Below are 55,519 nucleotides of genomic sequence, written 5' to 3' on the forward strand. Positions count from 1 at the left end.
GGCCGACAAGGCCGACGCCATCATCGCCGCGGCCGCCGAGATCGCCGACGGCCGCCACGACGACCAATTCCCCATCGACGTCTTCCAGACCGGGTCGGGAACCAGCTCGAACATGAACGCCAACGAGGTCATCGCCTCCATCGCGGCGGCGGGCGGCGTCACCGTGCACCCCAATGACGACGTCAACATGTCGCAGAGCTCCAACGACACCTTCCCGACCGCCACGCACATCGCGGCCACCGAAGCCGCCGTGCGCCACCTGATCCCGGCGCTTGAGGTGCTGCACGAGTCGCTGACGGTGAAGGCCCGCCAGTGGCGCACCACGGTCAAGTCCGGTCGCACCCACCTGATGGACGCCGTGCCGGTGACGCTGGGCCAGGAGTTCGGTGGCTACGCCCGCCAGATCGAGGCCGGTATCGAACGCGTCAAGGCGACTCTGCCCCGCCTGGGTGAGCTGGCCATCGGCGGCACCGCCGTCGGCACCGGGCTGAACGCCCCCGACGGCTTCGGTGCCAAGGTGGTCGAGGTGCTGGTCGACCAGACCGGTATCGCCGAATTGCGCACGGCCAAGGACTCGTTCGAGGCGCAGGCCGCTCGCGACGGACTGGTCGAGGCGTCGGGCGCGCTGAAGACCATCGCGGTGTCGCTGACCAAGATCGCCAATGACATCCGCTGGATGGGTTCGGGTCCGCTGACGGGTCTCGGCGAGTTGCAGCTGCCCGACCTGCAGCCGGGCAGTTCGATCATGCCGGGCAAGGTCAATCCCGTTCTGCCCGAGGCCGTCACCCAGGTGGCCGCCCAGGTCATCGGCAACGACGCCGCCGTCACCGTCGGCGGGTTGTCCGGCGCCTTCGAGCTGAACGTGTACATCCCGATGATGGCGCGCAATGTGCTGGAGTCGTTCACCCTGCTGGCGAATGTCTCGAAGCTGTTCGCCACCAAGTGCATCGACGGTCTGGTCGCCAATGACGCGCGCCTGCGTGAGCTGGCCGAGTCATCGCCGTCGATCGTGACGCCGTTGAACTCGGCCATCGGCTACGAAGAGGCCGCCAAGGTCGCCAAGGAAGCCCTCAAGGAACGCAAGACCATCCGCCAGACCGTGATCGACCGCGGCCTGATCGGTGACAAGCTTTCCGAGGCCGAATTGGACAAGCGACTTGACGTACTCGCCATGGCCAAGGTCAAGCCGGGCGAATAACGCACACACCACACCGAATGGCCCCCAAAACTCCGGTTTCGGGGGCCATTCTCGTCTGCTGGGTGATGATGGCGGAATGACGCCCCGCCGCGCGGCACTGGCCAGCTTCGTCGGAACGACGGTCGAGTTCTACGACTTCCTCATCTACGGCACCGCCGCCGCATTGGTCTTCCCGAAGCTGTTCTTCCCCAGCGCCTCCCCCGCCGCCGGTGTACTGCTCTCCTTCGCCACGTTCGGTGTCGGATTCGTCGCACGGCCGTTGGGCGGCATCGTGTTCGGGCATTTCGGCGACCGGGTGGGCCGCAAGCGCATGCTGGTGTACTCGCTGCTGCTGATGGGCGGGTCGACCGTGGCCATGGGACTGCTGCCCACCTATGCGGCGCTCGGTGTGGCCGCGCCCGTGTTGTTGACGGCGCTGCGGTTGCTGCAAGGGTTCGCCGTCGGTGGTGAATGGGGCGGGGCAACCCTGATGGCGGTCGAACACGCCCCGGCCGACCGGAAGGGCTTCTACGGCGCCTTTCCGCAGATGGGCGCCCCGGCCGGCACCGCGATCGCGACGCTGGCGTTCTACGCGGTGTCGCTGCTGCCCGATGAACAGTTTCTGTCCTGGGGTTGGCGAATTCCTTTCCTGGCCAGCGCGATACTCATCGTCATCGGATTGGTGATCCGGCTGTCGCTGGCCGAGAGTCCGGATTTTGCTGCGCTACAGCAACAGTCGGCGGTGCAGCGGTTACCTATCGCCGAGGCGTTCCGGCGGCATGGGCGCCAGATCCTGCTGGTGGCCGGCGCCTACCTCTCCCAGGGTGTGTTCGCCTATATCTGCGTGGCGTATCTGGTCTCTTATGGCACCACGGTGGCCGGAATCGACCGCGCCGAGGCACTTTTCGGAGTCTTCGTGGCCGCGGTCGTCGCCGTGCTGACCTATCCGCTGTTCGGGGCGCTGTCGGATCGAGTGGGCCGCAAACCGGTGTTCATCGGCGGTGTCATCGCGATGGGTGCCGCTGTGGTGCCGACGTTCGCGCTGATCGACACCGGCCGGCCCGGCCTGTTCATGGTCGCGCTGATCCTCATCTTCGGTCTGGCGATGGCACCGGCGGCCGGTGTCACCGGATCGCTGTTCAGTCTGGTGTTCGACGCCGACGTGCGTTACAGCGCGGTGTCGATCGGGTACACGCTGTCGCAGGTGGTCGGGTCGGCCTTCGCCCCGACGATCGCCGTGGCGTTGTACAACGCGACCGGCACCAGCGCCTCGATCTCCGCGTATCTGATTGGGGTATCGGTGATCTCGGTCGCCGCCGCGGCCCTGCTGCCCGGAAGATGGAGACGTTCAGCATGAATGACGACCAACTGCGACTGCACGTCGGGGTCAGCGATCTGCTGACCACCTACCAGTATCTGGCCGATACCGGCAAGGTCGAACAGTTGGCAGGACTGTTCGCCCCGGACGGCATCCTGCAGATCGGTGAGCAGCAGTACACCGGACCGGATGCCATCCTGCGGATGTTCGAGGAGACCGCGGCCCGGTTCGCCGAGGCGGATTTCCTGCCCGCCCGTCACCACCTCAGCTCGATTCACGTCGAGCCGCGACCGGACGGCAGCGCCAAGACCTACGCCTGCTTCCAATTCATCGGCACCCGCGGTTTGGACCACTGGGGCACCTACCGTGACGTCGTGATCCCTGGGCCCGACGGCTGGCGGTTCGGCCACCGCCGGGTGATCACCGAGGGTTATGCGCCCGATTCTCGGTTGCGTCCGTAGCAGGCTCCTCGGCCCCGTTATAGGCCGCGGTGTTCACCGCGGTGCCACCGATACCCGCTGCGGCCGAGGCGATATCGAGCACCGAGGAGTGGTGGCTGGGCTCCGGTGGCGGCGGCGCGTCGGGCAGTTCCTCGTCGAGGCGGTAGTGCCGGCTCAGCCGATGGGCCTCCTCGGTGGTGATGCCCTCGTCGGTCCGCACGGCCGGTGCCTGCTTGACCGCGTCCTTGCCGACGACGACGGTGACCGCGCCGTTCTCGCGCCGCGATCCGATCAGCGGGATGATCGCGTGCGACATCCCCAGGAATCCGTGGCGCACCGACGCCCACCGGGGCTCGCGGGTCTTCCCGTCGACGAACAACTTGTCGATCTTGCCGATCTTGCCGCCCGACACGTCGTACGCGGTCGCGCCGACGTACTGCTCCACCAATGTCGTCATACCTTCGGGTATCCGAAGAACGAAATCGGTAAACGTCAGCGCAGCGCGTGCACCGCAGGGCCGTTGTCGACCGATCCGTAGAGACTGCCGGGGGCCCGGTCACCGAGCAGTTCGCCGGCCGTCACCAGGTGATAACCGTTGGCCTTCAACACCGGGATGAACTGTTCGACCAGGTCGACGGTCGAGGCGAAGATGTCGTGCAGCAGCACCACGGACCCGGGCGCGGTGTGCGCCATGAGTAGCTGCCTACTGGCTTCGATGTCGGGGTCGTGGATCCAGTCGTACGGGACGACATCCCAGTTCAGCACGGCCAAACCCTGCCGCCCGGCCTCGGCGAGCACCCGGTCGTCGACCTTGCCGAAACCGGGGCGCATCAGGTCGGGTTGCTGCCCGGTCGCCGCGATGATGGCTTCGGTGGCCCTGCTGAGCTGCCCGGCGATCTCGCCGTCGGGGATCAGCGTCAGATCGGGGTGGCTCCAGGTGTGGTTACCGATCTCCACCCCGGCCGCCGCGATCCGCGCGGCCCCCGCCGGGTCGGCCGCGACCTTGTCACCGATCAGGAAGAACGTCGCGCGAGCGTCGTTGTCGGCCAGCACCTTCAGCAGCCGGTCGGTGTGCGGAGCCGGACCGTCGTCGAAGGTCAGCGCCACGCACTTGACCACCGCGCAGTCGACGGTGTCGGCGTGCGCGCGCACCGGCGGCACGCTCACCGCCAGCAGCAGGACGACGGCCACCAACCGCACCGAGCACACCCGTGCGAGCCTACCCACCCTCGTGATTTCGGTGAGGATACGTGCGGCCAGCGCACGAATCCTCACCGAAATCACCGTCATGGCAGTGCGTTGGGGCTGATCTCCTCGAGCATCTCGGTGACCAGCGCCGCGATCGGCGACCGCTCGCTGCGGGTCAGCGTGATGTGCGCGAACAACGGGTGGCCCTTGAGCTTCTCGATGACGGCCGCGACACCGTCGTGCCGGCCGACGCGCAGGTTGTCCCGCTGGGCGACATCGTGGGTGAGCACCACCCGCGACCCGGTTCCCAATCGGGACAGCACCGTCAGCAGCACATTGCGTTCCAGCGACTGGGCCTCGTCGACGATCACGAAGGAGTCGTGCAGCGACCGGCCGCGGATGTGGGTCAGCGGCAACACCTCCAGCATGCCGCGCGAGAGCACCTCCTCCAGCACCGCCGGGCTGGCCAGCCCTTCGAGGGTGTCGAAGACGGCCTGCGCCCACGGACCCATCTTCTCGCTCTCGGAGCCGGGCAGGTAGCCCAGATCCTGGCCGCCGACGGCGTACAGCGGCCGGAAGACCACGACCTTGCGCTGGGTGCGCCGCTCCAGCACCGCCTCCAGGCCGGCGCACAACGCCAGCGCGGACTTGCCGGTACCGGCCTTGCCGCCGAGGGAGACGATGCCGACGGACTCGTCGAGCAGCAGATCGAGAGCGACGCGTTGTTCGGCGGACCTTCCCCGGAGGCCGAACACTTCGCGATCACCTCGCACCAACTGCACACGCTTGTCCGCGTTCACCCGGCCCAGCGCCGAGGAGCTACCACCGAGCAGCCGAACACCGGTGTGGCACGGGAGATCCCGCGCGGCGGGCAGCTCCAGATCACCGTCGGCGAACAGCGAGTCGATCTCCTCGGCCGACACGTCGAGCTCACCCATTCCGGTCCAGCCGGAGGTCACCACATCCTGGGCGTGGTACTCGTCGGCGGTGAGGCCGACCGCGCCCGCCTTGACCCGCAGCGGGATGTCCTTGCTGACCAGGGTCACCAGCTTGCCCTCGGCGGCCAGGTTGGCCGCGACGGTCAGGATGCGGGCGTCATTGCTGTCGTTGCGGAACCCCGACGGCAGCACCGTCGGATCACTGTGGTTGAGCTCGACCTGCAGCGTTCCGCCTTCTGTCCCAATCGGAATCGGCTGATCGAGCCGACCGTGGTCCAGACGCAGATCGTCGAGCAGGCGCAGTGATTGGCGGGCGAACCAGCCGAGTTCGTGATGGTGCCGTTTGGCTTCCAGCTCGCTGATGACGACGAGCGGGACAACCACCTGGTGTTCGGCGAACCGTGTAATTGCCCAGGGATCAGACAGCAGCACGGAGGTGTCGAGCACGTAGGTCCGGATCGGCGAATCGGTCACGAGGCGCTCCTAGAGCCTCCGCGAGCCCCGCGAAGGCGTTTCGGCGGGCACGCGCGGTACCAGGACCGGGGCCGGCCCCGTTCTCGTGATGAGGTTCGGTACCGCCCGGACAGCAAAGCAATTCGCTAGCCATCGACTTCGACGCTACTCCCGCTGCGCGGGGTCTGCCCGTCAGGCGCGCCGGATCAACCGGCACAACAGGTTACGCGCCGGTGAACTCTCGTAACTCTGGTGCCTCGGACAGCCCCCATTCGGCGATCAGGTCGGCGATCACCCGGCGCTTGGCGGCCTCGTCGAAGATGCCGGCCTCGGCCATCACGGCACGCTTGTCGGCGTAGGCGTCGATGTCACCGCCGACGACGTCGAGTGCGGCGGCCCGCGCGGCGATGGCGGCGATCGTCTCGTCCCGCTTGGTGGTCAGGCAGTGCGCCACCAGGTTCGTGAAGAACACCGTGTGGCGTTCCTCGTCGGAGGCGATCCGGCCCAGCAGACCCTTGAGGGTGGGCTCGGGGGTCTGGGCCTCGGTGTTGCGGGTGAACACGGCGTGCGAGCGCTCGAAGAAGGCCATGAACACCAGCGTCTCGATCTGGCTCAGCCGGTCGGCGCGGTAGCCCTTCATGACGTGCTCGACGCGGACGTCCTCGTTGGCGGTCGGGTCGACCTCACGGGTGACCACCAGGTAGTTGCGCAGCGCGACGGCGTGAAGGTGCTCCTCGGCGGTCCACCGGCCCAGCCATCGGCCCCACTGGTCCTCGAGGATGAAGTGCTCGACGAGTTCGCGGTGGTAGCCGGCGAGGTTGTCCTTGGTGATGAGCAGGATCTCGCAGGCGTCGGTGATCGGCTTGGGCAGCGTCACGTCGGACGGGTCCCAGTCCTTGCCGCCCAGGAAGGCGAAGTTCTCACCCTGGTCGAACGGCACGTAGTCGTGTCCGTACCAGGGCTCCTCGGTGGCGAGGTGGCGAGACAGGTTCTCACCGACGACCGGCTCGAGTTCGAGGGTCAGCGCATTGGCAACGGGTTTCTCAGCCATAAAGTAACTGTAACCCGTCGACACACGTTCCTCGAAATTGCGTGCCGCGTGTCACGCCGCGAACGTCTCTACAGCGTCAGCCCCGGGTACAGCGGGTTGGCGGCGAGGATCTCCGCCGAGGCGGCGTGCACGCGGTCGGCGACACCGTCGGCGGTCGTGTACTTGGCCTTGGAAGTGCCGTCGGGCTGGGTGTTGGACAGCACGTCGACCACCAGCTCGGCGACCTTGTCGAACTCGGCGGCACCGAAGCCGCGGGTGGTCAGCGCCGGGGTACCGAACCGGATGCCGCTGGTGTACCAGGCGCCGTTCGGGTCGGCCGGGATGGCGTTGCGGTTGGTCACCACACCGGCGTCCAGCAGCGCCGACTCGGCCTGCCGGCCGGTCAGACCGAACGAGGTGACGTCCAGCAGCACCAGGTGGTTGTCGGTGCCGCCGGTGACCAGCTGGGCGCCGCGCTTGAGGAAACCGTCGGCCAGCGACTTGGCGTTGTCGGCGACGGCCTGGGCGTACTCGCGGAAGGCGGGCTGGCGGGCCTCGGCCAGCGCCACGGCCTTGGCCGCCATCACGTGCGACAGCGGTCCGCCGAGCACCATCGGGCAGCCCTTGTCGACGGCCGGTGCGAATTCCTCGGTGGCCAGCACCAGACCACCACGCGGGCCGCGCAGCGACTTGTGCGTCGTCGTGGTGGTGACGTGCGCGTGCGGCACCGGATCCTCGTCGCCGGTGAACACCTTGCCGGCGACCAGGCCGGCGAAGTGCGCCATGTCGACCATCAGGGTGGCACCCACCTCGTCGGCGATCTCACGCATCTTGGCGAAGTTCACCCGACGCGGGTAGGCGGAATAGCCGGCGACCAGGATCAGCGGCTTGAACTCGCGGGCCGCGGCGGCGACGGCGTCGTAGTCGATCAGGCCGGTGGCCGCGTCGGTGCCGTAGCTGCGCTGGTGGAACATCTTGCCCGAGATGTTGGGCCGGAAGCCGTGCGTCAGGTGGCCGCCGGTGTCCAGGCTCATGCCCAGCAGGCGCTGGTTGCCCAGCTTGGCGCGCAGCTTCTCCCAGTCCGCCTCCGACAGGTCGTTGACATGCTTGGCGCCGAGTTCGGCCAACCCGGGGGCCTCGACCTTGGTGGCCAGGATGGCCCAGAACGCCACCAGGTTCGCGTCGATGCCGGAGTGCGGCTGGGCGTAGGCGTACGGGGCGCCGAACAGCTCGCGGGCGTGCTCGGCGGCCAGCGCCTCGACGGTGTCGACGTTCTGGCAGGCTGCGTAGAACCGGTGGCCGATGGTGCCCTCGGCGTACTTGTCGGAGAACCAGGTGCCCATGGTCAGCAGCACGGCCGGCGAGGCGTAGTTTTCGCTGGCGATCAGCTTGAGCGAATCACGTTGGTCGGCAAGCTCTTTGCGCGTCGCATCGGCGATCCGGGGTTCGACGGACTCGATCACGGCCAGCGCGGCGCGATACGCCTCGCTGGCGGTGGCGGCGTATTCGGTGCCGGGGGCGGAAATCGACGAGTCAGCAGTCATGGGGCAAGCCTAACGCCCTGCCCGCGCCCCTCGTTACCGCAGGCTGGACGGGATCAGTGGCTCGTCGAGCAGGCGGCCGAAACGCTCGGTCAGCGACACCTCGGCGGGCCGGGCGTCCAGCCATCCCCGCAACAGCCGGTAACCCTCGACATAGGTGCTGGTGTAGGCGCGCCACAGCGGCGAGGACAGGAAGCGCAGCATCTGCCGGGCACGTTCATCGGTGACCAGCAGCCACTGGCTCAGGTAGGCCACGACATCGTCGACGTCACGGTGCTCGTCGTGCAGCATCAGCGCCGCGTCCTGGCGGACGTCGGCCAGCGCGGCGGCGGCCTCGGAAACCGCCGCCGACCGCTCACCGTCGAAACGCAGACCCAGGTCGGCGTAGATCTCGGCGGCCCAGTCCCCCCACTGCGGACCCTGCACCGCATACAGCGCCAGGTCGGCCAGACCCTCGGCCATCAGGCACTGCGGGGTGTTGACCAAAAAGATGGTCTGCTCCTGCTGGTTCTGTCCGGCCACCAGGCCGGCCTCCTTGCGGCAGTGCTCGGTGTGATGGCCCGGGTAGGACTCGTGTGCCACCAACCGCGGCAGATTCGACATCTGCTGTTTGAGGTCGGCGTTGACGGCCACCGTGGATTTGTAGTCACCGACGTAATAGTTGAAACCCGACCACGGCTTGTCGGTGACGACCTCGTAGGTGATGGTCTCGCCGTCGGGCAGCGGCCAGGTGACGCGCACCGTGTCGCGCAGCGCCGAGGAGAACGCGTGGATGCACTCCTCCAACCGAGCCGGCGGGATCTCCTCGGTCTGCCGATAGGCCTGCAGCCGTTGGGCCAGCGGCCCGCTGCCGCCCACCGCCTCGTCGAGCAGGCGGTGCGCGTCGCGGTAGCGGTCCTGATCACCCTTGGCGATGTCGACGTCGAAGTATTCACGCACCTCCTCGACGAAGCCGACGTCCTCGCCGGCGAACTTGCGTCCCGCGCAGGCCAGCGCCTTCAGATGCGCGGTCAGATACTCGGCGCGCTGGGAGTCCAGTCCCTCGGCGGCCGGCACCTCGACCAGCAGGCGCTGAGCCTGGCGAGCCAGCTCGGCCGGATCGGGGGCCGGTTCGTCGGCCACCCGCCGGCGCAGCGCCGGGTCTCCGGTGAACGAGTCGACATAGCCCTCCTCGACCCGGTCGAACCGCAGACCGAGCAAGAGATATTCATCAATGAGGGTGCTGGCGTTCATACCGTCAACCGTAAATGCAAGACTTGCGATATGCCGCGGCCCAGCGAGCCGAGCCCATATGTGGAGTTCGACCGGACCCAATGGCGCTCGTTGCGCATGTCGACCCCGTTGAAGCTGACCGAAGCCGAGCTCGTCGGCCTGCGCGGACTGGGTGAGCAGATCGACCTGGCCGAGGTCGAGGACGTGTATCTGCCGCTGGCCCGGTTGATCCACCTGCAGGTCGCCGCCCATCAGCGACTCTTCGCAGCCACCGCGGAATTCCTCGGCGAGCAGAACCCGGACCGCCCGGTGCCGTTCGTGATCGGGGTGGCCGGCAGTGTGGCCGTCGGCAAGTCGACCACCGCGCGTGTGCTCAAGGCGCTGCTGGCGCGCTGGGAGCACCATCCCCGCGTCGATCTGGTCACCACCGACGGGTTCCTCTACCCCAACGCCGAGCTGGCCCGTCGCAACCTGATGCACCGCAAGGGTTTCCCGGAGAGCTACGACCGCCGGGCCCTGATGCGGTTCGTCACCGCGGTGAAATCGGGCGCCGACATGGCCTGCGCGCCGGTGTATTCACACCTGATCTACGACATCGTGCCGGGCGAGAAGCAGATGATCCGCCAGCCCGACATCCTGATCCTGGAGGGTCTCAACGTCCTGCAGACCGGTCCGGCGCTGATGATCTCGGACCTGTTCGACTTCTCGCTCTACGTCGACGCGCGCATCGAAGACATCGAGGAGTGGTACATCTCCCGCTTCCTGTCGATGCGGGCCGGCGCGTTCGCCAACCCGGCCTCGCATTTCCACCACTATTCGACCCTGACCGATGAGCAGGCGGTGTTCGCCGCCCGCGACATCTGGCATTCGATCAACCGCCCCAACCTGATCGAGAACATCCTGCCCACCCGGCCGCGCGCCACCCTGGTGCTGCGCAAGGATTCCGATCACTCGATCAACCGGCTGCGCCTGCGCAAGCTCTGAGAACCGACTCCAACGGAGCGCACCGGATGTCGAAGCGTCCGGCGACGGTGTCGAGGGTCTGCCGCACCCGTTCGCGCTGTGCGTGGTGGGTGCGCAGGAACTGTACGGTGCGCAGCATCCGGCGGTGCCACGGATACCACCGGTCGAAGTCCAGCCCGCATCCGGTGAAGACCTTGGTCGGCACGGCGTCGTAGATCAGGCTGAGGTTGTACTGCACCAACGCGAACATGACGCAGGGCAGCGCCGACTTGGATCGGTTCGCCAACTCCTGCAGATCCACCGCGTACAGCGGCAGCGTGTTCAGCTGGTCCAGGAACATCAGATGCGTCATGAAATAGCCGGTGTAGGACGTCAGGTGCAGCGTCATCGACCGCGGCTGCAGTGACAGCACCCGTCCACTCGGTGAGGTGTAGGGCTCATATGGGACATCGGCGCCCACCAGGTAACCGGTGCAGTTCACCAGCCAGCTGTCGGGCCGGATCGCCCGGGTCGCACCGCTGCGCAACACGAGCTCGGTCCCGTCGTCGCGATCGACCACGTCTTCGAGGTGGTCCATCACCACGTGCTTCAAACCCGCTGTGATGGTCCGGTTCTCGGCCTCGGAGAGCACACCCACCATGTAGTGGCCGGCCTGTGCGCAGGGGCCGGTGCCGTAGGCGGCGTGCAGCCAGCGCAGGGTCTGTTCTTCGTTGGTGCCGTCGAAGTGACGGCTCAGCTGCGGCGCGAGGGCACTGACCGGGGTGCCCGACCAGTAGCGCCTGAACCCGCTGGGGAAGAACTGCTCGCGGTTGGCGAAGAAGGTGCCGGTGCCGGCGACCATGTTCACCTCCCGCCCGGGGCGCGCGGTGATGAGGGTGTGGGCGGTGTCCATGGCGGTCTTGCCGCTGCCGATGATCCAGACCGGCGCGTCGCTGTCGCCGATCGCCCCGTGGCGAACGTCGCAGGAGTTCGGCGACACCGACCGTACGCGGGCGCTGGACACCGGCAGCGGCTCCTTCGGCGTGACACGCAGACCGTAGGCCTTGATCAGCCGGTCGGCCTCGATGATGCGCTCGGCGCCTGTCTCATCCCGACAGCTGATCCGCACCCCCGATTCGTCGAGTTCGCTGTCGGACTCGAACGTCCAGCCGAACCGCACGTCCACCTGGATGCGCCGCCGGATGTGATTCAGACAGTGCTCGAAATGATCCAGCACCTCGTCGCGGGTGGCCAGGTAGCTGCGCTCCCGGCCCAGCGTCCACGCGATGTCTCCGGCCGTGAACATGGGATGTGGCTGGTGCAGCCGCACGTAGGGATAGGTGTCCACCCACATGCCGCCGACACGGGGCCTGCGGTCGAGCAGGATCACCTTCTGTTCGGGCTTCAGGTACTGGCCGACCACGAAGAGGGCGTTCATCCCGGCCAACCCCGCACCGACGATGCAGACATCGCAGTTGTCGACGGCGACCATGGCAACCTCCTCGGACGTTGTCCACCACTGTCGCGCCGGAGCGCCGAACCGACGCGAGTAGCGCGCTACTCGAATGCGGTCCGGCGCGGCGACCTCAGAGCCGGCGCACGCCGACGTACTGCAACTCGGCCATCACCAGCGTGTACAGGCCGGTGCCGAGCACCAGCGCGATGCCGATCCCGGTCAGCGGAAAGACGCCCGCGAGCACCACGGCGACGGCGATGACGGTGCACACCAGGTTGGCGACGATGGTGCCGATACCGGCCGGGCGCACCCGCTCCAGCGCGGCGAGTGCGAGCACGACGACGCCGTACACCACGCTGAAGACGCCGACCCCGATCTCCACCGAACGCGGCAGACCGGTCAGCTCGGCGAACCAGCCGGCCGCGGCCAGCAGAACCACGCCGACGACGCCGACGATGATCGCGTCGGCGCGCATGGCCAGGCGCAGGAAGGAATCGGTCGATACGGCGGGGGCGGTGATCGTTGCGGACATGGTTTTCCCTTCGGCAGTCATGGATGGGAGAAGACCGGTGCGGGATCGCCTCGCAAACCTCGACACACGAGCACCTGCATCCCATGTGCGCTCGACTCCCCCGCACCGGCCGGCCGGACGAGCTTCTGACGCTTACGACCCTGCTCGCCGACCGCTGCCAGTTCGACGCCGAACGCTGCCAAACGCTGCCAACCGCAGGTCAGCGGGTATGCGCCACCGCGTGAGCGCCGCGCAGATCGGCCGCGATGACCCTCGCCGCGGCGTTCTGCCAGTTGTGCAGGGAGCGCTGCGGAACCTCGGTCACCAGCCACTGCCAGGCCTGTCGGGCAATGGGATCCAGCCCCGCCGCGGTGGCGTTCTGCGCGTACGCCCGCACGCCGACGACGTAGGGGAAATACAGCGCGTTGTAATGCCGCCACTGTTCGGTCGTGCCGAAGTCGGCGCCGTCGCGGGGTTTCAGCGCGGCGATCCGGTCGGCCAGCAGCGCGCGCAGTTCGTTGGCCCGTTCCAGCGGTTGATCCGCGGCGCCGCGGGCGGCCAACCGCTCGTCGATCACCGGCAGCGCGGTCAGCGGGCTGGCGACCAGTTTGGAAAGATCGCCGTAGTGGCCGAGCGCGCGGCGGGTCAGCCGGGCGAAGGTGTCGTCGTCGAGTTCGTGCAACGAATTGTCCGACCGCAGCGGCAGCGCCGCCTCGGTACTGCGCAGCGCCGCCCGATCGGCGCGCAGCGTCGGCGAGAACGTCAGCCGGTCGAGCAGGCCGGCCAGCGGATCGGCGAGCACGTTGATCGCGATGGCGATGGCCAGGCTGGTGAACAGCAGCACGCTGAGCGCGGTCTGCGCCGAGGTCCCGGCGACCGCCAGCCCGATGACGGCCTGCCCACCGAACAGGGAAGCGATCGCCGTCGTCCCGAGGAACGAGCGCAGCATGTCGGCCTTGAGCGCCTGACCTTCGTCGAACGCGTCCCACAGCGCGACCGCGATACCCAGCAGTGCCACGTCGAATCCGGTCGAGGCCAACGCCAGCCAGCTCGGCAACAGCCCCAGCGGGATGACCAGGATGGCATTGCCTAGAGCGAAGAACAGCGTCGCCACCAACACGAACCGCACCACCGGGACCGGCTGGGCCGGGCGCAGCATCGCGGTCACCATCGCCGCGAGTGAGGGCAGCGACACCGCGGCGAACATCACCCAGTGCCCGGCCCGCAGCGGTCCGTCGACACCGCCGGCCAGCGCCGAGCCGGTGAACGCGACGGCGGCCACCGCGATGACCAGGCCGACCTCGCCGACACGGCTGCGCCAGGTGTCGATCGGTCGGGACAGCTCGACGAGCACCGCGAACCAGAAGATGCCGGGCAATACGACCAGGAAAACCTCGACCTGGCTCAGCAGCGCCGAGCCGGTCACCACCCGGACGGCGTCGAGCGCGACCACCACCGCGAAACTGCACAGACCGGCCGCGGCCAGGACGAGCACCGGCTTGCGGGGATCACGGGCCAGCAGATACAGGCCGAGCCACCAGCTGAGCGCGAAGACGATCGCCGACAGGCCCGACATGATGCCTACAGTCCGTGTCTGCGGTGTCGCATGGTGTAGTCGCGCAGGGCGCGCAGGAAGTCCACCCGCCGGAACGCCGGCCAGTGCGCCTCGGTGAACCACATCTCCGAATACGCGCTCTGCCACAGCAGGAATCCGGACAGCCGCTGCTCGCCGGAGGTGCGGATGACCAGATCGGGGTCGGGCTGCCCGGAGGTGTACAGGTTCTCGGAGATGGCGTCGACGGTGACGGCCTCGATGAGCTGTTCGGCGGTGGCGCCGTTGGCCAGCTGCTTGCTCAGCAGCCCGCGCACGGCGTCGACGATCTCCTGCCGCCCGCCGTAACCGACGGCGACGTTGACCTGCAGCGCTCCCGGGCGTGCGGTGGTGGCCGTGCCCTCGGCCGCCTCGCGCAGCCGGCGTGCCGGTTCCTCGCCGAGCAGTTCGAGGTCGCCGACGGTCCGCACACTCCAGTGGTTGTCGGGTGCGCAGATCTGCTCGACGACATCGGTGATGATCTCGATCAACGAGCTCAGCTCATCCGGGTCGCGCTGCAGGTTCTCGGTCGACAGCAGATACACCGTCGTCAGCTCGATCCCGGCGGCCTGGCACCAGCGCAGCATCTCGGCGATCTTGGCCGCGCCTTTGCGGTAGCCGTAGCTCACATCGTCGAAGCCGGCATCCCGGGCCCAACGGCGATTTCCGTCACACAGCACGGCGATGTGGCGCGGGAGTTCGGATCTGGCCTGCGCCAATTCTCGGCGCAACCGCATTTCGTACAGCCGGTAGGCCGGCTCCTTGAGTCGCGGCGGAATGATCTCCACAGCCAACCAGACTACTGTGATGACCGAGCCATTCCGTGCCACTCAGGGGAGGTGACATGACGACTCCGATCGACTCCGGCCGGCCCTACCGGTCAGCAGCCGTCCGACCGGCGGAGGATCTGCCCGAGGCTTTCGCCGAAGGCGTCGCGCAATTCCTCGGCCGCCCGCGTGCCCGTGGCTGGATTCACGTGTACTCGGCGATCGTGGCGTTCATCGCCGGCGCGGCACTGGTCGCGGTGTCGTGGTCGCTGGAATCGACGCGCGCCGGCCTGGCCACCCTGCTGTACACGTTCACCATCGTGGCGATGTTCGCCGTCAGCGGGACCTACCACCGGGTGACCTGGGAGTCCGCGCGCGCCCGCAAGTGGATGAAGCGCCTCGACCACTCGATGATCTTCGTCTTCATCGCAGGCAGCTACACCCCGTTCGCGCTGCTGGCGCTGCCGTCCTCGAAGGGGATGGTGCTGTTCTGGATCGTCTGGGGCGGCGCCATCGCGGGTGTGCTGCTCAAGATGTTCTGGCCGTCCGCGCCGCGCTGGCTGGGGGTGCCGCTGTACATCCTGCTGGGCTGGGTGGCGGCCTGGTTCATCGGGCCGATCATGGAGGGCGCCGGTGTCGCGGCGGTGGTACTGCTGATCGTCGGCGGCGCGCTGTATTCGATCGGCGGGGTGCTGTACGCGCTCAAGTGGCCCAACCCGTGGCCGACGACGTTCGGGCATCACGAGTTCTTCCACGCCTGCACGGCGGTCGCGGCGATCTGCCACTACATCGCGATGTGGTTCGCCGTCTTCTGACCTTTCTCCCGCGAGCGTGCGAGTCTGCGGCGCAACACGCCGGGTAATCAGGCGAGAAAGCGCACGCTCGCCGTGCGTGGTGCGCACGTTCGACGGCGCATGCCCAAGATGGTTGCGCCGGTCACCCCTGACCCCGCGCGCGGCGAGCGTGCGCAAACTCTGCCGCAGAGGCGCGTGTTGCCCTGCAGACACGCACGCTCGCCGGGAACGGGAGATGCGCTCAGAGTTGGGTGATATCCGCCGGGCCCCAGTAGGCCTTCATCGACGTGATCTGGCCATCGCCGTTGAACGTCATGACCTCGATCGGCTCGATGCGCATGGCGCCGCCGACGGTGATGGCGAAGACGAATGCCGCCTCGGTGCCGCCGGCCCGAAACGACAGCAGCTCGGTCTTCACCTCGGCGCCCTCGACGTTCTTGTAGAACCCGGCGATGGCCTGCCTGCCGATGTGCACCTCGCCGCCGCCCACCGGATCCTCCAGCGTGGCGTCCTCGGCGTAGAGCGCGGCGACATCATCGGCGCCCCCGGTCGCGACGGTGTCGAGGTAGCGCTGGACGAAACCTTGCAATGCGTCGGGCTCGAAGCTCATGTGCGGCCACGCTACACGGAGCGTCGCAACGCGGCATCAAGATCGCCGACGGTCGTGACGGGCAGATCGCACGTCCGGCCGCGGCAGACGTAGGCCGCGTCGCTGCCGCGCACCCGGTCGCGGCCCATCAGCAGTTCACCGGAGTCCACCGCACCGCCGACGACCACGGATCCGCCGGGCGCCAGCATGCGCGCCGCGGCCAGCAGCTCCGAGTCCGCGGGATCGCACGCCACCGCGATCTGGATCGGCCCGCGGACCGCCGCCTCGGCGACGGCGAGCCAATGCCCGCCCGAGCGTGGGGCTTTCGCCAAGATGGCGGTCGCCGACGCAAGCGTGGCGTCCGCGGCGGCGCCGTAGCGGGGATCGGCGCTCAGGTGCGCGGCGAGTTGCAGCGCCTCGGCGATCGACGACGCTCCCGACGGCGTCGCACCGTCGAGGGGATCGGCCGGGCGCAGCACCAGGGTCTCGGCGTCATCGGCAGTGTCGAACCAGCGGCCCGGGTGCTGCGGGTCGGCGAAGTGATCCAGCGCGGTGTCGATCAGACCGGTGGCCACGGTCAGCCACGACGGTGTGCCGGTCATCTGATGGACGCCGCACATTGCGGTGGCCAGCGCCGCGTAATCCTCCAGGATGGCCGCACTGTCGCCGACGATCCCGCGGAGGCTGGCGCGGCGCAGCCGGCCGTCGACGAGGTGCACCGCCAACAGTCGGCGCGCGCAATCCATTGCCGCGTCGGCATATTCGGTCTTGTCCAGGGCCACCGACGCTTCCAGCAGTGCGGTGATCGCCAGGCCGTTCCACGCGGTGACGATCTTGTCGTCGCGTCCCGGCTGGGGGCGCTGCGCCCGCGCAGCCGACAGCACCGCGCGCACCCGCTCGTAACGGGCCGCGTCGTCGGGGTCGGCACGCAGCTGCAGCACGGAGCTGCCGTGCTCGAAGGTTCCCGCCTCGGTGACGCCGAAAACCTCTGCGGCCCAGTCGGAGTTGACACCGAGCGCATCTCGCAGCTGTGTAGGTGTCCACGCATAGGTCAGCCCCTCGACTCCGTCGGAGTCGGCGTCCAGCGATGAAATGAACAGTCCGTCCGCGCCCAGGCCGTCGATGATGAATCGCGCTGTTTCATCGGTGATTCTGCGCGCCAACGGATCCGCCGTGCGGCGCGCCCAGTGTGCGTAGAACCGCAACAGCAACGCGTTGTCGTAGAGCATCTTCTCGAAATGCGGCACCACCCAGTCCGCGTCGACGCTGTAGCGTGCGAACCCACCCGCCAGTTGGTCGTACATACCGCCGCGGGCCATCGCCGCACCGGTGCGCTGCACGGTCGCCAGCGCGGCCGTCGACCCGGTTCGCTCGTGGTGCCGCAGCAGCGCCTCCAGCAGCATCGACGGCGGGAACTTCGGTGCTCCACCGAATCCCCCGCGCAATGTGTCCTCGTCACGCAGCACCGCGGCCACCGCGTCGTCGCACAGTCGCACTTCCAGGGCCGGGCCGCCGGGCAGTCCGGCGCTCATCGCCCGCAGTTCGCCGGCGATATCGTCCGAGGCCCGCTCGACCTCGGAGCGACGTTGCGTCCAGGTTTCCTTGACCGCCGAGACCAGTTGCAGGAAAACGTCTTTCGGGTAGTACGTGCCGCAGAAGAAGGGCCGGCCGTCCGGGGTCAGGAAGCAGGTCATCGGCCAGCCGCCCTGACCGGTCAAAGCGACCGTCGCGTTCATGTACACGGCGTCCAGGTCGGGCCGCTCCTCACGGTCGACCTTGATACAGACGAAATCGTCGTTGACGGCGGCGGCCACCTGTGCGTCGGCGAAGGATTCGTGTGCCATCACATGACACCAGTGGCACGCCGCATAGCCGATCGACAACAAGATCGGCACATCGCGGCGGGCCGCTTCGGCCAGCGCCTCGGCCGACCACTGCCGCCAGTGCACCGGGTTGTCGGCGTGCTGGCGCAGGTACGGGCTGGTCGCCTCGCCCAGGGTGTTACCCCTTGGTGTCACCCTTGAACTCACTCGTCGTGCCCTCGTCGACCGCCTGGTCGGGTTCGGGGTGTTCCGGGTCGAACGATTCCGGTAGCCGGTTCAGGTGCCGGTTCATCGACCACACCAGGGCGAACGTGCCGATCAGTAGCAAGACCACCACCAGCAGGCCGACGGGACTGGCCTTGCCGAAGTCGGGCCCGGTCTGACGGGGCCCTTCCTCGGCGAGCAGCGTGCTGGCGATCAGTAGCAGGTCGGTCATGGCTCGATTCCGGCGAAAAGGTCGGTTTCGGGCAGCTGCACCGGAACCCTGGACCGTGCGAGCTCGAACTCCTCGGTGGGCCAGAGCCGCTGCTGCCACTCCATCGGCGTGGTGAAGAAGAAGCTGTTGGGGTCGATCTGGGTGGCGTGCGCCAGCAGGGCCTCATCGCGCTGCTTGAAGTACTTGGCGCACTCGATCCGAGTGGTCACGCGCTTCTCGATGGTGTCCTCCTCGGCATCCCAGTTCTCCAGCCACTTCGCGAAGGGGCCTTCCTGACCATGCTTGTCGAACTCATCTTGCAGCACCTGCATGCGTTGCCGCAGGAAGCCGTGGTTGTAGTACAGCTTGGACACCGCCCAGGGTTCACCCGCATCGGGGAACCGGCGGTAGTCGGCCGCCGCCTCGTACGCGGCGACGGACACCTCGTGGCAGCGGATGTGATCCGGATGCGGATAGCCGCCGTTCTCGTCGTAGGTGGTGAGCACGTGCGGCCGGAACTCGCGGATCACCTGCACCAGCCGTTCGACCGGTTCCTCCAGCGGCACCAGGGCAAAGCAGCCCTCCGGCAGCGGCGGCAGCGGGTCCCCCTCGGGCAGCCCCGAGTCCACGAAGCCGAGCCAGCGGTGCTCGACACCGAGGATCTGCGCAGCCCGGGCCATCTCATCGCGGCGCACCTCGTGGATGCGGCCGTGTACCTCGGGGATGTCCATCGCCGGGTTCAGGATGTCGCCGCGTTCACCGCCGGTCAGGGACACCACCATGACCCTGGCACCTTCATCGGAGTATCGAGCGGTGGTGGCCGCTCCCTTGCTGGATTCATCGTCGGGGTGGGCGTGCACCGCCATCAAGCGCAATTCAGTCATCGTCTCTCATTCAACGAAGGCGTCCCTCTCGCGTATGCCCACCACCCCTATAGTTCCAGGTCTAAGACAAGCAACCGACCGACGGGGCACCCAAAACCGTGACCATCGACCGTCCCATCGCCCGCTACGGGCGCCAGAAGCTGTCCCGCAAGACCCGGCGATGGCTGGTGATCGGCCTGTTCCTGTCAATTGTGGCGGTCGGGGTGGGGGTCGCGCTCATCGCCTTCAACCGGTTCGGCACCGCCGACGTCCAGGGCGAGCTGGGCGGCTACCGGCTGATCGACGACGAGTCGGTGGAGGTCACCATCACCGTCACCCGATCGGACCCGTCCAGGCCGGCGGTGTGCATCGTGCGCGCCCGCTCCATCGACGGCGACGAGACCGGCCGCCGCGAAATCCTGGTACCGCCGTCGACGGCCGACTCGGTGGTCATCGACGCGGTGGTGAAGTCGACAAAACCGCCGGTAGTCGGCGATATATACGGGTGCGGCATGGACGTGCCGGGTTACCTGAGGACCCCCTAGGCGCGTCCGGACAGCGAACGGCGTCGGGCCAAATCGTGAAAATCCGTTGACCCGGCGGTGGTAGGCTCGGGTCATACACGGTTCCGAACTGGAGCCGTGTATTGCTGCATTTGCGCGCCCTCGGCGCCTGCAATCGCGGCGATACACGACCTTCCCACGCGACACAGCGCGAGAACGAACAACGACAGGAGCGCGAGGACATGACCGACACCCAGGTCACCTGGCTGACCGAAGAGGCCTTCGACCGACTGAAGGCCGAGCTCGATCAGCTGATCGCCAACCGTCCGGTGATCGCGGCCGAGATCAACGACCGTCGCGAAGAGGGCGACCTGCGCGAGAACGGCGGCTACCACGCCGCCCGCGAAGAGCAGGGGCAGCAGGAAGCGCGCATCCGTCAGTTGCAGGAACTGCTCAACAACGCCAAGGTCGGCGAGGCCCCCAAGCAGTCCGGCGTCGCACTGCCCGGCTCGGTGGTCAAGGTCTACTACGACGATGACGAGAACGACACCGAGACGTTCCTGATCGCCACCCGCCAGGAGGGCGTCAGCGACGGCAAGCTCGAGGTGTACTCGCCGAACTCGCCGCTGGGCGGCGCCCTGATCGACGCCAAGGTCGGCGAGTCGCGCACCTACACCGTGCCCAGCGGCAACACCGTCAAGGTGACGCTGGTCAGCGCGGAGCCCTATCACGCCTGACGTCGTCACCTAGTTGGCCTTGATCGCCGAGGATCTGCTGCTACTGCTCCTCGACAACGCCGCCGCCCGCCCCGGGCTCGAACGCTCACGCAGGGAACGGGTGCTCGGTGCCGCCGTGCTGCTCGACCTGGCCTGGGCGTGCCGGGTGCGGCCGGCAACCGACGGTGATCCGGTTCCCGGCGGCCGTCTGCTCGCGCTGGCCGGTGATACGCCGTCGGATCCCGTGACCGGGCCGGCGTGGACGCTGCTGGGGCGGCGGCCGTTGAAACCGGCCGCCGCCATCGCCAAGGTCGGTCGCGGTGTCGAGGACGCGTTACTCGGACAGTTGGAGTGCGCGGGCCAGATTCAGCGGATTCCGCTGCCGGGCCGGGATTTCGCGTTCCCGCTGCGTACCCGGGACCGGGTCGGGCCCGCCCGAGCGGCGCTGTTGTCCGCGCTGTTCGACCGCCGGCCGCCCACCGCGCCGACCGCCGCGGCGATCGCGCTGCTGCACGCGGTCGACGGCCTGGGCGCGGTGCTGAGCCTCAACGATCGCGGCTGGCGCTGGGTGCATGCCCGCGCCGGCGAGATCGCGCTGGGCAGCTGGATCGACGAGTCGCCGACGACGATGGCCGAGATCAACATGGCGGTCACGGTGTCGGCGCTGCGGCCCGCCCTCGGTTCCTGACCCCCGCGAGCAGACATAAAACTGTCGTCATCGGGCCGAAAAGCAACAGTTTTGCGTCTGCTCGGCGAGCGTCAGCGCAGCGCCTGCTCCAGATCGCCCAGCAGGTCGGCGGCCTCCTCGATGCCGACCGACAGCCGCACCAGATCCTCGGGTACCTCCAGCTGAGAGCCGGCCGTCGACGCGTGCGTCATAGCACCGGGATGCTCGATCAGCGACTCCACGCCGCCCAGCGATTCGGCCAGGATGAAGATCTCGGTCCGGGCGCACAGATCGCGGGCGGCGGTCAGCCCACCACGCAACCGCACCGAGATCATGCCGCCGAAGCCCGACATCTGCCTGGCCGCCACCTCGTGGTTGGGATGGCTGGGCAGTCCCGGGTAGAGCACGGAGTCGACCGCGGGATGTTCGGCCAGGAACTCGGCCACCTTGGCGGCGTTCTCGCTGTGCCGCTGCATGCGCAACACCAGCGTCTTGAGCCCCCGCATGGTCAGATACGCGTCGAAGGGACCGGGCACGGCACCGGCACCGTTCTGCAGGAAACCGAATGCGGCGTCGAGTTCCTCGTCGCTGGTCAGCAGCGCCCCGCCCACCACGTCGGAGTGCCCGCCGATGTACTTGGTGGTCGAGTGCAGCACGATATCGGCGCCCAGCGTCAACGGCTGCTGCAGCGCCGGGGAGGCAAAGGTGTTGTCCACCAACAGTTTCGCGCCGGTCTTGCGGGAGATCTCGGCGATGCCGGCGATATCGGCGATGGTCAGCAGCGGGTTGGTGGGCGTCTCGACCCAGATCAGTTTCGTCTGCGGTGTGATCGCGCCCGCCACGGCGTCGAGGTCGGCCAGCGCGACGGGGGTGTACTGAATCCCCCACTGCGTGAACACCTTGTCGATGAGCCGGAAGGTGCCGCCGTAGGCGTCGTCGGGGATGACGACGTGGTCGCCGGGACGCAGCACCGCGCGCAGCGCGCAATCGGTGGCCGCCATCCCCGAGGCGAAGGCCCGACCGAAATCGGCCTGCTCGACCGCGGCCAGCGAGGCCTCCAGCGCGGCCCGGGTCGGGTTGCCGGTGCGGGCGTACTCGAATCCGCCGCGCAGCCCGCCCACACCGTCCTGGGCGAAGGTCGAACTGGCGTAGATCGGCGCGTTGACGGCACCGGTCGCCGGGTCGGGCCGAAAGCCGGCATGGATCGCCCTGGTCGCCAGACCCTGCCACCGGTGTGCGTCGTGTGCGCTGCGCTGTTCACCCATGACGCCAAGGGTAGTGCCGTCGCGAAAACGAAACGGGGTGGGCCAGCCGGCCCACCCCGTTCGCGCTCGTTGTGCGCCTACGGCGTCAGCGGCGCCACCTGACCGCCGGTCAGCCGGCGGAAGGCGTACACCTGGAACAGGATCGCGATCGGCGCGGCCACCACCAGGCCGACGTAGCAGACGAACGATCCAACGGCCAGGATCACCGAGTACAGCAGCCAGGTCAACAGCACCGGGACGAAGTTGTTCTTGGCGATGTCGATGCTGGTCTTGATGGCCTCGATGGCCGACAGGTTGCGGTCCAGCAGGGCCACGGTCGTGAAGAACGCGAAGATCGACACGATGAGCCCCGGGATGTAGCAGGCCAGTGTGCCCAGGGCGGTGGCGAGGCCGACCAGCAGGGTGGCCACGATGACCGGGCCGATCAGGCGCGGCTTGAAGAACGAGCCGATGGTCACCGGCACACCGTTGGCGATATCGAGGATGCCGCCGATGTAGGCCGACGAGATGGCCGCCATCAGCACCAGGAAGAGCAGACCGCCGAGGATGAACACGGCGATGCTCGCCCCGCCGAAACCGGCGCTGTACTCGTAGCTGAATCCGGTGTCATAGGAGTCGTAGGTGGTGACCCCGCTGGGTGCCAGCGCGATCGCCAGGCCGTACACGATGCCGGCGAGCACACCGACGATCAGCGCGTACACCAGCGTCGGCACGATCAGCGCACCGGCGTTCTTGCTGAACTTGTTCCACGCCCAGGAGAACGCGTCACCGACGCTGTAGGGCGCCTCACCGCCCCAGCCCGCCGGCGGGTAGGCCCCGGGCGGCGGCGGCGCGAATCCACCCTGCGGCGGCGGCGGCGGGTATGCACCCTGCGGCGGGGGCGGCGGCGGATAACCGCCCTGCGGCGGCGGCGGTGGCGGGTAACCACCCTGTGGCGGCGGCGGATAGTTACCAGGCGGCGGGTATCCCCCGGCCGGCGGATTGTTCTCGGGCGGCGGCGGGAAGCCGCCGGGCGGGGTGCTGCCCGGCGGAGGAGGCGGTTGTGTCATGTCACCTTCTCGTGAGGATTGAGTACTCGCGTGCAGTGAGCCTAAGCCACGGCGACGACTGCGGGACCTTCAAGATCATGACGGATTTTCGTCGCTTCAACCCGCCGAAGGTGTCATGGCCGACTTGGTGAATCCTTGGTGTCGACGGCGGCCGGTGACCGCGGGGGTCAGAACGCGCTCGGCGCCTGCTCGGCGACGTAGCCGCCGGTCAATTTGCGGTAGGCGTACACCGTCACCAGAGCCACCACGGGATAGGCGACGAGCAACCCGACCAGGCACACCAAGAACCCCAGGATCGTGATGCCGATCGTGGTCAGCCAGGTCAACAGCACCGGACCGAAATTCGCCTTGGCGAGTTCGAAGCTGCCCGTCAGACCGTCGATACCCGACACGTTGCGATCGATGACGATCACGGTCGTGAACATCAGCACGGCCATCGCCAGCAGACCGGGAATGACGCACAGCATGATGCCGATCCCGATGAGGATGCTGGACAGCACCGACGCGATGACCACATTGGCGACATTGCGCGGTTTGAAGAACGAACCGATCTCGACCGGTCGACCGTTGGCGATGTCGAGCATTCCGCCGATATAGGCGGACTGCACGACTGCCATGACGATCGCGGTGACGATGGCGCCGATGATCGTCACCAGGATGGAGCCCATGCCGAGCGAATAGGCGGCAGCGAATCCGTAATCTCCGGAGGTCGACGTGCTCGCGGTGGCGAAACCGCTCGAGATCGACTGGATGACGAACTGCAGGACGCCGTAGATCAGACCGAGCACCAGGGTCGGGACGATGATCGCCACCGCGTTCTGGCTGAACTTGTTCCACGCCCAGGACACCGCCTGGCCGATGCTGTAGGCCGGCGCGCCGAATCCCGGGCCACCCGCCGGGTAGCCGGGTGCGGGCGCGAATCCGCCGGGCCCGGGCGGCGGCGGGTAACCACCGGGCGGCGGCGGCGGAAAGCCACCCTGGGGAGGCGGCGGCGGGTAACCGCCCTGCGGCGGCGGCGGAAAGCCACCCTGGGGAGGTGGCGGGTACCCGCCGGGAGGCGGCGGTGGGAAGCCGCCCTGCGGATTGTTCTCCGGTGGCGGCGGAAAGCCGCTGGGCGGATAGCCACCCGGCGGCGGAGGCGGTTGTGTCATGACACCTTCCCGTCAGTTCTGAGGTCTCGAACGCGCACCGAGCCTATGTCACAGCGGCACGCAGATGGTCTTGATCAGCTTGTCGGCGAGTGTCTGCCGTTTGGCATCCCACAGCGGGAACAGGAAACCGATGTAACAGATCACCGCATCGGCCGCGTGCGCCACCTGCCGCACGATCGACATGACGAATCCGATTGGCCGCCCGGTGTTCTCGCCGACGACCTTGAAGTTCAGCAGCCCTTTACCGAAGCTCGAACCCGTCGTCCCCTGCTTGTATCCGTAATTCCAGACGACGAAGACGACCGCCAGGACCCATGCGACCGCAAACGCCACCTGGCCCAGGGTCGAAGCCGCAGTCGTACACAGTTCGCCGCGGTCGTAGCCCGAATCACCAGCGGCACAAATTGTCTCACGGGTGCCGAGCAGCAATCCGTAACCGATGCCCTGCAGAGCCGCCACGGGAAGCAGGTCGATGACGAAGGCCAGCACGCGGTTGAGCCACGGCGTGTAGGCATCCGCGGGCCGTCCGGCCTCGGGCGACAACTCGGTCATGCAACCCCTCTGGTGAATACCGCAGGACCGCCACGGTGCACGTGGCCGACCGGCGGCGACGAGCGTCAGATCGGTAGCGCCACTGTCTTGATCACCTTGTCGACCAGTGTCTGCGCCTTCGGGTCCCACAGCGGGAACAGCACGGCGACCAGCCAGGGCAGGAAGCAGACCGCGTTGGCCACCGCGTAGATGAGCTGGCGCACGACGGACATGCCGAATCCGATCGGCCGACCGGTGGCTTCACCGACGATCCTGAACTTCATGATGGCCTTGCCGATGCTCGAGCCGGTGGTGCCCTGCCGGTAGCCGTAGTTCCACACGTAGAAGGCCAACCCGAGCAGCCCGAACACCGCCACCGACACCTGCCCCAGCGTGGACGCGCCCGTGGCGCAGAATTCACCGAGGTCGTATTCGGAAGTGTCGGTGAGACAGACGGTTTCCCGGGTGCCCAGCAGCAGACCGTAACCGATGCCCTGCAGGATCAACACCGGGATGGCGTCGATGACGAATGCCAGCACCCGGGTGAACCACGATGTGTAGGCCTGCTTGGGCAGTGCGGCGTCGGGGAGCGGGAATCCACCCGGTGGAGGCGGATAGCCCCCGGTCGGTGGGGGCGGCGGCGGATAATTTCCAGCAGGTGGTGGCGGTGGCTCGGTCATGAACGCCTTCCAGGTCAGGAAATTAGCTGGCTCTGCCGCGAGTACCCTACCCGAGAACCCGGCCACGAGGGCGTCACCGGCGCAATTGTCATCGCACCGGAATCCGGGCGCCGATCCCCTTGTTTGCCAACGCAATGGGCGCCGTCAGCGCCGGGCGGCACCCTTGGACAGCGACCCCAGCAGGTCGTGTCGGGTCAGCACGCCGATCGGCTTACCGTCCTCGACGACCATCACCGCATCGCAGTCCCGCAGAGTTTTTGCCGCCGTGCCGAGCAGCTCACCGGATCCGATGAGCGGCAACGGGGCACTCATGTGTTCGGCCACTGCGTCGGCCAACTTTGCCCGGCCCTCGAAAACCGCTGACAGCAACTCTCTTTCGGAGACGCTGCCGGCGACCTCACCGGCCATCACGGGCGGTTCGGCGCCCACGACCGGCATCTGGGACACCCCGTACTCCCGCAGGATGCTGATGGCGTCGCGCACCGTCTCCGACGGGTGGGTGTGCACCAGATCCGGTAGCGCACCCGACTTGTGCCGCAGCACCTCCCCGACCGTCAACTCCTCGATGGACCCGTCGAGCCGGCTGCGCAGGAAGCCGTAGGACGACATCCAGTTGTCGTTGAAGATCTTCGACAGATAACCGCGCCCGCCATCGGGCAGCAGCACGACCACGAGTGCATCGGGACCGGCCTGTTCGGCGACCTTCAGTGCGGCGACCACCGCCATGCCGCAGGACCCGCCCACCAGCAGCGCCTCTTCACGCGCCAACCGCCGCGTCATGTCGAACGAATCGGCATCAGAGACGGCGATGATCTCGTCGGGCACGGCCGGGTCGTACGCGCTGGGCCAAAAGTCCTCGCCGACGCCCTCCACCAGATAGGGGCGGCCGGTGCCGCCGGAGTACACCGAGCCCTCCGGGTCGGCGCCGATGATCTTCACCCGGCCCCCGGACACCTCCTTGAGGTAGCGGCCGGTGCCGGTGATGGTGCCGCCGGTGCCCACGCCCGCCACGAAATGGGTGATCTTGCCGTCGGTGTCGGCCCAGATCTCCGGGCCGGTGGTCTCGTAGTGGCTGGCCGGGCCCATCGGATTGGAGTACTGGTCGGGCTTCCACGCCCCCTCGATCTCGGTGACCAGCCGGTTGGAGACGCTGTAGTAGCTGTCCGGGTGATCCGGTGGGACCGCGGTCGGGCACACCACGACCTCCGCGCCGTAGGCGCGCAACACGTTGCGCTTGTCCTCGCTGACCTTGTCGGGGCAGACGAACACGCAGCGGTAGCCACGCTGCTGGGCCACCAGGGCCAGCCCGACGCCGGTGTTGCCGGAAGTCGGTTCGACGATGGTGCCGCCGGGCTTGAGTTCACCGGAGGCCTCGGCGGCGTCGATCATCTTGATCGCGATGCGATCCTTGGAACTGCCGCCGGGGTTGAGGTATTCGATCTTGGCCGCCACCACACCCGAGCCCGGTGGAACCACCGAGTTCAGCCGAACCAGCGGGGTGTTACCGATGAGCTCACTGATATGGCTGGCGATGCGCATGACACCTATCGTGTCAGGCTCCCTGCGAACTCACCACGTGGCCTCGCGAATGTAGTCACCGATCTGCCGCAGCGATCGTGTCGCCTCTCCGACGAAAGGTGAACACAGCTGGAATACGTGGATCTGACCGGGCCAGATGCGCACCTCCACCGGCACACCGGCCTCGGCGAGCATGCGGGCCGCCTTGCGCGCATCGTTGAGCAGGACCTCCGAGCCCGATACGTGGATCAGCGTTCGGGGCAGGCCCGGCTCGATGTGCTCCAGCGGCTCGTAGACCTGCTGGCCGTGCCGCTCGGCGGCCTCCTCGATGAGCGTGCCCAGCACCTCGATGGCCCGTGGCGGGAACATCGCGTCGGTGCGGGAGTTCGGGTGCTGCGCGCGGCTGTCGCTCTCGATCTCGAACAGCGGCGACATGGTGACGACGGCGGCGGGGGCCGCGCTGCCCTCGGCCTGCAGGCGCTGGGCCAGCGCCAGCGCCAGGTAGCCGCCGGCCGAGTCGCCGGCCAGCACGATGTGCTCGGGGTCGTAGCCGGTCAACCGCAGCCACTTGTAGGCGTCGTAGCAGTCGTCCAGGGCGCTGTCGATCGAATGCTTCGGGATCATCCGGTAGTTCACGACGAAGACCGGGCTGTCGGCGAACTTCGACAGTTCGGTGACCATCCGGCCGTGAGTGTTGGCCCCACAGGTCAGAAAGGCGCCGCCGTGCAGGTACAGGATGACCGACCGCTTACCGTCGGCCGGCAGCACGCCGGCGGCGCGGATCAGCTGCGCGGTGCAGTTGGGCAGCGCGATCGTGGCGCGCACGGTGCCGGGGGCGGGTTTGAGGACACGGGCGGCGAAGTCGAGCAGGCCGAACGGCCAGGGCATCCGCGGGGCGTGACTGGCGATAGCCAGCGTGGGCTTGATCGTCATCATGGCAACCAGCCCGGCCATCCGGCCGGCCAGGCCGGCACCGTCCTCGACGATCTCGACCGGCCGCCAGTCACCGACCGGGAAGCGTCGGGACTGACGCGCCCTAGCTGGGCTTATCGCTGCATGTGGGGCCCCTGAGACCCTACTTGGTGCCGTCATCGCCACCACTTCCTACGCCGTTGTAGTACCCGTTTGGCCGAAACTAGTTAGCCAGGCGGTTGAATTTAGCTTGCCTGCCGTCAATTTGTTCAACAATCCCTGAATCCGTTTTGGTACCGGCTTCGATACCCCAATGTGACCGCGCCCACTCGCGCGTCTGCTGACTTTGCGGAATGCGGACCTAAAATCGTGGCGTGGGTAGGCGACGTTCGACCTTCGCCCTGGCAATCGCGGCCGCGCTCGCATCGACGGGCTCGGCGTACGTCGGGGCCCGCAATCTGCTGAGCGGACAGGCCGACCAGGCCCGTCAAACGATCCCGAAATCCTGGGACGTTCCGCCCCGGGCCGACGGGGTGTACGCCCCGGGCGGCGGTCCGGTGCAGCGCTGGACCCGCAACACATCCTTCGACCTGCACCTGATGATCTTCGGCGACTCGACGGCCACCGGATACGGCAGCAGCTGCGCCGATGAGGTGCCCGGCGTGCTGCTGGCGCGCGGCGTGGCCGAGGAGTCCGGCAAGCGCATCCGGTTGAGCACCAAGGCGATCGTCGGGGCCACGTCCAAGGGGCTGTCCGGGCAGATCGACGCGATGTTCGTCGCGGGCCCGCCGCCGGACGCCGCGGTCATCATGATCGGCGCCAACGACATCACCAAGCCCAACGGGCTGGGACCGTCGGCGCGCCGGGTGGGCCGCGCGGTGCAGCGGTTGCGTGACGCGGGTGCGGTCGTCGTGGTGGGCACCTGCCCCGATTTCGGCGTCATCAAGGCCATCCCGCAGCCGCTGCGCTGGGTGGCCCGCAGCCGGGGGTTGCGGCTGGCCCGCGCCCAGGCCTCGGCCGTGCGGTCCGCCGGCGGGGTGCCGGTCCCGTTCTCGGACCTGCTGGCTCCGCACTTCTACCAGGCGCCCGAGGTGCTGTTCTCCCCCGACATGTTCCATCCGTCGGCGGCCGGTTATGAGCTCGCGGCCAAGCAGTTGTTACCCGCGTTGTGTAATGCGTTGGGCGAGTTCGTCTCCGGCGCACCGGTCGAGGCGGCGCTGGAATCGCGGATCGACGAGAGCGGCTCGCTGCTGTCCTGGATCGGCAATGTCAGCCGGCTCTGGCGGCGCTCCACCGGGGTCCCCGCGCCCATCGTGGTGCCCGCGGGCTAGCGTAGAGCCAACCAAGCACTTGTTCACGGAGGTCAACATGCCCGAAGCCGTCATTGTCGCCACCGCACGCTCGCCGATCGGCCGGGCAGGCAAGGGATCGCTGGTCACCATGCGTCCGGATGATCTGGCCGCCCAGATGGTGCGCGCCGCCCTGGACAAGGTTCCCTCGCTGGACCCGCGCGATATCGACGACCTGATGATGGGTTGCGCGCAGCCCGCCGGTGAGGCCGGCTACAACATCGCCCGTGCCGTCGCCGTCGAGCTGGGCTACGACTTCCTGCCCGGCACCACGGTCAACCGGTACTGCTCGTCCTCGCTGCAGACCACCCGGATGGCGTTCCACGCGATCAAGGCCGGCGAGGGTGACGTGTTCATCTCCGCCGGTGTCGAGACGGTGTCGCGCTTCGGGGTGGGTGCCGCCGACGGTGCGCCCAACTCGAAGAACGAGCTGTTCGCCGAGGCGCAGGAGCGCACCGCCAAGCAGGCCGAGGGCGCCACCGAATGGCACGACCCGCGAGAGGACGGCCTGATCCCGGACGTCTACATCGCGATGGGCCAGACCGCCGAGAACGTCGCCAACTTCACCGGCATCAGCCGTGAGGACCAGGACCACTGGGGCGTGCGCTCGCAGAACCGCGCCGAGGAGGCCATCAAGAGCGGCTTCTTCGAGCGGGAGATCGCCCCGGTGACGCTGCCCGACGGCACCGTCGTATCGACCGATGACGGCCCGCGTGCCGGCACCACCTACGAGAAGATCAGCCAGCTCAAGCCGGTGTTCCGCCCGAACGGCACCATCACCGCCGGCAACGCCTGCCCGCTCAACGACGGTGCCGCGGCCGTGGTCATCATGAGCGACACCAAGGCCAAGGAACTGGGCCTGACCCCGCTGGCGCGCATCGTGTCCACCGGGGTGTCGGGCCTGTCGCCGGAGATCATGGGCCTGGGCCCGATCGAGGCCATCAAGAAGGCGCTGGCCAATGCCGGCAAGACCATCTCCGATATCGACCTGGTCGAGATCAACGAGGCCTTCGCCGTGCAGGTGCTCGGCTCGGCCCGCGAACTCGGTATCGACGAGGACAAGCTCAACGTCTCCGGCGGTGCGATCGCCCTGGGTCACCCGTTCGGCATGACGGGTGCCCGCATCACCGCCACCCTGCTGAACAACCTGGCCACCCATGACAAGACCTTCGGCATCGAGTCGATGTGCGTCGGCGGCGGGCAGGGCATGGCGATGGTCGTGGAGCGGTTGTCCTGATTCTCGCGTTGACGCTGCGGTGAGGGCGTGAAAATGCGAGTGCACCGCGCCCTCACCGCAGAGTCATAGACTCCGTGCCGATGACCACAATCGGAACACCCCTGTCCCCGAACGCCACCCGGGTGATGCTGCTCGGCTCCGGTGAGCTCGGCCGCGAAGTCCTGATCGCTCTGCAGCGCCTCGGCGTCGAAACGATCGCCGTCGACCGCTACCCGAACGCGCCCGGGCATCAGATCGCCCATCACGCGCGCGTGCTGGCCATGACCGATGCGGACGCGCTGCGCGAGCTGATCGAGACCGAGAAGCCCGATGTGGTGGTGCCCGAGATCGAGGCGATCGCCACGCCGATGCTGGAGGAGCTGGAGGATGCCGGCACGGTGCGGGTGATCCCGACGGCACGGGCGGCCCGGCTGACCATGGACCGCGAGGGCATCCGCCGGCTGGCCGCCGAGACCCTCGGGGTGCCGACGAGCCCGTACCGGTTCTGCGATTCGCTGGCCGAGTTGCAGGCCGCGGTCGCCGAGATCGGCTACCCGTGCGTGGTCAAGCCGGTGATGAGCAGTTCGGGCAAGGGGCAGTCGAAGATCGACTCGGCTGATGGTGTGCAGGCCGCCTGGGAGTACGCCATGTCGGGCAGCCGGGTGAGCAACACCCGCATCATCGTCGAGGGGTTCATCGACTTCGATTACGAGATCACGCTGCTGACGGTGCGCAGCGTCGACGGAACCCAGTTCTGCGAACCGATCGGGCACAAGCAGGTCAGCGGTGACTACGTCGAGAGCTGGCAGCCGCATCCGATGTCCGCCGCGGCGCTGGACGAGGCACAGCGGATCGCGTCCGCGGTGACCGAGAACCTGGGCGGGCAGGGCATTTTCGGCGTCGAGTTGTTCGTCAAGGGCGATCGGGTGTGGTTCAGCGAGGTCAGCCCGCGCCCGCACGATACCGGCATGGTCACGATGATCACGCAGTGGCAGAACGAGTTCGAGTTGCACGCCCGCGCCATCCTCGGTCTGCCCGTGGACACCACGTGCAAGACCCCGGGCGCCAGCGCGGTGATCTACGGCGGCGTGGACGCCGAGGGTGTCGTCTTCGACGGGGTCGACGACGCACTGCGGGTGCCCCACACCGATATTCGCCTGTTCGGCAAGCCGGAGAGCTTCGTCAGGCGCCGGATGGGGGTCGCGCTGGCGTATGACGACGATGTCGATGTCGCGCGTGCCAACGCCGTCGAGGCGGCGAGCCGGGTCACGCCGCGGGTCCCCTAGCTGCCGCCGACGGTGCAACCAGACCGGGATTCCGGTGCGAATCTCGGTCTGAGTGCACAGCCGATGGCCACGCGCGCGACAGCCGACGCAGAACATCGGAACCGGTGTGGCGTTTGGTCGCGCGAATCCGATTCCAACCGAGTTCGACGAGATCCTCGGATCGCACGATGTCCCAGGCGTACTGCCCAGGATCGGTCCGGTGGTGGTCTCCGTCGTATTCGACGGCCAGCTTGAGGTCTTTCCATCCCATGTCCAAGTAGTAGCGCCGGCGGCCGTCGAGGCTGACCACCGGGATCTGGGTCTGCGGCCGCGGATACCCCGCGCGGACGATCAACAGCCGCAGCCACGTCTCGCGGGGTGACTCCGAGCCCGCGTCGTGCAGCTTGAGGGCAGCGGCGAACTGCCGCAGACCGGGCTTGCCGCCGTGCCGCGAACGCGCCCACGCGAGCACTTCCGGAGCGCGGAACCGTCGGGCATGACCCAACGCGTCGAGCCTGGCGACTGCGTCGTCGAGCGAACCGCGGCGACCCAGGTCGAACACCGTGCGTTCGACCGACGTCACCGGCAATCCCCATCGCCCTGCCTCGGTGATCTCGTCAGCGTGCAATTTCTGGTTGTAGGTGAGAATCCCCTGCGGGGGCCGCCGATTGGTCCAGATCAGCTCCACGGGCCGGGAGTCCTCCACATAGGACGCGCCGTGCAGCGCCGAGGCGGTGAGCCCGGCCAGGACACCGTTGCGGCGCGACCACAGCCACGCCGCCATGGCCCGCTGGTCGGGTGTCAGTTCTGCGCCGGGCTCGACGTACACGTCCGGGTGGATGGCTGCGAACCGAGTGGCGAGCCGGTACTTCGAGATACGTCCGGCGGCCACTGCCTCGCTACCGATGAAAGGTTGCGTCATGAATCGAGATTCGCGTCCCGACCGCACCAAGCACAGCCCCGCCGGAAGATCTGTGGATAAAGCGCTACCGACGGTGCACTCAGATCGACTTTCCGGCCCAAAAGTCGATCTGGACGCACCGTCGGCGTCGAACCGCAGAGTCAACGAAAAAGGGCGCCCCGTGCGGGACGCCCTTTCTCTGGCCGGACTGCTAGTCGTTGTTGAAGTAACTCAGCAGACGCAGGATCTCCAGGTACAGCCACACCAGGGTGACCATCAGGCCCAGGGCGACGCCCCATGCGGCCTTCTCCGGAGCACCGGCGCGGATCATCTGGTCGGCCGCGTCGAAGTCGATCAGGAAGCTGAACGCCGCCAGCGCGATGCACAGCAGCGAGAAGCCGATCGCGATGGCGCCGCCGTCGCGCAGGCCCATGCCCGCACCGCCGCCGACACCGAACAGGCCGAGCACCAGGTTCACCAGCATCAGCGCGACGACACCGAACAGGCCGGCGACGATCATCCGGGTGAACTTCGGGGTGACGCGGATGGCGCCGGTCTTGTAGACCACGAGCATGCCGAAGAACACGCCGAGCGTGCCGACGATCGCCTGCGCGATCATGCCGACACCGCCGACCGAGGCCAGGTTGGCGATGATGAACGACACCGCACCCAGGAACAGACCCTCCAGCGCCGCGTAGCTCAGCACGATGGCCGGGTTGTCCTGCTTACGACCGAAGGTCGCGACGAGCACCAGGGCCAGGCCGCCGAGCGCGCCGACCAGGGTGAACGGCGTCGCCAGACCGAGGTTCTGGCTCACCATGTAGTACGAGACGACGGCCACCGCGGTCAGCAGTGCCAGGCTGATGCCGGTCTTGGTGACGACGTCGTCGATGGTCATCGGCCGGGAGACACCGGCCTGCTGCTGATCGGGGTACTGCGCCGTATAAGGATCCGCATGCACCTGCTGCGCACCGAAGCTTGCGGCTCCGGTACCGAACTGCGCGTATCCGCCCTGCTGCCCCTTGGGCAGCGATCGGAATACCGGGTTGCTGCTTTCGCGCACCGTAGGTCCTCTCCTTCAGTACTGGTGGTTCGAGGTACGAACACACGATCAACGATCATGGCCCCGAACAGGTTCCCGCGATAGCCCTGCACTGAGAGTGTTCTCAGGTTCTGACCGGGTTGATCTTGAGCCAAACCCTACCCGTCGCACGTCACGCGTGGACTACGAACTAGATTGCAATCGTGGCAGAAAACGAGGACATCCTAGTAAGTGTCCGCAACGGCGTCGGAACCGTGACGTTGAACCGCCCGAAGGCGATCAACTCGCTCAACGACGTCATGGTCGCCGGCCTGCAACAGGCGCTCACGGACTGGGAGAACGACGACGCCGTCACGGCCGTGCTGCTGACCGGCGCCGGCGAACGCGGTCTGTGCGCCGGCGGCGACGTGGTCGCGCTGTATCACAGCGCCAAGGCCGACGGCTCCTACGCTCGCACGTTCTGGTGGGACGAGTATCTGCTCAACGCCCACATCGGCCGTTACCGCAAGCCCTATATCGCGCTGATGGACGGCATCGTGATGGGCGGCGGGGTCGGCGTCGCCGCGCACGGCAACGTCCGTGTCGTCACCGAGAAGACCAAGATGGGCATGCCCGAGGTCGGCATCGGCTTCATCCCCGATGTCGGCGGCACGTTCCTGCTGTCCCGCGCCCCCGGTCGGCTCGGCCTGCACGCCGCGTTGACCGGCGCCCCGTTCTCCGGCGCCGACGCGATCGCGATGGGTTTCGCCGACCATTTCGTCCCGCACGCCAGGCTGCAGGACTTCGCCGAAGCCGTCATCACCGACGGGCACGAGGACGCCCTGAACAGTTACGCCGAGGAGCCACCGGCCAGTGCGCTGCTGGCCCAGCGCGACTGGATCGACAGCTGCTACGCCGGTAACACCGTCGCCGAGATCCTCGACGATCTGCGCGGCCACGACGAGCAGGCCGCCCGCGACGCCGCCGAGCTGATCGCCACCCGCTCCCCCATCGCGCTGGCCGTCACCCTGACCGCGGTGCGCCGCGCGGAGCATCTGGCCACCCTGGAAGAAGTACTGCAGCAGGAGTTCCGGGTGTCGGTGGCCTCGGCGAAGTCGCATGATTTCATCGAGGGCATCCGCGCCCAGCTGGTCGACAAGGACCGCAACCCGCAATGGTCCCCCGCCACACTGGAAGCGGTCGACGACGCCGCCATCGACGCCTATTTCGCCTCCGCCGACCCTGATCTCACCTTCTGACAAGGATCATCATGACGACAGAGAATTACGAGACCATCCTGGTGACCCGCGACGGCCGGGTCGCCACCATCACGCTGAATCGCCCCAAGGCGCTGAACGCGCTCAACAGCCAGGTGATGCACGAAGTCACCACCGCCGCAGCCGAACTCGACGACGACCCGGGTATCGGTGCGATCATCCTGACCGGCAGCGAGAAGGCCTTCGCCGCCGGCGCCGACATCAAGGAGATGGCCGACCTGTCCTTCGCGGACGTGTTCGGCCAGGATTTCTTTGCCCTATGGGGCAAGTTCGCCGCCACCCGCACACCCACCATCGCCGCGGTCGCCGGTTACGCCCTGGGCGGCGGCTGCGAACTGGCCATGATGTGCGATCTGCTGATCGCCGCCGACACCGCGAAATTCGGCCAGCCCGAGATCAAACTCGGCGTGCTGCCCGGCATGGGCGGCAGCCAGCGGCTCACCCGCGCCATCGGCAAGGCCAAGGCGATGGACCTGATCCTGACCGGTCGCACCATCGACGCCGCCGAAGCCGAACGCAGCGGCCTGGTGTCGCGCGTCGTGCCGGCCGACAGCCTGCTCGACGAGGCCAATGCCACCGCGGCCACGATTGCGGGGATGTCGCGCTCGGCGGCCCGGATGGCCAAGGAGGCGGTCAACCGCGCCTTCGAGTCGACGCTGACCGAGGGTCTGCTCTACGAACGACGGATCTTCCACTCGGCGTTCGCCACCGAAGACCAGAAGGAAGGGATGGCCGCGTTCACCGAGAAGCGCGCGGCGAACTTCACGCATCGCTAAGGTCGAGCGGTGACCGCCACCGCCGAGCAGGACGTGACCCAAGCGCCGCCCAAGCGCGCGTGGTGGATTCGGCACTACACCTTCACCGGTACCGCGGTCGGCCTGATCTTCATCTGGCTGTCGCTGACCCCGTCGCTGCTGCCGCGTGGCCCACTGTTCCAGGGCCTGGTCAGCGGCGCGGCCGGGGCGATCGGCTACAGCCTCGGTGTGTTTGCCGTGTGGCTGGTGCGCTATATGCGTTCCAAGGACACCAGTCCGGCACCGCCCAAGCGAGCGTGGCTAGTGCTCATCGCCGTCGGCGTCATCGGCCAGGTCGCGGCGATCGTCTACTTCCACGTCTGGCAGGACGATATCCGGGACCTGATGGGCGTTCCGCGGCTGGGCTTCTGGGACCACCCGCTGACCGCCGTGCTGGCGATCGTGTTCCTCTTCCTGTTCGTCGAACTCGGTCAGCTGGTCGGCATGTTGATCCGTTACCTGGTGCGCCAACTCGAGCGCATCGCACCGCCGCGGGTCTCCGGGGTGGTGGCCGTCGCCCTGGTGCTCGCACTGGCCGTCGCGCTGCTCAACGGCATCGTGGTGCGGTTCGCGATGAGCACCATCAACAACACCTTCGAGACCGTCAACAACGAGGATGACCCCGACAACCCGGCTCCCACAACGGTTCTGCGTTCCGGCGGCCCACAGTCACTGGTCAGCTGGGAATCGCTGGGACATCAGGGCCGCAATTTCGTCGCCGGCGGCCCCTCGGTCGAGGAACTGTCCGACTTCAACGGATCCCCCGCCACCGAACCGATCCGCGCCTACGCCGGACTGAACTCCGCCGACGGCATCAAGGCCACCGCCCGGCTGGCCGCCGACGAGTTGCGCCGCACCGGTGGGCTCGACCGCGAGGTCATCGCGATCGCCACCACGACCGGCACCGGCTGGATCAACGAGGCCGAGGCGTCGTCGCTGGAGTACATGTACAACGGCGATACCGCGATCGTGTCGATGCAGTACTCGTTCCTGCCCAGTTGGATCTCGTTCCTGGTCGACCAGGAGAACGCCCTGCAGGCCGGCCAGGCGTTGTTCGAGGCGGTCGACGCCATGGTGCGCGAGCTACCCGAAGCCGAGCGCCCCAGGGTGGTGGTGTTCGGGGAGAGTCTCGGCTCGTTCGGCGGTGAGGCCCCGTTCCTGGCGCTGAACAATCTGATCGCCCGTACCGACGGCGCGCTGTTCTCCGGCCCGACGTTCAAGAACACCATCTGGAACACCCTCACCCACGACCGTGACGCGGGATCGCCGCAGTGGCTTCCGATCTACGACAAGGGTGAGAACGTCCGCTTCTCGGCAAGGGCGGCACAGGATCTGGGCCGGCCCGACGATCCCTGGGGCCGGCCGCGGGTGGTCTATCTGCAGCACGCCTCGGACCCGATCTCCTGGTGGAATCCCGATCTGCTGTTCGCCAAACCGGACTGGCTCAAGGAACCGCGCGGCTACGACGTGTCCGGACGCATGGAGTGGATCCCGGTCGTCACCTTCCTGCAGGTGTCCGCCGATATGGCTGTGGCGGTGGACGTTCCGGACGGGCACGGCCACGTCTACGTGCGCGACGTCGCCAACGCGTGGGCGGCGATCCTGCAGCCACCGGGCTGGACATCCGACAAGACCGAGCGGCTCCGTCCGCTGCTGCGCTCAGACGAGAGCAGCTGAACGCAGTTCGTCCGGCAGCGCGTGATAGCCGCCGATGACATCGGTGGCCCTGTGCAGGCCCAGATCCTGCAGTGCGGCGGCGGCCAGACTGGAGGTGTAGCCCTGCGAGCACAGCACGATCCACTCGACGTCGTCGCCGACGGCCTGCGGGATGCGCGCGTCACTGGTCGGATCACAGCGCCATTCCAGGACATTACGTTCGATCACCAGCGCCGCGGGAACCTGTCCCTCGGCGGCGCGCTGTGCGGCCGGCCGAATGTCGACCAGCACCGCCCCGCGTCGCAGCGCGGCAGGCACCTCGGCGGCAGGCATCCGGCGCAACCGCCTGCGGGCGGCGTCCAGCACGTCGTCGATCCTGCTCATCACTCCGGCACCTCGGTCAGTTCGGTCCGGTTGCGGCGCAATGTGTTCCGCCCGGTCACCGAGTAGTAGGACATGGCGGTCAGCGGCGGCGAGTAGGCGTGCACGCTCAGCGTGGGCATCGCCGCGCCGCCCACCGACACCGACTCGCGCGCCCACACCACGTCGTGCACCCAGCCCAGCGGGAAGGCGGCCTGATCGCCGGCGACCAGCCGACGCTCACGCAGCGCATCACCGTCCCATCTGGTCTCGCGCAGCGCACCGGACACCACGGTCAACGCGCCGAGCGACCCACCGTGGTCGTGCAGTTCGGTGGACTTGTCCGGAACCCAGCTGATCAACCAGATGTCGAGTTCCTCGTCGCCGTGCAGGCGCGTGTACCAACGCTCGTCCGTCGGCAGTCCACCGCCGTCCAGCAGCCGGTCGTGACGCCCGGAGAGGACATCGTCGGCGCAGCGGTCGGTGGCCGAGAGCAGATCAGGAAGACGCAACCGGGTCGGCGCGGACACGGCGGGCGGGGACAGCACAGGGGCGGCCATGAAAACTCCAGGAAAGGAAAGGGATGTTCGGGAACGCGCAGCTCAACGAGCGCGACAACAGTTCCTGAAACCGATCACCTGGGGCATGACCGCGAGTGTTGCATAGATTGGCCACATGCGCCGCTTCCCGATCACCGTGTACGCCGTAGCCGCCACCGTCCTGCTGGCCGGGTGCGGGTCCGAGGCACCGGAGTCCCCGAGCACTCCGTCGGCGGCCCCGACGTCGACCACCGAGGCGCCGCGGCTGCCCGCCGAGGCCGCTCCCACCGGCGGGGTGCGGGTGTCCCCGGACGGGGTGACGACGGTTGTCGATGTCCCGTCTGAAGCCACAGAATCGCAGTACGGCCAGGCGTGTCTTGCCGCCAAGCGCTGGTTCGATGAGCACCGCGAGCCGGTCGAGGCCTATCTGAAGACGGTGCAGGCCGACGGTGCCGTCGGCCCCGGCAGCTTCGATCAACCATGGGTGGAGCTCACGCCGGCGCAGCAGGCCGGGGTGATCATGGCCGCCAACGCCGCCGCCCGCGGCGAGTGCGGCTGAGTCTTTTCGATCACACCGAGCCGAAGTGGCGTCGGTGACCCGGCCGCCAACGCCGCGGGGCCTGGAGAATGGGAACCATGCGGATTGCGCTGGCACTGGGCAGCGGGGGTGCGCGCGGCTACGCGCACATCGGGGTGATCAACGAACTGCACGAGCGGGGCTATGAGATCGTCGGCGTCGCCGGGTCCTCGATGGGCGCCCTGGTCGGCGGCCTGCACGCCGCCGGCAAGCTCGACGAGTTCGCGGACTGGGCGGGGTCGCTGACCCAGCGTGCGGTGCTGCGACTGCTGGACCCGTCCCTCAGCTCGCCCGGGGTGCTGCGGGCCGGCAAGATCCTCGACGCGGTACGCGACATCCTGGGCGACGTCACCATCGAGGCGTTGCCCATCCCGTACACCTCCGTGGCCACCGACCTGCTGACCGGGAAGTCCGTGTGGCTGCAGCGCGGCCGGCTCGACGACGCGATCCGCGCCTCGATCGCGATACCGGGGATCTTCACCCCGCATGTGTTCGACGGACGGCTGCTCGCCGACGGCGGCATCCTGGACCCGCTGCCGATGGCCCCGCTGTCGGCGGTCAACGCGGATCTGACCATCGCGGTGAGCCTGTCCGGTGGTGATCCGGCGGTGCGGTTGAGCGATCCCGAGCCCCGGGTGACCACCGAGTGGCTGGGCCGGATGTGGCGCAGCACAACGGCTTTGCTGGACACGTCGACGGCGCAGCGGATGATGGACAGCGCCGCGGCGAAGTCGGTGCTCAGCCGGTTCAGCAGTTCGCTGGACGAGGCGCCGGAGGAGCCGACCGAAGGTGTGGCGGCACTTCCCCGGCTCGGCAGCTTCGAGATCATGAACCGCACCATCGATATCGCGCAGTCCGCACTGGCCCGGCACACGCTGGCCACCTACCCGCCGGATCTGCTGATCGAGGTGCCGCGCAACGCATGCCGAAGCCTGGAGTACCACCGGGCCGAGGAGGTCATCGAGATCGGCCAGGAACTCGCCGCGGTGGCGCTCGACGCAGTGCGGTGATCGGTCAGGCCAGAAACTCGGTGAGCGCGGCCGCCACCGCACGCCCCTGCGCGTGCCCGGCGCTCGCCGACGGTCGACGACATGCCGGGTCCAGCGGATTGCTGCCGAAGGCTGTCAGCGCGTCGTCATCGGCGAATACCGCGAATGTCGCACCACCGAACGCCTCGATCTCGGCGGCCGTGCCGTCACCGAACGGCGAGGGCGTGTCGACGCCGGCGGGTACCAGCACCACAGCCGCGTCGCAGTCCGCCGCGACGGGCATGTGCACGCTGCTGGCCACGCCGCCGTCCATGTAGCGGCGGCCCGCGATCGTCACCGGCGGCCAGGCGCCCGGCACCGCACAACTGGCGGCCACGGCGTCGACCAGCGATACCCCCGATTCGCGGGTGAAAACCACCAGTTCGCCGGTGGCGGTGTCGATCGCGGTGATGCGCACGTCCCGGTCGGGCCAGTCAAAAGCGGGTAGTCGGTGCTCGATCACCGCGCGCCGCACGCTCTCGGGCACGGTGTCGGCGGCCAGGGCGACCCGGCCGATGCGCCGCAGTCGGTCTCCCGTCCCGCCCGACCCACCGAGTGCATCGAGGAACACCGCGGTCAACTCGTCGATCGTGACACCGGGATCGATCTCGCGGGTGTGCTCGGCGCGCTGGCGCTCATACAGGTCCCCGATGGCGGTGCCGCTGCCGATCTGCGCCGAGACCGCCGACCCGGCCGAGGTGCCGACCAGTACGTCGGCCGCCAGCAGCGCGTCGGCGGTATCGGGTGCCTGCGCGGCTATCCCGGCGAGTACGCCGGTCTCCCAAGCTATTCCGGCTACCCCACCGCCGGCCAGCACCAGCGCGCGCCGCTTCATCCCCGGCGCAGCGACGGTGCGGCCTTGGCGCCGAACAGCGGCAGGTCCAGATAGGTGGCCACCCCCGGTGGGGCCGCACACACCGCGGGGATCGAGTTGACGCAGTGCGCGGCGGTTGCGACGACGCCGGGCTCGGGTCCCTTTTCACCGACCTGCCCCTGAAATCCGGTGATGGCGACCTTGAAATCGGGGTTGCCGCGGACCTCCATCTCGTACCGCTGCCCCTCGGGGCCGAAATCCCATGCCGGATCCAGGTTCTGCTCACCCATGAGCCAGTTGACCGTCACCCGCACCACCACCGTGTCCCCGACGAGGGCCTCCCAGTGGAACTTGCGGCCGGCCACCTGACCGGGCTCGATCGTGCCGATCGGTGATTCGATCGCGGCGGTGGCGACGGCGATCTCCTGCCGCGCAACGATCTTGGGATCGGCGGCGAACCCGAAGGAGTCGACGCACATCTTGACCGCCTGGATGAAGCCGCCGTCGAGCAGCTTCTGCATGGGACCCGACAGCGCCTTGTCCGGTGTCTCGCCAAAACCCATCACGTGCCGCACCACATCGGGGGCGTCATAGGTGCGCAAGTCGGAGAACTCCTCGGCGCGAACGAAAGTGACGCCGGTCGACATCACCGAGAACAGGATCGGAAACTTCTCGCTGATGCCACCGGGCGCGATACCGGTGCCATGCAGCGTCGCGTTGCCGGCCAGGCCGGCCTCGCGCAGCGGCGCGGCCTGCTTCTCACTCGGGTACACCCAACCGACCGGGGTGACGACGTTCTTGCCCGACCGCAACAACGCGGCCACCTGATCGGCGTCGGGCAGCAGGGGCGCGTAGATGACGGCATCTGCGTCCAGCGCCAGGATGTCCTCGACGCTGGAGGTGGCGCGGACGCCGATCGGTTCAACTCCGATCAGTTCGCCGACATCGCGACCGTCCTTGGCCGCCGAGTGCACCCAGCAGCCGACGAGTTCGAGGTCGGGATGTTCGAGCACCCCTTTGATGGCGGCCACTCCCACCCCGCCGGTGGCCCACTGCACGACCCGCAATGCCATCGTCACCCCTTCCGCAAAACTAGAACACGTTCTACCACTTTCCGGGCCGGCTCAGGCGGCATCCGGGCACAATCGTTGATCATGAACAGCGAGGGCCTGGATTTCGGGGTGCTCGGACCGTTGCAACTCACCGTCGACGGCGCCCCGGTGCCGCTGGGCACACCGAAACAGCGCGCGGTACTGGCGATGCTGGTGATGAGCCGGAACCGGCCGGTCAGCAGCGACTCACTGGCCGCCGCCGCCTGGGAGCAGTATCCGCCGCCGGAGCCCAAGGCCAGCCTGCACTCCTACGTGTCCAACCTGCGCAAGCTGATCGGCCGTTCCGGTGCCGACGGCCGCAGCGTGCTGGCCGGCGCGCCGCCGGGCTATCGACTGAGCGTCACCGAGGCGCAATGCGATATCGGCCGGTTCGCAGCGGCCAAGAACGCCGGCGTGCAGGCCGCCGCGGACGGCCGTTTCGAACAGGCCGGCATTCATCTGGCCGACGCCCTGGCGCAGTGGCGCGGACCGGTGCTCGACGATCTGCGCGATTTCGCGTTCGTCAGTCCGTTCGCCACCGCCCTGATGGAGGACAAGGTGATGGTGCACACCGCCCACGCCGAGGCCGAGATCGCCTGCAACCGCGGGTATGCCGTCATCGGTTCGCTGGAGGCACTGGTGGCCGAGCATCCCTATCGCGAGCCGCTGTGGACGCAGCTGATCACCGCGTACTACCTCAGCGACCGGCAGTCCGACGCGTTGGACGCCTTTCACCGGCTGCGCACCACATTGGCCGACGATCTCGGTATCGACCCCGGCCCGACGGCGCGCGCGCTGTCCGAACGGATTCTGCGGCAGGAACCGCTCAACGTGCGACAGGCCGCGCGCACCACCGCCGTGCACCAGATCTCGCGCATCGACCTGCGCACCGCGGTCGGGTCACCGCCGGCGCCCGCCCAGATCCGGGCCGCCACCGGCCGGGTCTTCCCGTTGGCGGCCGCGGCGACGCGGATCGGCCGACTACCCGACAACGACATCGTGCTCGACGATGTGAGTGTCAGCCGTCACCACGCCGTACTCATCGACACCGGGACCAGTTTCGTGATCACCGATCTGCGGTCGGCCAACGGGGTGGAGGTCAGCGGCCGCCGCATCCGCGGGACGGCCACCCTCAACCACGGCGACCGCATCCGGATCTGCGATCACGAGTTCGTCTTCGAGATCCTCGCGGCGGACTGATCTCCTGCGGTGAGCGGCCTGCGAACCGGTTAGGGTGATGGGCCGATGAGCTGACAGGGGTAGGTGGATGAGTGAGCCGACTTCGCGGGTCGGTACCGACTTCGGCCGGTACAGATTGCGCCGTCTCATCGGACGCGGCGGCATGGGCGAGGTCTACGAGGCCGAGGACACCGAGAAGGACCGCATCGTCGCGCTGAAGCTGCTGCCCGAGAGCGTGTCCCACGATCCGGTGTTCCGCAAACGACTGCAGCGCGAGGCGCATTCGGCCGGCCGACTGCTGGAACCGCATGTGGTGCCCATCCACGACTACGGCGAGATCGACGGTGTGCTGTACGTCGACATGCGGATGATCAACGGTGCGGACCTGCGCACGATCCTCAAGAGCTACGGGCCGATGACACCGGCCCGCGCGGTCGCCATCATCCGCCAGATCGCCTCGGCGCTCGACGCCGCCCACGAGAGCGGCATCATGCACCGCGACGTCAAGCCGGAGAACATCCTGATCACCCGGGACGATTTCGCCTACCTGGTGGACTTCGGCATCGCCAACGCCGCCAGTGACGAGAAGCTGACCGAAATGGGTACGGCGGTGGGCACTTACGCCTACATGGCGCCGGAGCGATTCACCAGCGACGAGGTGACCTACCGGGCCGACGTCTACGCGCTGACGTGCGTACTGCACGAGTGCCTGACCGGATCCCAGCCCTACCCGGGCGACAGCGTGAGCATGGTCATCACCGCGCATCTGATGCAGCCGATCCCGCTGCCGAGCCAGACGCGGCCCGGGATTCCGCCCGCGTTCGACCGGGTGATCGCCCGCGGGATGGCCAAGAAGCCCGTCGACCGCTTCGCCAGTGCCGGCGATCTGGCCGCCGCCGCCACCGACGCGTTGAGCATGCGCGACCAGGATCGGGCGGCGGATATCGGTATCCGGCCGGGCCCGATTCCGCCGCCTCCGTTCGGGGCCACGCCACCGCCGTTCGGCACGCCACCGCCGGGCGCGACACCGGCGCCGTTCCATGCCTCCGGTCCCACCTGGAACGCCGCACCCCGGCCACCGGGGCCCGCGCGGGCGGGAAAGAAGACGCCGTGGGTCCCGATCGCCGCCGCCGCGGCGGTGTTGATCCTGGTCCTCGGTGCCGTCGGGATCTTCCTGCTGGTGCAGCCCGATGACACCAGGACGGCCGCGCCGAGCACCAGTGCGTCGGCCGCCGCCGAGACCACCACCCCTACCTCGCGCACCCGTACCCCCGATCCGGCGGCCATGCAGGACCGGCTGTTCGGGATGCTGCCGCAGGGTTATGACCCCGGCGTCTGCCAGCCGGTGGTGCCGCCCGTCCGCGGCGCGCTGGCGACGGCCGATTGCGGCCAGTCCAGCCTGCCCGGCGGTCCGGCGGCATCGCGCTACTCGCTGTTCAGCGACCAGGGCACGCTGCGGGCCAACTTCGAGGACGCCATCGACGAGAACTCGGAACTGTTCGCCTGCCCCGGCAGCGACCGCGTCTCCCCGACCACCTGGCACTACACCGACACCCCGGGCACGGCCGAGGGGTCGATCGCCTGCGGCACGTACGACGGCGGCCCGGACATCACCTGGACCAGGAACGACGGACTGCTGCTGGGCAATGCGCAGGGCGGCACCATCGAGGAACTGCACCAATGGTGGCTGGCCTACGGCTGAGCCGCGTCCCAAGAATCCTTCAAGGACGTCGTTGGACCCTGTCGGCACACATTCGCCAGACACGGGAGAGAGCACGACATGTCCAGCACCACGCGCCTGCTCCAGCTGACCGGCCTCGCACTGGCCGCCGGCACGATCGGACTGTGCACGTCCGGCGTCGCGGGCGCGGTGACCTCGGCGGCCGATTCGGCCTTCCTGGCCGATCTACGTGCCGAGGGCATCGGCTACGAGTCGGCAGGCGAGGTCATCGCCAATGCCTATCAGGTGTGCAGTGAACTCGATTCCGGACTGAGCGCCACCGACATCGGACTGGACATCATCGACTACACCGGGGTCAACGCCCGTCAGGCCGCGGCGTTCATAGTCAATTCGGTGGACTACTACTGCCCGGAGCACGCCGGCGCGTTCGGCTAAGTTGACCTGAACCGCAATGTAGCGAAAGGGACAGCCATGCCGAATCGTGTGTTCGTCGTCGGGGTCGGGATGACCAAGTTCGAAAAGCCCGGCCGCCGCGAGGGCTGGGACTATCCGGACATGGCACGCGAATCGGGCACCAAGGCGCTCGAGGATGCCGGCATCTCCTATCAGCAGGTCCAGCAGGGCTACGTCGGCTACTGCTCGGGGGACTCGACTTCAGGACAGCGCGCGCTCTACGAGCTCGGCATGACCGGTATCCCGATCGTCAACGTCAACAACAACTGCTCCACCGGGTCGACGGCGCTTTACCTTGCCGCGCAATCCATCCGGGGCGGTTTGGCCGACTGCGCGATCGCGCTGGGCTTCGAGAAGATGCAGCCGGGGTCACTGGGTGGCGGGGCGCAGGACCGCGAATCGCCGCTGGGCAAGCACGTGAAGGCGCTGGCCGAGATCGACGAGTTCGGATTCCCGGTGGCGCCGTGGATGTTCGGCGCAGCCGGTCGCGAGCACATGAAGAAATACGGCACCACCGCGGAGCATTTCGCCAAGATCGGCTACAAGAACCACAAGCACTCGGTCAACAACCCGTACGCGCAGTTCCAGGACGAGTACACCCTCGACGACATCCTGGCCGCCAAGTTGATCTCCGATCCGCTGACCAAACTGCAGTGCTCGCCCACCTCCGACGGCTCGGGCGCGGCCATCCTGGCCAGTGAGTCCTTCGTCGATCAGCATGGATTGGCCGGGCAGGCCGTCGAGATCGTCGGCCAGGCGATGACCACCGATTTCACCTCCACCTTCGACGGCAGTGCGGCGAACATCATCGGTTATGACATGAATGTCCAAGCCGCGCACCAGGTGTACGACCAGTCCGGGCTGGGTCCGCAGGACTTCCAGGTGATCGAACTGCACGACTGCTTCAGCGCCAACGAGTTGTTGCTCTACGAGGCGCTGGGACTGTGCGCCCCTGGTGAAGCGCCGGCGTTGATCGATGACGACGACACCACCTACGGCGGTCGGTGGGTGGTCAATCCGTCGGGCGGACTGATCTCCAAGGGACATCCGTTGGGTGCGACCGGCTTGGCGCAGTGCGCCGAATTGACCTGGCAGTTGCGCGGCACCGCCGACAAGCGGCAGGTCTCCGGCGTCGAGGCCGCGCTGCAGCACAATATCGGCCTGGGTGGGGCGGCGGTGGTGACCGCCTATCAGCGCGCCGAGCGTTAGGGCTTTCCCCGGTTCGGTGTCTGCTGCGCCACCCCGTGGCGCAGCGGGGTCGTGCCCTGTGCGGCGGTCGATTCCTGAACCGGTGACCCTCCCGGCGTGCCTTCGACTCCCGGCGCGTTGGCCGGGTTTCCCGGCGACGGGGCGGCGCCCGCTTCGAGTTCGCGTTGCCGGGCCTCCAACACTTCGAGCACCGGCACCCGGGCGGCATGGCCCGCCTCATGGGTCAGCACCGCGGTGAGCTGTTCGAGGTCGAGCGCACGGATCCGGTGGCGCAGATCGCCGAGTGAGATCTGGTCGTAGTCCGGGATGGGCAGATTGTCCTCGCTCATGGTTCATCGCTCCTTCGCGTCACGTCTTCGACCACGGGGAACAGGGATTCGCCGTCCTCGGGTGCTCCGTCGATCTGGCCGTGATGCACCCCGGATGCGCCCTCGGCGACATCGCTGCCCTCGATCACGGTGTCCGCGCCGGCGGCATCCGCGGCGTCTCGGCTGTCGACGGCCTCGGGCACGACATCGGGTTCCTCTTCGGCCAGGCGCTGATCGAGCGTCTCGCCGGCACGTTGTTCCTCGGCGGACATGCCGAATTTGTCGACACCGCTCCAGTCCTCGGGCGGGTCGACGACCTCGTCACCGTCATCGTTGAGCACGTCATCGGAGTCGGTGGCTTCCATGGGGCTCAGCATGTCGTCGGCGCCGCCGAGATCGTTGGCGGATTCGGTATCGGCGTTGTCGGTAACCATGCCTCCTTGCATTGCCATCTGGCGCGGACCTAAACAGTGATGCAACGAACTCGGCGTCGACGACGATGTATCCAGCAGGTCGGGCGCGAGGAGTTCGCCATGCGCACGCTATGGACGATGACGATTGCGGCCGCGGCGGTGCTGCTTAGTCCGGTCGCCCCGGCCGTCGCCGACGAAACGGCCATCGAGACCATCGGCCGGCTCGAGGCGCAGGGATACATGGTCAATGTCGACCGGGTGGGCAGCGCGCCACTGGAGCGATGCGTGGTGACCAGTGTGCGCAACCCACAGCAGGTGACCCGGCTGGTCCGCGTCGAGGACGGCGGCTGGGGAAAACACGACTCCGACGATCTCGTCGAGATCGTGGTCAGTCAGTCCATCTCGGTATCGCTGGACTGCACCCGCTGACGGGTCAGACCTGTGCGAGTTCCCGGACGTCACCGAATGCCGCCGCGTCGAACGGCGAGTACATCGGTGTCGGGGCGGGCACCCGCAGCGCGGTGATCTGGCCGTCGATGTCGGCCACATACAGCCGGTCGCCGGCGGTGCTCAACGCCGCGGCGGTCGGGCGGGTTCCGACGGTGATCGTCTCGACGATCTCGCGGGTGAGCGTGCACAGCACGGACACCTGGTCGTAGTCGACGATGTAGGCGCGCGCGCCGTCGGCGGAGATCGCCATCTGGATGGGCAGCGTGCCTGCGGCGAAGGCTCCGGTCACCGCTAGCGTCGCCGGATCGATGACCGTCATGACACCGCGGCTGTCCAGTCCCGAGGACAGCACGTAGACGGTGCCGTCGGCGGCGACGGCCAGGTCGCGGATCGGCGCGCCGATGGCGATGGATCGGCGAACCTGGGTGGTCTCGGTGTCGACGACCATCACTCGGCTGCCGACCGGAGTGGTGACGCCGACGTAGAGGCGGCGCCCGGCCGGATCGACGGCCAGGCCGTCGATCGAGGTGGCGGCGCCGGTCGCGATGTCGATGGTGCCCACGCGGTCTGCGGTGGTGTCCACCACGGCGATGTCGGCGTGGTCGTGTCCGGCGCGGGCGACGTAGCCCCGCTTGCCGTCGGGACTGGCGGCCAGCGCGGTGACGCCGAAGGCCAGCGGGTAGCTGCCGATGACCGAGTTGGTGCGGATGTCGACCACCACGAGCGCGTCCGCCTCGGCCGCGCTGGTGGCGACGAAGGCACGGTCGTCGGTCAGGGTGACGGCGAAGGGTTCACCGTCGATAACCACCGTCGACGGACCGGCCACGGTGTGCGGGCGCACGACGGTCAGGCTGTCATCGCCGTAGTTCGCCACCACAATGGTGTCGGCGTTGGCCGCCACGGCACCGATGGGACCGCGATCGACCGCGACCGAGCCTGCGAAAGCGGTTTGCGAGTCGTTCAGCGCAGCGGCGTTTGCACGCACGAAAACACTTGCCATCTCTTCAACACCTCCGCCGGGTGGCGACACCGGCACTTGATTACGCCAAGGCGCTCGACGTGAGCGCGTACTGAGCCGAGTGTAGCGACGAAAAACCGTACCGAAACGCTGATCTTGGCGCGCTACGAGTTCGCCGCCCGGCAACCTCTCAGACATCCCTCAGAAAAAGATTGTTATGCAGTTGTGACCTTCTTCTGGCAAATTGCCCGACCATCATCGAACAGGCCTTGAAGCCACATGGCTAACGTCATTCAGGCGCCGAACCTCATCTGTCCCACAACATTTCCTCAGTGGTCAGGCGCAAAGTGAGCGGCAGATCACAGCGGGCTGATCAGCAAATTTCGGCCGCGTCGCCGACCGGCGCGCTGCACCCATCCACCGGCCATCGTTGCTGGGGAATCAGCCCGAGCATCACGGCAACAGGATGTAGGACATTCCCGGTTGCGCCTTGACGGTGCGCCCGGACCAGATGCTCGATCCACTACCGGCAGCGTCCATTTCGGTGATCCGCAGATACACACCGTCCGCACGATCGGAGGTCGTATCGACCCAGGCGACGTGACCGGCATCGGGCGCGCCCAGCACGCCGGGCGGAATGATCACCAGTGACCGGTCCTGTGGCTCGTCGACCACGGTCCACCCTGCCGAGCGAGCCGACCGGGCAAGATCGCGCGGTGCTCCGCGCAGCGCGGGATAGGCCTGCTCACCCGAGGCGAAGTACCACTTCTCCAGCGCTCCCCACACCGCGGTGCCCTTGTCCCCCGGATTGGCCGTCGCCGTCCTGCCCGTCGCACGCGACTCGGCCACTCGCATCGACTCGGTGGCGCACGGTGGTACGACGGGATCATCGGAGCCGGTGTCCAGCATGGCGTCGGTGACGTAACCGCCGTCGGCGAGCCGGTTCCACAGGTCGGTCGACACGTCGTAGGGACCACCCGAGAAGACGGTGCCGCGCGCATGGCAGGTGATCACGACGCGCGCCCCGTTGCGCAGCGCACCGATCTTCTGGCTGTCGGCCGACGGCGCAGAACGCACGTTGAGATCTCGGCTGCCGGTGTTGACGGTGACGGTCACAGAATTTGCCTCGGCGGCCGATTGCGGCTCCGCGCCGACCGCGGGCACACCGGCCAGGAACGCCGCCGAGACGGCAAGAACGACCAGCGGCGGATGCCGCCGATTCATCAGCCCCGTCGTCTGCACAGCAAGCCTTTCGGACACCGGTCGCAGAAATCATAAATGCCGACCCAGGCATTTGCTGGGAAGCTGTTGGCCGTTTGCCGCGCGTGTGTCGCCCGCGCAGGCGCCCGAGGTCGCTTCGTTGCGCAAATGGGCTGCATCGTCGCTGAACCCCGCAATCTCAGCGCCACTGATAACGCGTCTTGGGCCGCCCCGCCTTCCCGTAATCGGTGTTGCGGGTGACGGTGCCCTCGTCGGCCAGGCGCTCCAGATACCGCCACGCCGTCACCCGGGACACGCCGACCTGCTTGGCGACCGCATCGGCGGTGACCCCTTCGGCGGAATCACGCACGGCGCGGGCGATCTCGTCATTGGTCCCCGGTGCGACGCCCTTCGGCGCGACCGTGCGCCCCGCGCCGACCCGCAACTCGGCCAGTGCACGGTCCACCTCGTCCTGGCTCGCGGCGTCGGTGCCGGCGGGAAGTGCTTGGCGGTAACGCTGATACCGCTGCAACCGGTCCCGGAAGGCGGCGAAGGTGAACGGTTTGAGCAGATACGCCAATGCCCCGTGTCCGACCGCGGCGCGCACCATCTCCAGATCGCGCTCGGAGGTGATGGTGATGATGTCGGGCGCCGGTTGTAAACCCGATAACGCCGAGGCCAGGGCGATGCCGCTGGCATCGGGCAGTCCGATGTCGAGCAGGACCAGGTCGACGGGGCGCTCGGAGGCCGTCGCGTCGGTGGCCACCCGCATGGCATCGCGTGCGGTATGGACGACCGCCACCACCGAGAACCCGTCGATCCGGCCGAGATAGGTTCTGTGTGCCTCGGCGATCAGGGGTTCGTCCTCGACGATCAGGACCTTGATCATGTCCGCGCCACCGTCACCGTCACCACCGAACCGTAGGTCACGTCCGCGGTCAGCGTCCCGTGGTGTTTCTTCACCACTTGCGCCACCAGCGCCAGACCCAGCCCGTGCGCCGCGACATCGTCGTCCGACTTGGTGGAATAGCCACGCTGCATTGCCTTTTCGAAGGTCTCGCCGTCCATGCCCGGACCGCTGTCGGCCACCCGGATCAGCAGGCGATCATCGTCCTGGTGCACCGTCACCTCGACCCACGGGTCATCACGGTCGCAGGCATCCATCGCATTGTCGATCAGATTGCCCAACACGGTGACCATTTCCTGGCCGTTGAGCAACAACTCGTCGGTGTCGGCCGGCAGGCCGGTGTCCTCGGTGACGGTCAGTTCGACGCCGCGTTCGTCGGCCTGCGCGGTCTTGCCGAGCAGCAGTGCCACCAGCGCGGGCTCCCCCACCGCGGCCGAGAGCCTGTCGACGAGTCGTTGGGACAGTTCCAGTTCGGCCGTCGCGAAGGCCACCGCATCCTCGGCCCGGCCCATCTCGACCATCGTGACGATGGTGTGCAGCTTGTTGGCCGCCTCGTGCGCCTGCGCGCGCAGCGAGTCCGTGAGAACCTTCAGCGAGCTCAATTCGCCGAGGGCGCCTTGTAATTCGGTGCGGTCACGGATCGTCACCACCTCGGAGCCGTTGTCATCGGACTGCACGGACGAGCGGTTGACCACGAGCACCCGGTCGTCGGTCAGGTGGATCTCGTCACGGGCCCCGGGGTTGTAGGTGCGCAGAAACGCCGGGAGGTCGGTCTGGGCGACGCGCCCCTCTGGCAGTCCCAGCAGTCGGCGGGCCTCGTCGTTGACCAGTGCGACCCCCTCGCGGTCGATCACGATCAAACCCTCCGACACCGAATGCAGGATGGCGTCGTGGTGGTCGTACATGATGCGCAGTTCGTCGGGCCGCAGACCGCGGGTTTGGCGCAGCAGCCGGCGCCGGATCCCCCACACCCCGAACAACGAGACGGCAAGCGCGCCAAGCGCAACGGTCGCGATGATGGGCCATTGAGCGCGCCACCGATCGGCCAGGCTGGTCTGCAGGATTCCCGCGGCCACCAGTCCGATGACCCGTCCGTCGCCGTCGTGGACCGGCGCCACCGCACGGATCGACGGTCCCAGTGTCCCGGTGTAGACCTCGGTGAACGATTCACCGCGCAGCGCAGGCTCGATGGTGCCGATGTACTTGCCGCCGATCTGATCCGGGTCGGTGTGGGTGTACCGGGTTCGGTCGGGGGCCATGATGGTGATGAAGGCGATGTCGGTATGCCTGCGCACCAACTCGGTGACCGGTTGCAGGGCCGCGGTGGCGTCGCCGTCGACGATGGCCTGCGCGGTCGACGGCGAATCGGCCAGCGACGTCGCGATACCCAGCACCTGCTGTTCGGCGGCGGCATCGCCGTCGCGGCGCGCATCGAACACTGCCAGCGCGCTGCCGGCGGCCACGATCAGTGCGATGACCAGCAGTTGCAGGGCGATCGCCTGACCGGCCAGCGACCAGCGCGCAATACGGCCGGCCACCATCGGTGCACACCTCCCGTGAACGAAATGAACTAAAACGTGACCTGGCTCACCCCCTGGCCGACCATCCTTACATGACCAACCCACAAACTGCGGCGGCCGACGACGCCGCGCCGCCGAAGAAGCGCGACCGCACCCACTGGCTGTACATCGCCGTCATCATCGCCGTTGTTGCCGGCGTGGCCGTCGGCATCCTCGCCCCCGAGGTCGGCAAGAGCGTCGGCGTGCTGGGCGCCATGTTCGTCGACCTGATCAAGATGATGATCGCGCCGGTCATCTTCTGCACCATCGTGTTGGGCATCGGCTCGGTCCGCAAAGCCGCGACCGTCGGCAAGGTCGGCGGCCTGGCCTTCGTGTACTTCCTGGCGATGTCCACCTTCGCGTTGGCGATCGGCCTGGTGGTCGGCAATCTGCTGCATCCGGGCACCGGCCTGAACGTCACCGAGACCGCAGGCAAGGGCGCCGAGCTGGCCGACAAGGCCCATGAGGCCGGTGGTCTGATGGACTTTGTCCAGGGCATCATCCCCACCTCGCTGTTCTCCTCGCTGACCGAGGGCAGCGTGCTGCAGGCCCTGTTCATCGCCTTGCTCGTCGGCTTCGCGATCCAGGGGCTCGGCTCGGCCGGCGATCCGATCCTGCGCGGTGTCGAGCACCTGCAGCGGCTGGTCTTCAAGGTGCTCGTGATGATCCTGTGGCTGGCCCCGATCGGCGCCTTCGGCGCCATCGCCAATGTCGTCGGCCAGACCGGCTGGGCCGCCGTCGCCCAGCTGATGGCCCTGATGCTCGGCTTCTACCTGACCTGCGTGATCTTCGTGTTCGGCGTGCTCGGTGTGCTGCTGCGGGCGGTGGCCGGTGTATCGATCTTCAAGCTGGTGCGCTACCTGGCCCGCGAGTACCTGCTGATCGTGTCGACGTCCTCGTCGGAGTCGGCGCTGCCGCGACTGATCGCCAAGATGGAACACCTGGGCGTGGACCGCTCGACCGTCGGCGTCGTGGTGCCCACCGGTTACTCGTTCAACCTGGACGGCACCGCGATCTACCTGACGATGGCCTCGCTGTTCATCGCCGGCGCGTTGGGTGATCCGCTGAGCCTGACCGAGCAGATCGGCCTGCTGGTGTTCATGATCGTCGCCTCCAAGGGTGCCGCCGGCGTCACCGGCGCCGGACTGGCCACCCTGGCCGGCGGTCTGCAGGCGCACCGCCCCGATCTGCTCGACGGTGTCGGACTGATCGTCGGCATCGACCGGTTCATGTCCGAGGCGCGCGCGCTGACCAACTTCTCCGGAAACGCCGTCGCGACGCTGCTGGTCGGATCCTGGACCAAGACCATCGATCACGACAGGGTGGACGCCGTACTGGGCGGAGAGGCCCCGTTCGACGAGCTCACCATGCTCGATGATCATGGGCCGCGCATCGAAGAACAGACACAGCAGAAAGTTCCTGTGCCTGCATAGGGTGTGCGAAACTGCGGCGCCGGACCTTCCCCTGGGTCCGGCGCCGCAGCCTTTTTCAGCCGGCCACCCGATCACCTGCCGATATGCGACCATCGCGGTATGAACCCGCAGGACGATCCGGAGGCCCGGATCCGCGCGCTGGAACCGACCGAACTCGGTGCCGAGCAGCCGGCGCAATATCAGTACGGGACGGGCTATGACGCGCCGCCGCTGCCGCCGCCCACCCAGCAATGGAACTACCAGTCCCCCTATGGCGAATCTCCATACGGCCAATCCCCGTACGGCGCCGAGCCTTATCAGGGCGGGTACGCGACCCCGTATCCCTCGACATCCCCGGGTTCGGGCTTCCGTCCGTGGATGGCGATCGTGCCGATGGTCCTCGTGCTGTTCCTGTTCGCCGCCGGTGCCGTCGGCTTCTGGCTCTACAGCAGCAACTCGACGACGCCCGGAACCTCCGGCGGCGGTGGCGTCCTCACCGATGACACGGTGATCCCCGAGCTACCCGAGCTACCGCCCATCGTCGTCGATCCGGGCGGCCCGGACACCCCGGCGGAGGCCGGCGGCACGATCACCATCACGGGCATCGGCTCCCAGCGGACGGTGGCCTGCGATGACAACGTCCTGATCATCAGCGGGGCCAACAACACCGTCGAGGTGACCGGCCACTGCACGGCGATAACGGTGTCGGGATTCGAGAACGCGGTAACCGCGGAATCCACCGGCGAGATCACCGTGTCGGGATTCGAGAACCGGGTCACCTACCGGTCAGGATCGCCGGTCATCAGTCAGTCCGGCAGCGGTAACACCATCGAACAGGGCTGATCGCCGCAAGTTCAGCTACCGGACCCACCGCAGCCCGCCGGACTGTCATCCACTGACATTTGCGCCGACGAGAACTTGTCGCAAACTGTGAACAAGGCCGCTCGCCTTTCGCCGGCGCAAGTTAGCTAAGGCTAAACATATCTGCTAGCTTGTGCGTGTTATCGGTCACGCGGTTTTCTCATGTGACTCACAGGTGCTTCTAGGAAGTAAGGGTGTTCTCGGGGATGCGCATCGTTTCGTTCGGCTTCCAGACATGGGGAGTCAAGACCCTTCAGGCCCTGCTCGATCTCGGCCATGACGTGGCCCTGGCGGTCACCCATCCGGCCAGTGATGACTCTTACAAGGGCATCTTCTCGGACTCCGTCGAAGAATTGGCGCGCGAGCGCGGCATCCCCGTTCATCTGACCGAGCGCGTCGACCACAAGACCATCGACCTGGTCAGGAGCGCCGAACCGGATGTCATCGTGGTCAACAGCTGGTACACCTGGATGCCCCCTGCGCTGTACAACCTGCCGCCGCACGGCACGCTGAACCTGCATGATTCGTTGCTGCCCAAGGGAACCGGATTCTCCCCGGTCATCTGGTCACTGATCAGCGGTGAGGCGCAGATCGGTCTGACCGTGCACCGGATGGACGAGGATCTGGACACCGGCGACATCCTGGTTCAGCACTCACTGCCGATCGGCCCCAAGGACACCGGCACCGAACTGGTCGAACGCGGGATCGACCTCATCCCCGGAGCCCTCAAGGAGGCGCTGACCGCGTTGGAGTCCGGCAACCCGCAATGGCGTCCGCAGAACAAGGCGACGCGCACCTACTTCCACAAGCGCTCCGAGCGCGACAGCCTGATCGACTGGTCATGGCCCGCCGAAGATCTCGAGCGTCTGGTGCGTGCGCTGTCGGCGCCGTATCCGCGTGCGTTCACCTTCTACCGCGGTGAGCGGATCGAGGTGCTGGAGGCGCACGTCTCGGAGATCCACTACGGCGGCACGAACGGACGCGTCATCGTGCAGGAGGGC

The 55,519-nt window shown here is 67.7% G+C and carries 57 protein-coding genes (2 of these 57 cut by a window edge); 24 read left to right on the forward strand and 33 right to left on the reverse strand.

The features are described 5' to 3' along the window. The 3 genes from ACWDUN_RS07555 to ACWDUN_RS07565 all read left to right on the forward strand — a co-directional run. Positions 1-1,198, forward strand: partial view of a class II fumarate hydratase gene (locus tag ACWDUN_RS07555; protein ID WP_449926770.1) — the 3' portion only. Its footprint begins 209 nt before the window's first position; only the last 1,198 of its 1,407 coding nucleotides appear in the window; its start codon lies beyond the left edge, outside the window; it ends in the stop codon at positions 1,196-1,198. Positions 1,199-1,274: 76 nt separating this feature from the next. Further along, entirely contained in the window at positions 1,275-2,534 is a 1,260-nt protein-coding gene (locus tag ACWDUN_RS07560; protein WP_449926773.1) for an MFS transporter, read from the forward strand. Then, complete coding sequence (locus ACWDUN_RS07565) at positions 2,531-2,956, forward strand: nuclear transport factor 2 family protein (protein WP_449926776.1); 426 nt, start codon at positions 2,531-2,533, stop codon at positions 2,954-2,956. Before ACWDUN_RS07560 ends, ACWDUN_RS07565 begins: the two co-directional genes overlap by 4 nt. On the opposite strand, the gene ACWDUN_RS07570 is transcribed toward ACWDUN_RS07565, so the two are convergent. From ACWDUN_RS07570 to ACWDUN_RS07595, 6 genes are all read right to left on the reverse strand, one after another. Continuing rightward, complete coding sequence (locus ACWDUN_RS07570; RefSeq protein WP_449926779.1) at positions 2,916-3,392, reverse strand: PRC-barrel domain-containing protein; 477 nt, start codon at positions 3,390-3,392, stop codon at positions 2,916-2,918. The genes ACWDUN_RS07565 and ACWDUN_RS07570 overlap by 41 nt on opposite strands. Positions 3,393-3,427: 35 nt before the next feature. Beyond that, on the reverse strand, positions 3,428-4,162 hold the full coding sequence (locus ACWDUN_RS07575) for a polysaccharide deacetylase family protein (protein WP_449926782.1): 735 nt from the start codon (positions 4,160-4,162) through the stop codon (positions 3,428-3,430). A gap of 59 nt (positions 4,163-4,221) precedes the next feature. Then, entirely contained in the window at positions 4,222-5,535 is a 1,314-nt protein-coding gene (locus ACWDUN_RS07580) for a PhoH family protein (RefSeq protein WP_449926784.1), read from the reverse strand. Positions 5,536-5,737: 202 nt separating this feature from the next. After that, on the reverse strand, positions 5,738-6,565 hold the full coding sequence (locus ACWDUN_RS07585) for an acyl-ACP desaturase (protein WP_449926786.1): 828 nt from the start codon (positions 6,563-6,565) through the stop codon (positions 5,738-5,740). Positions 6,566-6,633: 68 nt separating this feature from the next. After that, positions 6,634-8,088, reverse strand: coding sequence for a glycine hydroxymethyltransferase (locus ACWDUN_RS07590; RefSeq protein WP_449926788.1), 1,455 nt, complete (start codon positions 8,086-8,088; stop codon positions 6,634-6,636). A gap of 33 nt (positions 8,089-8,121) precedes the next feature. Then, positions 8,122-9,318 carry a DUF885 domain-containing protein gene (locus ACWDUN_RS07595; RefSeq protein WP_449926791.1) on the reverse strand — a complete coding sequence of 399 codons (1,197 nt, stop codon included), beginning with the start codon at positions 9,316-9,318 and terminating at the stop codon, positions 8,122-8,124. A 30-nt stretch (positions 9,319-9,348) separates the two neighbouring features. Here ACWDUN_RS07595 and coaA point away from each other — a divergent pair, with 30 nt between their 5' ends. Further along, entirely contained in the window at positions 9,349-10,281 is a 933-nt protein-coding gene (coaA, locus tag ACWDUN_RS07600; RefSeq protein ID WP_449926794.1) for a type I pantothenate kinase, read from the forward strand. On the opposite strand, the gene ACWDUN_RS07605 is transcribed toward coaA, so the two are convergent. The 4 genes from ACWDUN_RS07605 to ACWDUN_RS07620 all read right to left on the reverse strand — a co-directional run bounded on the left by ACWDUN_RS07605 (position 10,253) and on the right by ACWDUN_RS07620 (position 14,585). Beyond that, positions 10,253-11,731 carry an FAD-dependent oxidoreductase gene (locus ACWDUN_RS07605; protein WP_449926797.1) on the reverse strand — a complete coding sequence of 493 codons (1,479 nt, stop codon included), beginning with the start codon at positions 11,729-11,731 and terminating at the stop codon, positions 10,253-10,255. The two genes, coaA and ACWDUN_RS07605, sit on opposite strands and share 29 nt — an antisense overlap. 94 nt (positions 11,732-11,825) lie before the next feature. After that, on the reverse strand, positions 11,826-12,227 hold the full coding sequence (locus tag ACWDUN_RS07610) for a hypothetical protein (protein WP_449926799.1): 402 nt from the start codon (positions 12,225-12,227) through the stop codon (positions 11,826-11,828). 199 nt (positions 12,228-12,426) lie between these two features. Continuing rightward, positions 12,427-13,782 (reverse strand): hypothetical protein, encoded by a 1,356-nt coding sequence (locus ACWDUN_RS07615; protein ID WP_449926802.1) that lies wholly within the window; start codon positions 13,780-13,782, stop codon positions 12,427-12,429. A 5-nt stretch (positions 13,783-13,787) separates the two neighbouring features. Then, positions 13,788-14,585, reverse strand: a complete 798-nt coding sequence (locus ACWDUN_RS07620) for a (2Z,6E)-farnesyl diphosphate synthase (RefSeq protein ID WP_449927775.1) — start codon at positions 14,583-14,585, stop codon at positions 13,788-13,790. Between the two features lie 56 nt (positions 14,586-14,641). On the opposite strand from ACWDUN_RS07620, the gene trhA reads away from it, so the two are divergent. Continuing rightward, positions 14,642-15,379 carry a PAQR family membrane homeostasis protein TrhA gene (trhA, locus tag ACWDUN_RS07625; protein ID WP_449926804.1) on the forward strand — a complete coding sequence of 246 codons (738 nt, stop codon included), beginning with the start codon at positions 14,642-14,644 and terminating at the stop codon, positions 15,377-15,379. A gap of 220 nt (positions 15,380-15,599) precedes the next feature. Here trhA and ACWDUN_RS07630 read toward each other — a convergent pair whose 3' ends face one another. Genes ACWDUN_RS07630 through mca form a run of 4 tightly spaced genes read right to left on the reverse strand, consistent with a single transcriptional unit; the run spans position 15,600 to position 19,069 of the window. After that, positions 15,600-15,968, reverse strand: a complete 369-nt coding sequence (locus ACWDUN_RS07630; RefSeq protein ID WP_449926807.1) for a nuclear transport factor 2 family protein — start codon at positions 15,966-15,968, stop codon at positions 15,600-15,602. Between the two features lie 11 nt (positions 15,969-15,979). After that, positions 15,980-17,965 carry a thioredoxin domain-containing protein gene (locus ACWDUN_RS07635; protein ID WP_449926810.1) on the reverse strand — a complete coding sequence of 662 codons (1,986 nt, stop codon included), beginning with the start codon at positions 17,963-17,965 and terminating at the stop codon, positions 15,980-15,982. Next, the gene (locus ACWDUN_RS07640; RefSeq protein ID WP_449926813.1) at positions 17,949-18,206 is read right to left on the reverse strand and encodes a hypothetical protein; all 258 of its coding nucleotides are present in this window, start codon (positions 18,204-18,206) and stop codon (positions 17,949-17,951) included. The genes ACWDUN_RS07635 and ACWDUN_RS07640 overlap by 17 nt, the downstream gene beginning before the upstream one ends. Beyond that, positions 18,203-19,069, reverse strand: coding sequence for a mycothiol conjugate amidase Mca (gene mca, locus ACWDUN_RS07645; protein ID WP_449926815.1), 867 nt, complete (start codon positions 19,067-19,069; stop codon positions 18,203-18,205). The genes ACWDUN_RS07640 and mca overlap by 4 nt, the downstream gene beginning before the upstream one ends. 98 nt (positions 19,070-19,167) lie before the next feature. On the opposite strand from mca, the gene ACWDUN_RS07650 reads away from it, so the two are divergent. From ACWDUN_RS07650 to ACWDUN_RS07660, 3 genes are all read left to right on the forward strand, one after another. Then, positions 19,168-19,593 carry a DUF4307 domain-containing protein gene (locus ACWDUN_RS07650; RefSeq protein WP_449926817.1) on the forward strand — a complete coding sequence of 142 codons (426 nt, stop codon included), beginning with the start codon at positions 19,168-19,170 and terminating at the stop codon, positions 19,591-19,593. 200 nt (positions 19,594-19,793) lie between these two features. Then, positions 19,794-20,288: a transcription elongation factor GreA gene (greA, locus tag ACWDUN_RS07655; protein ID WP_449926820.1), complete on the forward strand. Its 495-nt coding sequence runs from the start codon at positions 19,794-19,796 to the stop codon at positions 20,286-20,288. A 13-nt stretch (positions 20,289-20,301) separates the two neighbouring features. After that, positions 20,302-20,955 (forward strand): GPP34 family phosphoprotein, encoded by a 654-nt coding sequence (locus tag ACWDUN_RS07660; protein WP_449926823.1) that lies wholly within the window; start codon positions 20,302-20,304, stop codon positions 20,953-20,955. Between the two features lie 71 nt (positions 20,956-21,026). Here the strand turns inward: ACWDUN_RS07660 and ACWDUN_RS07665 are convergent, their stop codons facing one another. From ACWDUN_RS07665 to ACWDUN_RS07695, 7 genes are all read right to left on the reverse strand, one after another. Continuing rightward, positions 21,027-22,199, reverse strand: a complete 1,173-nt coding sequence (locus ACWDUN_RS07665) for a cystathionine gamma-synthase (protein ID WP_449926826.1) — start codon at positions 22,197-22,199, stop codon at positions 21,027-21,029. Between the two features lie 77 nt (positions 22,200-22,276). Then, positions 22,277-23,248 carry a hypothetical protein gene (locus ACWDUN_RS07670; RefSeq protein ID WP_449926829.1) on the reverse strand — a complete coding sequence of 324 codons (972 nt, stop codon included), beginning with the start codon at positions 23,246-23,248 and terminating at the stop codon, positions 22,277-22,279. A 167-nt stretch (positions 23,249-23,415) separates the two neighbouring features. Next, positions 23,416-24,399 (reverse strand): hypothetical protein, encoded by a 984-nt coding sequence (locus ACWDUN_RS07675; protein ID WP_449926832.1) that lies wholly within the window; start codon positions 24,397-24,399, stop codon positions 23,416-23,418. A gap of 48 nt (positions 24,400-24,447) precedes the next feature. Continuing rightward, positions 24,448-24,951, reverse strand: coding sequence for an RDD family protein (locus ACWDUN_RS07680; RefSeq protein WP_449926835.1), 504 nt, complete (start codon positions 24,949-24,951; stop codon positions 24,448-24,450). A gap of 65 nt (positions 24,952-25,016) precedes the next feature. Further along, positions 25,017-25,610, reverse strand: a complete 594-nt coding sequence (locus tag ACWDUN_RS07685) for an RDD family protein (RefSeq protein WP_449926838.1) — start codon at positions 25,608-25,610, stop codon at positions 25,017-25,019. 144 nt (positions 25,611-25,754) lie between these two features. Continuing rightward, the gene (locus tag ACWDUN_RS07690) at positions 25,755-27,149 is read right to left on the reverse strand and encodes a cystathionine beta-synthase (RefSeq protein ID WP_449926842.1); all 1,395 of its coding nucleotides are present in this window, start codon (positions 27,147-27,149) and stop codon (positions 25,755-25,757) included. Between the two features lie 30 nt (positions 27,150-27,179). Beyond that, positions 27,180-28,220 carry an alpha/beta hydrolase gene (locus tag ACWDUN_RS07695; RefSeq protein WP_449926845.1) on the reverse strand — a complete coding sequence of 347 codons (1,041 nt, stop codon included), beginning with the start codon at positions 28,218-28,220 and terminating at the stop codon, positions 27,180-27,182. Between the two features lie 194 nt (positions 28,221-28,414). On the opposite strand from ACWDUN_RS07695, the gene ACWDUN_RS07700 reads away from it, so the two are divergent. From ACWDUN_RS07700 to purT, 3 genes are all read left to right on the forward strand, one after another. After that, positions 28,415-29,371, forward strand: coding sequence for an SGNH/GDSL hydrolase family protein (locus ACWDUN_RS07700; protein ID WP_449926848.1), 957 nt, complete (start codon positions 28,415-28,417; stop codon positions 29,369-29,371). Between the two features lie 37 nt (positions 29,372-29,408). Continuing rightward, a complete protein-coding gene (locus ACWDUN_RS07705) occupies positions 29,409-30,626 on the forward strand; it encodes an acetyl-CoA C-acetyltransferase (protein WP_449926851.1) in 1,218 nt (405 codons plus the stop codon). 80 nt (positions 30,627-30,706) lie between these two features. Beyond that, positions 30,707-31,891, forward strand: a complete 1,185-nt coding sequence (purT, locus tag ACWDUN_RS07710) for a formate-dependent phosphoribosylglycinamide formyltransferase (protein WP_449926853.1) — start codon at positions 30,707-30,709, stop codon at positions 31,889-31,891. Here purT and ACWDUN_RS07715 read toward each other — a convergent pair. Both ACWDUN_RS07715 and ACWDUN_RS07720 read right to left on the reverse strand, forming a co-directional pair. Then, positions 31,872-32,792, reverse strand: a complete 921-nt coding sequence (locus ACWDUN_RS07715) for a hypothetical protein (RefSeq protein ID WP_449926855.1) — start codon at positions 32,790-32,792, stop codon at positions 31,872-31,874. The two genes, purT and ACWDUN_RS07715, sit on opposite strands and share 20 nt — an antisense overlap. A gap of 190 nt (positions 32,793-32,982) precedes the next feature. Beyond that, complete coding sequence (locus ACWDUN_RS07720) at positions 32,983-33,834, reverse strand: Bax inhibitor-1/YccA family protein (RefSeq protein WP_449926858.1); 852 nt, start codon at positions 33,832-33,834, stop codon at positions 32,983-32,985. A 182-nt stretch (positions 33,835-34,016) separates the two neighbouring features. Here ACWDUN_RS07720 and ACWDUN_RS07725 point away from each other — a divergent pair, with 182 nt between their 5' ends. The 3 genes from ACWDUN_RS07725 to ACWDUN_RS07735 are packed head-to-tail and all read left to right on the forward strand — an operon-like array spanning position 34,017 to position 37,540. Then, on the forward strand, positions 34,017-35,051 hold the full coding sequence (locus tag ACWDUN_RS07725) for an enoyl-CoA hydratase/isomerase family protein (protein ID WP_449926862.1): 1,035 nt from the start codon (positions 34,017-34,019) through the stop codon (positions 35,049-35,051). Positions 35,052-35,062: 11 nt separating this feature from the next. Continuing rightward, complete coding sequence (locus ACWDUN_RS07730; protein WP_449926865.1) at positions 35,063-35,845, forward strand: enoyl-CoA hydratase; 783 nt, start codon at positions 35,063-35,065, stop codon at positions 35,843-35,845. 9 nt (positions 35,846-35,854) lie between these two features. Further along, the gene (locus ACWDUN_RS07735) at positions 35,855-37,540 is read left to right on the forward strand and encodes an alpha/beta hydrolase (protein WP_449926867.1); all 1,686 of its coding nucleotides are present in this window, start codon (positions 35,855-35,857) and stop codon (positions 37,538-37,540) included. Here ACWDUN_RS07735 and ACWDUN_RS07740 read toward each other — a convergent pair. Both ACWDUN_RS07740 and ACWDUN_RS07745 read right to left on the reverse strand, forming a co-directional pair. Next, positions 37,523-37,903 (reverse strand): rhodanese-like domain-containing protein, encoded by a 381-nt coding sequence (locus ACWDUN_RS07740; RefSeq protein ID WP_449926870.1) that lies wholly within the window; start codon positions 37,901-37,903, stop codon positions 37,523-37,525. The two genes, ACWDUN_RS07735 and ACWDUN_RS07740, sit on opposite strands and share 18 nt — an antisense overlap. Further along, the gene (locus ACWDUN_RS07745; RefSeq protein WP_449926873.1) at positions 37,903-38,439 is read right to left on the reverse strand and encodes a cysteine dioxygenase; all 537 of its coding nucleotides are present in this window, start codon (positions 38,437-38,439) and stop codon (positions 37,903-37,905) included. Before ACWDUN_RS07745 ends, ACWDUN_RS07740 begins: the two co-directional genes overlap by 1 nt. A 115-nt stretch (positions 38,440-38,554) precedes the next feature. Here ACWDUN_RS07745 and lpqV point away from each other — a divergent pair, with 115 nt between their 5' ends. Together lpqV and ACWDUN_RS07755 are read left to right on the forward strand one after the other, a co-directional pair. Beyond that, positions 38,555-38,977, forward strand: a complete 423-nt coding sequence (gene lpqV / locus ACWDUN_RS07750; protein WP_449926876.1) for a lipoprotein LpqV — start codon at positions 38,555-38,557, stop codon at positions 38,975-38,977. Between the two features lie 77 nt (positions 38,978-39,054). Beyond that, positions 39,055-40,005: a patatin-like phospholipase family protein gene (locus tag ACWDUN_RS07755; protein ID WP_449926879.1), complete on the forward strand. Its 951-nt coding sequence runs from the start codon at positions 39,055-39,057 to the stop codon at positions 40,003-40,005. Positions 40,006-40,009: 4 nt separating this feature from the next. Here the strand turns inward: ACWDUN_RS07755 and ACWDUN_RS07760 are convergent, their stop codons facing one another. Both ACWDUN_RS07760 and ACWDUN_RS07765 read right to left on the reverse strand, forming a co-directional pair. Beyond that, positions 40,010-40,858, reverse strand: coding sequence for a patatin-like phospholipase family protein (locus ACWDUN_RS07760; protein WP_449926882.1), 849 nt, complete (start codon positions 40,856-40,858; stop codon positions 40,010-40,012). Continuing rightward, a complete protein-coding gene (locus tag ACWDUN_RS07765; protein ID WP_449926885.1) occupies positions 40,855-41,910 on the reverse strand; it encodes an NAD(P)H-dependent amine dehydrogenase family protein in 1,056 nt (351 codons plus the stop codon). Before ACWDUN_RS07765 ends, ACWDUN_RS07760 begins: the two co-directional genes overlap by 4 nt. 81 nt (positions 41,911-41,991) lie before the next feature. On the opposite strand from ACWDUN_RS07765, the gene ACWDUN_RS07770 reads away from it, so the two are divergent. From ACWDUN_RS07770 to ACWDUN_RS07785, 4 genes are all read left to right on the forward strand, one after another. Beyond that, a complete protein-coding gene (locus ACWDUN_RS07770) occupies positions 41,992-43,128 on the forward strand; it encodes a BTAD domain-containing putative transcriptional regulator (protein ID WP_449926888.1) in 1,137 nt (378 codons plus the stop codon). 67 nt (positions 43,129-43,195) lie between these two features. Then, positions 43,196-44,809 (forward strand): serine/threonine-protein kinase, encoded by a 1,614-nt coding sequence (locus ACWDUN_RS07775; RefSeq protein WP_449926891.1) that lies wholly within the window; start codon positions 43,196-43,198, stop codon positions 44,807-44,809. A 78-nt stretch (positions 44,810-44,887) separates the two neighbouring features. Continuing rightward, positions 44,888-45,223, forward strand: a complete 336-nt coding sequence (locus tag ACWDUN_RS07780) for a DUF732 domain-containing protein (RefSeq protein WP_449926894.1) — start codon at positions 44,888-44,890, stop codon at positions 45,221-45,223. Between the two features lie 36 nt (positions 45,224-45,259). Then, positions 45,260-46,450, forward strand: a complete 1,191-nt coding sequence (locus ACWDUN_RS07785; protein WP_449926898.1) for a lipid-transfer protein — start codon at positions 45,260-45,262, stop codon at positions 46,448-46,450. On the opposite strand, the gene ACWDUN_RS07790 is transcribed toward ACWDUN_RS07785, so the two are convergent. Then, on the reverse strand, positions 46,447-46,779 hold the full coding sequence (locus ACWDUN_RS07790) for a hypothetical protein (protein WP_449926901.1): 333 nt from the start codon (positions 46,777-46,779) through the stop codon (positions 46,447-46,449). The genes ACWDUN_RS07785 and ACWDUN_RS07790 overlap by 4 nt on opposite strands. Beyond that, positions 46,776-47,192, reverse strand: coding sequence for a hypothetical protein (locus ACWDUN_RS07795; protein ID WP_449926904.1), 417 nt, complete (start codon positions 47,190-47,192; stop codon positions 46,776-46,778). Before ACWDUN_RS07795 ends, ACWDUN_RS07790 begins: the two co-directional genes overlap by 4 nt. 99 nt (positions 47,193-47,291) lie before the next feature. On the opposite strand from ACWDUN_RS07795, the gene ACWDUN_RS07800 reads away from it, so the two are divergent. Then, the gene (locus ACWDUN_RS07800; RefSeq protein WP_449926906.1) at positions 47,292-47,600 is read left to right on the forward strand and encodes a hypothetical protein; all 309 of its coding nucleotides are present in this window, start codon (positions 47,292-47,294) and stop codon (positions 47,598-47,600) included. Positions 47,601-47,604: 4 nt separating this feature from the next. Here the strand turns inward: ACWDUN_RS07800 and ACWDUN_RS07805 are convergent, their stop codons facing one another. The 4 genes from ACWDUN_RS07805 to ACWDUN_RS07820 all read right to left on the reverse strand — a co-directional run bounded on the left by ACWDUN_RS07805 (position 47,605) and on the right by ACWDUN_RS07820 (position 52,227). Continuing rightward, positions 47,605-48,621: a YncE family protein gene (locus ACWDUN_RS07805; protein ID WP_449926909.1), complete on the reverse strand. Its 1,017-nt coding sequence runs from the start codon at positions 48,619-48,621 to the stop codon at positions 47,605-47,607. A gap of 411 nt (positions 48,622-49,032) precedes the next feature. Beyond that, entirely contained in the window at positions 49,033-49,839 is an 807-nt protein-coding gene (locus ACWDUN_RS07810; protein WP_449926912.1) for an amidase, read from the reverse strand. Positions 49,840-49,978: 139 nt separating this feature from the next. Then, positions 49,979-50,668, reverse strand: a complete 690-nt coding sequence (locus ACWDUN_RS07815) for a response regulator (RefSeq protein WP_449926915.1) — start codon at positions 50,666-50,668, stop codon at positions 49,979-49,981. Further along, positions 50,665-52,227 (reverse strand): sensor histidine kinase, encoded by a 1,563-nt coding sequence (locus tag ACWDUN_RS07820; RefSeq protein ID WP_449926918.1) that lies wholly within the window; start codon positions 52,225-52,227, stop codon positions 50,665-50,667. The genes ACWDUN_RS07815 and ACWDUN_RS07820 overlap by 4 nt, the downstream gene beginning before the upstream one ends. A gap of 71 nt (positions 52,228-52,298) precedes the next feature. Between ACWDUN_RS07820 and ACWDUN_RS07825 the strand changes: the two genes are divergently transcribed. The 3 genes from ACWDUN_RS07825 to ACWDUN_RS07835 all read left to right on the forward strand — a co-directional run. Then, entirely contained in the window at positions 52,299-53,678 is a 1,380-nt protein-coding gene (locus ACWDUN_RS07825; protein ID WP_449926920.1) for a cation:dicarboxylate symporter family transporter, read from the forward strand. 99 nt (positions 53,679-53,777) lie between these two features. Further along, on the forward strand, positions 53,778-54,500 hold the full coding sequence (locus ACWDUN_RS07830; protein ID WP_449926923.1) for a DUF3060 domain-containing protein: 723 nt from the start codon (positions 53,778-53,780) through the stop codon (positions 54,498-54,500). A 224-nt stretch (positions 54,501-54,724) separates the two neighbouring features. Beyond that, on the forward strand, positions 54,725-55,519 hold the 5' portion of the coding sequence (locus tag ACWDUN_RS07835) for a methionyl-tRNA formyltransferase (protein WP_449926926.1). The gene runs 147 nt beyond the window's last position; the window shows 795 of its 942 coding nt (coding positions 1-795); the start codon lies at positions 54,725-54,727; its stop codon lies off the right edge, out of view.

The sequence above is a fragment of the Mycobacterium sp. NPDC003323 genome (genome assembly GCF_053589535.1).

Bases quoted from the DNA above. Each gene is read 5' to 3' on its own strand.
- ACWDUN_RS07665 (WP_449926826.1), bottom strand. From the start codon at position 22,199: ATGGGTGAACAGCGCAGCGCACACGACGCACACCGGTGGCAGGGTCTG.
- greA (WP_449926820.1), top strand. From the start codon at position 19,794: ATGACCGACACCCAGGTCACCTGGCTGACCGAAGAGGCCTTCGACCGA.
- ACWDUN_RS07630 (WP_449926807.1), bottom strand. From the start codon at position 15,968: ATGAGCTTCGAGCCCGACGCATTGCAAGGTTTCGTCCAGCGCTACCTC.
- ACWDUN_RS07755 (WP_449926879.1), top strand. From the start codon at position 39,055: ATGCGGATTGCGCTGGCACTGGGCAGCGGGGGTGCGCGCGGCTACGCG.
- ACWDUN_RS07805 (WP_449926909.1), bottom strand. From the start codon at position 48,621: ATGGCAAGTGTTTTCGTGCGTGCAAACGCCGCTGCGCTGAACGACTCG.
- ACWDUN_RS07695 (WP_449926845.1), bottom strand. From the start codon at position 28,220: ATGACGGCACCAAGTAGGGTCTCAGGGGCCCCACATGCAGCGATAAGC.
- ACWDUN_RS07820 (WP_449926918.1), bottom strand. From the start codon at position 52,227: ATGGTGGCCGGCCGTATTGCGCGCTGGTCGCTGGCCGGTCAGGCGATC.
- ACWDUN_RS07765 (WP_449926885.1), bottom strand. From the start codon at position 41,910: ATGGCATTGCGGGTCGTGCAGTGGGCCACCGGCGGGGTGGGAGTGGCC.
- ACWDUN_RS07745 (WP_449926873.1), bottom strand. From the start codon at position 38,439: ATGGCCGCCCCTGTGCTGTCCCCGCCCGCCGTGTCCGCGCCGACCCGG.
- ACWDUN_RS07830 (WP_449926923.1), top strand. From the start codon at position 53,778: ATGAACCCGCAGGACGATCCGGAGGCCCGGATCCGCGCGCTGGAACCG.
- ACWDUN_RS07780 (WP_449926894.1), top strand. From the start codon at position 44,888: ATGTCCAGCACCACGCGCCTGCTCCAGCTGACCGGCCTCGCACTGGCC.
- ACWDUN_RS07760 (WP_449926882.1), bottom strand. From the start codon at position 40,858: ATGAAGCGGCGCGCGCTGGTGCTGGCCGGCGGTGGGGTAGCCGGAATA.
- ACWDUN_RS07730 (WP_449926865.1), top strand. From the start codon at position 35,063: ATGACGACAGAGAATTACGAGACCATCCTGGTGACCCGCGACGGCCGG.
- ACWDUN_RS07815 (WP_449926915.1), bottom strand. From the start codon at position 50,668: ATGATCAAGGTCCTGATCGTCGAGGACGAACCCCTGATCGCCGAGGCA.
- ACWDUN_RS07570 (WP_449926779.1), bottom strand. From the start codon at position 3,392: ATGACGACATTGGTGGAGCAGTACGTCGGCGCGACCGCGTACGACGTG.
- ACWDUN_RS07615 (WP_449926802.1), bottom strand. From the start codon at position 13,782: ATGTCGGGCCTGTCGGCGATCGTCTTCGCGCTCAGCTGGTGGCTCGGC.
- ACWDUN_RS07775 (WP_449926891.1), top strand. From the start codon at position 43,196: ATGAGTGAGCCGACTTCGCGGGTCGGTACCGACTTCGGCCGGTACAGA.
- ACWDUN_RS07740 (WP_449926870.1), bottom strand. From the start codon at position 37,903: ATGAGCAGGATCGACGACGTGCTGGACGCCGCCCGCAGGCGGTTGCGC.
- ACWDUN_RS07605 (WP_449926797.1), bottom strand. From the start codon at position 11,731: ATGGTCGCCGTCGACAACTGCGATGTCTGCATCGTCGGTGCGGGGTTG.
- mca (WP_449926815.1), bottom strand. From the start codon at position 19,069: ATGACTGAATTGCGCTTGATGGCGGTGCACGCCCACCCCGACGATGAA.
- ACWDUN_RS07690 (WP_449926842.1), bottom strand. From the start codon at position 27,149: ATGCGCATCGCCAGCCATATCAGTGAGCTCATCGGTAACACCCCGCTG.
- ACWDUN_RS07680 (WP_449926835.1), bottom strand. From the start codon at position 24,951: ATGACCGAGTTGTCGCCCGAGGCCGGACGGCCCGCGGATGCCTACACG.
- trhA (WP_449926804.1), top strand. From the start codon at position 14,642: ATGACGACTCCGATCGACTCCGGCCGGCCCTACCGGTCAGCAGCCGTC.
- ACWDUN_RS07640 (WP_449926813.1), bottom strand. From the start codon at position 18,206: ATGACCGACCTGCTACTGATCGCCAGCACGCTGCTCGCCGAGGAAGGG.
- purT (WP_449926853.1), top strand. From the start codon at position 30,707: ATGACCACAATCGGAACACCCCTGTCCCCGAACGCCACCCGGGTGATG.
- ACWDUN_RS07670 (WP_449926829.1), bottom strand. From the start codon at position 23,248: ATGACACAACCGCCTCCTCCGCCGGGCAGCACCCCGCCCGGCGGCTTC.
- ACWDUN_RS07800 (WP_449926906.1), top strand. From the start codon at position 47,292: ATGCGCACGCTATGGACGATGACGATTGCGGCCGCGGCGGTGCTGCTT.
- ACWDUN_RS07795 (WP_449926904.1), bottom strand. From the start codon at position 47,192: ATGGTTACCGACAACGCCGATACCGAATCCGCCAACGATCTCGGCGGC.
- ACWDUN_RS07585 (WP_449926786.1), bottom strand. From the start codon at position 6,565: ATGGCTGAGAAACCCGTTGCCAATGCGCTGACCCTCGAACTCGAGCCG.
- ACWDUN_RS07595 (WP_449926791.1), bottom strand. From the start codon at position 9,318: ATGAACGCCAGCACCCTCATTGATGAATATCTCTTGCTCGGTCTGCGG.
- ACWDUN_RS07675 (WP_449926832.1), bottom strand. From the start codon at position 24,399: ATGACACAACCGCCTCCGCCGCCGGGTGGCTATCCGCCCAGCGGCTTT.
- ACWDUN_RS07565 (WP_449926776.1), top strand. From the start codon at position 2,531: ATGAATGACGACCAACTGCGACTGCACGTCGGGGTCAGCGATCTGCTG.
- coaA (WP_449926794.1), top strand. From the start codon at position 9,349: ATGCCGCGGCCCAGCGAGCCGAGCCCATATGTGGAGTTCGACCGGACC.
- ACWDUN_RS07770 (WP_449926888.1), top strand. From the start codon at position 41,992: ATGAACAGCGAGGGCCTGGATTTCGGGGTGCTCGGACCGTTGCAACTC.
- ACWDUN_RS07785 (WP_449926898.1), top strand. From the start codon at position 45,260: ATGCCGAATCGTGTGTTCGTCGTCGGGGTCGGGATGACCAAGTTCGAA.
- ACWDUN_RS07590 (WP_449926788.1), bottom strand. From the start codon at position 8,088: ATGACTGCTGACTCGTCGATTTCCGCCCCCGGCACCGAATACGCCGCC.
- ACWDUN_RS07705 (WP_449926851.1), top strand. From the start codon at position 29,409: ATGCCCGAAGCCGTCATTGTCGCCACCGCACGCTCGCCGATCGGCCGG.
- ACWDUN_RS07685 (WP_449926838.1), bottom strand. From the start codon at position 25,610: ATGACCGAGCCACCGCCACCACCTGCTGGAAATTATCCGCCGCCGCCC.
- ACWDUN_RS07560 (WP_449926773.1), top strand. From the start codon at position 1,275: ATGACGCCCCGCCGCGCGGCACTGGCCAGCTTCGTCGGAACGACGGTC.
- ACWDUN_RS07610 (WP_449926799.1), bottom strand. From the start codon at position 12,227: ATGTCCGCAACGATCACCGCCCCCGCCGTATCGACCGATTCCTTCCTG.
- ACWDUN_RS07715 (WP_449926855.1), bottom strand. From the start codon at position 32,792: ATGACGCAACCTTTCATCGGTAGCGAGGCAGTGGCCGCCGGACGTATC.
- lpqV (WP_449926876.1), top strand. From the start codon at position 38,555: ATGCGCCGCTTCCCGATCACCGTGTACGCCGTAGCCGCCACCGTCCTG.
- ACWDUN_RS07825 (WP_449926920.1), top strand. From the start codon at position 52,299: ATGACCAACCCACAAACTGCGGCGGCCGACGACGCCGCGCCGCCGAAG.
- ACWDUN_RS07790 (WP_449926901.1), bottom strand. From the start codon at position 46,779: ATGAGCGAGGACAATCTGCCCATCCCGGACTACGACCAGATCTCACTC.